The sequence below is a fragment of the uncultured Chloroflexus sp. genome, from assembly GCF_937129525.1.
In the GTDB taxonomy this organism is placed as follows: Bacteria; Chloroflexota; Chloroflexia; order Chloroflexales; family Chloroflexaceae; genus Chloroflexus.
In genome coordinates, this window is the sequence record NZ_CAKZNK010000033.1 from 1 (window position 1) to 47,321 (window position 47,321).

Sequence of the window (47,321 nt, forward strand, 5' to 3'; positions counted from 1 at the left end):
AGCGGCCCGCTGGCGCGCCCACTGGTTGCGCAGGGGCGTCCATTGGTGACGGCTGAGGGGATGGGGGTGGGTTATCAGTGCTGGCTGATGAGCCGTGAACCGCTGGCCGTCGTGTCATCAGCAATTGCCGACGCAGGCGCGCTGACAATGGTGGCACAGGTAGCGCCGCGCGATCCGGAGCGGTTGGTTGAAGGATTGATGGTGAATTATGGTCGTGAGATCGACAGCCACAATATCAGTTTGATTCAGTCTGGGCCAGATCTGCTTGTGCGGATGCGGCTACCGCTCACTCGTCCGGCAGATGATCGACCGGTGCTGCGATTTGCCAATGTCTTTGCCGATGAGCAACCACAAGTATTGGCGTTCAGCTATGACGGTACAACCGCTCGCCTGTTTGTCGATGGTCATCGACATCCACAATGGTACGCTTTTGGTCCGGGCGAGGCATTTATCAATCGCTGGCTCCCGATCCAAACCCATCAGATTGGTGGCTGGTCAATTGCGTTAGCGATTATCTTCAGCCTGCCAGTAGCTCTGGCTGGCGCTTCATGGCGTGGATCGCGCTGGTGGTTCATGCTTCCAGTGCTGTCTGCTCCCTTCATCATCGGGTACGCGCCGCAGTTGGTGGCATTACAGCCACTCAGCGAGACAATGGCGCTGGCCAGCGCGCTGACGATGCTGGTCGGCGGAATTGTCATCTACTGGCTTACTAAACCATACCTTCCAGGAGACTGATATGCGAATGAACTGGCTTGTGATCGGATGGCTTGCGCTATCCCTCATTGTGGCACAGGCCGGCATGGCGCAGGCGCAGACGTCGACATTTGACTGGCGTAGTGATTGGGCCGTTGCCACAGGTTTTACGATTGTCGAAGATACGACAGGTTATCAGTTTCCCAGCGCAATCGCATTTGTTCCCCAGCCCGGCCCTGATCCGAAGGATCCACTCTACTTCGTCACCGAGCTGCGCGGCGCGATCAAAGTGGTGACGAATGATCGCAGTATCTTCACCTTTGCCGAAAATGTTTTTCAGTTTAAGCCGACAGAAGAACTTCCTTCAGGGCGAGGACAAGGCGGCATGGGTGGTATCTGCCTTGATCCGGCGAATGGTTACATTTTTGTCACGTTTCTTTACAACGATGCTAATGGGCGGATGCGCAACAATATTGTGCGTTATCAAACAAAGCCTGGCACATTTGCGCTATCACCCGACAGCTTCGTTGCTTTCACTGAAGTCTTCGCCAGTTATGAATCGGGTCTGGCTCACCATATTGGCGCTTGCCAGGTGGTTGGGAATCAGCTTTTCGTTGCGATTGGGGAAGCGTGGCAGCCGCATTTGGCGCGCGATCCTGATCAGATGGTCGGCAAAATCTACCGCATGGATCTCGATGGCAAGCCGTTGTCCGACAATCCGTTTTACGTGGACGACGACGTTACCAAAGCGCGCAATTATGTATGGGCAAGCGGTTTTCGCAATCCGTATGCGCTGCGAGTCGTGAACAATCGGGTGTTTGTCGGCGATAATGGGGTCGGTACCGACCGGTTTGTTGAAGTCCAGCGTGGTGAAGACTACGGCTGGAATGGCCAGGAGAACAGTATTCATCTACGCGCGGCATATGTGTGGGTACCGAGTCTGGCTCCAACAACGTTGCAGTATTTACCCCCAGACAATGCCTTATTAGGCGATTCCAATGCCGGCAAATTCTTCCTTGGCATGGCCGGTTCGGTGCGGCGCGGCAAAATGCCCGGCATCGTGCGCATCGCCTATGATATGGAACGCAACCAGGTGATGGCAGTGCCCGACTACTTCTTGCGCTTTCGAGGCACGCAAGAACAGATGGTAGTTGGGTTGGCGTTCGGGCCGGATGGTCTCTATTTTGCGCCGATCTATCCCAATCAGGCCGGGCAAACATCCGTGTATAAGATTATTCCCGATCCGACCAATAGCTACCCCTACCGTCCCACCCAGGTTGAAGATCCACGTCAGATTATTCGTGAGCGTGGCTGTTTAGGTTGCCACCAGATCAACGGTGATGGCGGGTTTGGCGGCGCAGCCGGGCCTCCACTCAGTCGTGAATTGCTCATTGCCAACATTCAGGCGCGCCTGAACAATCAGCAGTATCGTCAACTGCTGGCTGAACTCGATCAACTGGAAGAAGAGCCGTGGGTTTCGACACGATCGGCGCGAGCAGCCGTCCTGGCGCTGGAAGGCGAAGCGGCCATCCGACAATGGATTATCAACCAGATTGTCGAACCGCGCTGGGATAATCGCGGTTCGCAAATGCCAAATCTTGGCGTGAGTGAAGCCGAGGCAGCCATCGTAGCCGATTATCTCCTGGCGCCACCGCGCGCGCAGAGCGGGTGGACAGCATACCTCGCTACTGCCCTGCGCTCCCGGCTGGCATGGCTCGCTTTCGGCGTTGGTGGCGTAGCCGGTGTGGTGATTGCGAGCTTCGGATTTGTCTTATGGTACCGCCGGCGCGTGCCTCGTCTATAATGACCACATGCGCTTCATACCGTTGCAAGAGGGAGTATCGTTGCCCTATGTTCCACACATTAATGAACCGAATTCACGGGCGCGAAGCCAGAGTTGGAGTGATTGGTCTGGGCTACGTTGGGTTACCGCTGGCAGAACGGGCCGGACGGGTTGGTTTCCCGGTGCTGGGTTTTGATGTCAGCGCCGAGCGGGTAGCGCAGGTTAACCGGGGTGAGAGTTATATCGGTGATGTATCAGGTGAGGCATTATCGGCCTTGCGCGCGACCGGCCATCTTGAGGCCACCACCGATATGAGCCGCTTGCGCGAATGTGACATTCTTGTTATTTGTGTGCCAACACCTCTCAATGCGACTCGCGAGCCTGATATGCGCTACGTTGAAGCGGCCAGCGATGAGATTGCGGCCTATATTCGTCCTGGTCAACTGGTGATCCTGGAGAGCACAACCTATCCCGGTACGACCCGCGAGTTGATCAAACCACGGATTGAGCGTGATGGGTTACAGGTAGGCGAGCAGATCTTTCTCGCCTTCTCACCCGAACGGATCGATCCTGGCCAGACCAGTAGCAAAGGTTTCAGCGTCGAGAATACGCCCAAGGTGGTGGGAGGAGTTACGTCTCAGTGTACCGAACTGGCCAGCGCCTTCTACGGCTATATCACCACGCGGGTAGTGCCGGTCAGTTCGCCTGATGTAGCGGAATTGACCAAGCTGTTTGAAAACATCTTTCGGGCTGTCAATATTGCGCTGGTTAATGAGCTGGCTTTGCTCTGTGATCGGATGGGTATCAATGTTTGGGAGGTGATCGAAGCGGCGGCAACCAAGCCTTACGGTTTTATGAAATTTACTCCTGGCCCCGGTCTTGGCGGTCACTGTATTCCGATTGACCCGTTCTATTTGACCTGGAAAGCGCGCGCCTACGATCTTACAACCCGCTTCATCGAGCTGGCTGGCGAGATCAATACCCAGATGCCGCGCCATGTGCATGACCTGGTCACGCGGGCGCTCAATCGGGCGCGCAAACCATTAAACGGTAGCGCGATCTTGTTGCTGGGAATTGCCTACAAGCCTGATGTCAATGACTTCCGCGAGTCGCCTGCCTTCAAAGTGTACGATCTCTTAACGGCTGATGGCGCGAAGGTGATCCCGTGCGATCCCCACATCGACGAATTTGAGCTGCACGATGGCCGGCGGATGCGCACTGTTCCGCTTAGCGATGAGTTGCTGCGCGCGTGTGATTGCGCGGTAATCATCACCGATCATAGTGCCTTTGATTATCAGCGGATTGTTGAGCTGGCGCCGGCAATCGTCGATACTCGCAACGCCACCCGGTCAATTCGGGGGCCGCTCCGCGACAAGATTACAGTATTGTAGTTGTCTGGTTACGGCTCTGATCAGCGCAGATTCACCTGCTGCTGGCATAAAGGAGATGCACAGAATCGTGGTAGGCGAGGAGGAATACGGTGCAACGTGAGCTGCGACTCAGTGTCATCATCCCGTGCTACAACGCTGCTGCGACTCTGGGAGAACAGTTGACGGCCCTGGCTGAGCAGACCTGGGATCGACCGTGGGAGGTCATTGTGGCCGATAATGGTTCACGCGATGACTCGCGGCGCGTCGCGGCTGATTTTCTCAGGCGCATGCCCAATTTGCGCATTATCGACGCCAGCGCTCGCCGCGGAGGCGCCTTTGCGCGCAACGAGGGCGCTCGGCACGCGCGGGGAACCGCGCTGGCGTTTGTTGATGCCGATGATGTGGTGGCTCCAGGATGGTTGGCAGCAATCGGCGCTGCGCTCGACCGTCATCCCTTCGTCGCCTCCCGATTTGAAATCGAACGGCTCAACCGCCACTCATGGCTGAGTTGCGCCCGGCGTAACCCGCAGGCTGACGGCTTGCAACGGGTTATGTACCCTCCTTACCTGCCCCATGCTGGTGGTTCTGGTCTGGCCATCGAACGGACGCTGCATGAACAGGTGGGTGGTTTCGATGAGACCTTGCTACGGCTGATGGATACCGATTACTGTTTTCGCGTGCAGTTGCAGGGTCAGGTTGAGCTGGCATTTGCCCCGGAAGCGGTAGTCCATGTGCGCTATCGTGATACCCTCGGCGGTATGCTGCGCCAGACGCGCGAGCGGGCGATAGCCAATGTGATTCTGGCCCGGCGTTATGGCGACGAACAGATGCATTCCCGCCGCGCCCTGTCACTGTGGTTGTCGTATACGCGGCGCTGGGTACGCCATCTTGGGCGCGCCATTCAAATCAGGCAGCGCGAGCATCTGGCCGAGTGGCTGCGCATGAATGCGTGGTTAATCGGGCTGTTGCAGGGAAGTTTAAAGTATCGATGCCCGCCGCTGGCTATCTAAGGGAGGCTATGCAGAATATTCAGCGCGCCACCACTACCCTTCCTGGCCTGGTCAGACGCTGGCTGCGTCCGGTTGGACGACGCCTGTTGGGTACGCTGGTGCGGGTAGAAACGAATGAACCGGTAGTGGCCCTGACCTTCGACGATGGGCCGCATCCGGTTTACACGGCTCAGATACTCGATCTGCTAAGGCAGTATCGATCGCGCGCTACGTTCTTTCTGCTGGGGCGACATGCGGTTGACCAGCGCGCGCTGGTCGCCCAAATCGCTGCCGCCGGTCACGCCATCGGCAATCATACCTTCAATCATGCACGGATGCCGGAAATTTCGCGCTGGCAGCGCTGGCGTGAGTTGTGGATGGCGCGGCGGGCTTTGTCGCCTTATGGAGTGCCTCTGTTTCGCCCTCCCTACGGCGGCCAGTCGTATGGCTCGCGACTCGATGTATTCCTGTTTGGTTACGAAGTAACCGGATGGACAAGCCATATCGAAGATTGGGTGGCGCAGCCGGCTACGCAACTGGCCGAACGGTTGCGGCAACAGCTTCATCCGGGGAGCATCATTTTACTGCACGACCGGCTGGCCAATCCTCGCGATCCGGCTGCTGTCGATCGCTCACCCCTGATCGAGGCGCTGGCAACAGTGCTGCGCCTGTCGCACACTACATACGGTTTTGTGACAGTGCCGGAACTCATCCGTACCGGCAGGCCGGTGCGCGTGCCGTGGTTTCGTCCGGCTCGATAGCTTCCACAGGATTCAGATGTTTATGCCGACATCTCAGAAAGCTTACACCAATATGTATCACGACTCTCTGCTTATTCCGCCCTACGGTGGTTGCCTGGTTGATCTGATGGTTGCCGCTGAAGAGCGGCTCGATCTGCTCGAAGAAGCCTCACGGTTACCCACCATCCAGATTTCGATGCGGAGCCTCTGCGATCTGGAACTGCTCGCTACCGGCGGATTTTCACCCCTGACCGGTTTCATGGGGCGCGAAGATTATGAGCGAGTTCTGGAGGAGATGCGCCTGGCCGATGGTACGTTGTGGCCAATTCCGGTGACGTTACCGGTTGAGCAGAGTCATTTCGGCAGCGATCGCATTTTGCTGCGCGATGTTCATAACAATCCGCTGGCGATTCTAGAGTTGAGCGACATCTACCGCTGGGATGCTGAGCGCGAAGCGCTGGCAGTGCTGGGCACGACCGACCCTCGTCACCCTCTGGTAGCCGAGATGGTGCGTTGGGGCAAATACTATGCCGCCGGACGGCTGCGGGTACTCAATCTACCTCGTTACTACGATTTCACCGACCTGCGGCGCGCGCCGGCTGAAGTGCGGCGTCTGCTCGGCGCAATGGGACGGCCCAACGTTGTCGCGTTTCAAACCCGCAATCCGATGCACCGGATTCACGAAGAGCTGACGAAGCGCGCGGCAGCGCAGGTTGACGGTAGTCTACTGATCCATCCGGTTGTTGGCATGACCAAACCCGGTGATATCGATCACTTCACACGTGTGCGCGGCTACCGCTTGCTAGTGGAAAAATACTATGATCAGAGCCGAACGCTCCTCAGCCTTTTGCCACTGGCGATGCGGATGGCCGGCCCGCGTGAAGCGGTCTGGCACGCTATCATTCGCCGTAATTACGGCGCGAATCATTTCATCGTTGGTCGCGATCATGCAGGTCCTGGCAACGATAGCCACGGCAAGCCATTTTACGGCCCCTACGATGCGCAAGAGTTGCTGGCGCGCTACGCTGCCGAAATTGGCGTGAAGATGATACCGTTCACCGAACTGGTCTATCTCAAGCGGGAAGGCCGGTATGTGCCGGTAGATGAAGTGCCATCAGGAGCTGAGATTGCAAGTATTTCCGGCACGCAGGTGCGTGACGAGTATCTGGCCAAAGGGCGGCTATTGCCCGAGTGGTTTACCCGGCCAGAGACGGCAGAAATTCTGCGCCAGATGTATCCACCGCGTCACCGCCAGGGTTTCTGTGTCTGGTTTACCGGTCTGAGCGGGGCGGGTAAATCAACGATTGCCGCAATCCTCAATATCCTGTTGCTCGAGCGAGGTCGCGCGCCAACCATTCTCGATGGTGATGTCGTGCGCACCCATCTGTCAAAGGGTTTGGGCTTCTCACGGGAAGATCGCGATACCAATATCTTGCGGATCGGCTTTGTGGCCAGCGCGGTTGTCAAAGCAGGTGGCGCGGTTATCTGCGCGGCAGTCAGTCCATACCGGGCGGCACGTAATGAGTGTCGGGCAATGATCGGCAGCGATCAGTTTATTGAAGTATTTGTTGACACGCCGATCGAGGTGTGTGAGCAACGTGATGTGAAGGGATTGTACGCCAAAGCGCGCCGGGGCGAGTTGCGTGGTTTCACCGGTATCGATGATCCCTATGAACCACCGGTGAATCCAGAACTAACCCTGACGACGACGGATGTCACGCCGGAAGAGAATGCGCGCAAGATTATTCGGTATCTGGAAGAAAAAGGCTTTTTGGAGGTCTAGTATGCTGGATGTCTTCCGTAGCGCGCGTCGCACCTTGCGTCAATTGATCAGAGGGCCACACGCCGATCTCGGTTTCAAGCCACAGCCCGATTTTTACTATCTGGCTTCGTTTCCAAAATCGGGCAATACATGGGTGCGGTTCCTGCTGGCAAATCTGCTGGCTGGCGAAGAGTTGACCTTGAAAGGATTCGGTCGTTTCGTGCCCGATAGCCATATTAAGGGTGATCTGGCGTATATGGCCGATCCATCCACTCCTTTCAATCAGATGCGACCGCGTTTCGTGAAGACCCATCTTCATTACCGTTCCATCTTTCGCCGGGCGATCTATATCGCGCGCGATGGGCGCGATGCAATGACCTCGTATTACCACTGGCGCAATAAGCGTTCGGATAAGCCGGTGACGCTCACCGAGATCATCGTTGGTGACATCTACTGGGGGCGCTGGTCAGATCACGTGTTGGGCTGGCTCAGCAGCGACTGCGAATTGCTGGTCGTGAAATACGAAGACCTCTATGCCGACACTGCGGCGCAAGTGCGGCGGATCCTCGCGTTTTGCGGTATGCAGGCGAGTGATGAACAGATTGCCGCAGCCGTGGCAGCTTCGTCGTTCGACCGCATGCGGGCAAAGGAGCGGGCAGCGCAGGGGGCAGAAACTCCCTTCTTTGTGCGCAAAGGTGGCTCTGGCGACTGGCGCAATCTCTTTTCGCCTGCCGATGAGGAGCTGTTCTGGCAGTATCACCGGGCCGGTATGCTCGCCGCCGGCTACTGTGAGTGAGTTCTGGTTTATTCGTTTTGCCTGACGTGACGGTACGCGCCATACGATGTCGTTGCGTGGGTGTTCTGCTGATGCAGATGTCGATGACCAAAAGGAATGTGAGACTATGCGTCACCGGCTGGTTCATTTCTGGAGCGATCTATGGATGCGGCGCGCCGGCCCCGATCGGTTGGGCAAGCTTGCCACGTGGCTGGCAGCTTTACCATATGCTCCCTACAAAGCGCGGGTGGCGTTGGCCCATCGCTATCCAAAAGGCTATGTCGCGCCATCGGCCCAACTCAGTGGACGGCGCATTCGTCTTGGTTGCCACGTCTTCATCGGTGATGGCGTCGTCATCTACCAACGTCAGGATGGCGGCGTGGTCGATCTGGGTGATTACGTGGAACTGCATCGCGACACCATCATCGAATGTGGACGCGGTGGCAGTCTAGTTGTTGGCGAGCGCACCGGCATTCAACCGCGCTGCCAGCTCTCGGCCTATGTTGAACAGATTGTTATCGGGCGTGGCTGCCAGATCGCTCCTCAATGTGCGTTCTACCCCTATGACCACAGCACGATGGCCGGCCAGCCAATCGGGAGTCAACCGCTCACCAGCAAAGGCCCTATCGTGCTCGAAGATGATGTCTGGCTCGGATACGGCGTGGTCGTATTGTCGGGTGTGACAATTGGCGCCGGAACCGTCGTGGGCGCGGGGAGCGTCGTGACGCGCAGTTTGCCGGCAGGCGTGATTGCAGTCGGCGCGCCGGCTCGGATTGTGCGCGAACGAATGGTGACTGATACCAACCACATTCAGGTAGAATGAACAATGAGGTGACGCATGGCGGCGACGATCACGGTAGCCATCCCGGTATACAAACGATTAACCTACGTTGCGCAGGCAATTCGGTCGGTAGCTGCGCAGGATTATCCGGCGATTGAGTTGATCGTCTCTGACAATGGGTGTAATGGCGATGCGGTGTTAAACCTTGTTCGCGCTAACTATCCACGCCCATTCATATTTCGGCAAAACCCGGTATCAGTGCCGATTGTCCCCCACTTTAATCAGTTACTGGCTGCTGCCAGCGGTGATTACTTTGTCTTGTTGAGTGATGATGATGAATTAGCGCCGGGTTATCTCTCAACAATGGTTGCTGCCCTGGAAGCGCATCCTGATGCGGCGGCGGCAATCTCGCGGGTCGAGGTGCTCGATGAGCAAAACCGCGTGGTCGGCTCAACCGCCGACCGACCATTACCGCCTTCGGTGATGAGCGGTCCTGACTGGATCGCTCGTTGGGGACGAAACGAACACAAGTTTGTCTGTTTTACCACCAATCTGGCTCGCGCGGCTGAATTGCGCGCAGTTGGTGGCTATCCCAATTTTGATGGCGGGAATGGCGTTGATAACGCTTTACTGGTGGCGTTGAGCATCGATCGCAGTATCGTCTACTGCCACCGGGCAATCTTTCGCCATCGGATCTACGATACCAGCTTTGGTAAGTCGGTCAGTGTGACCAGCCTGGCTCGCGCGTCGCGCCAGTTTTTGGCCTTTCTCGACCAGCATCCGAAGCTGCGCGCCTATGCCCGGCAGTATCCGCAGGAATGGGCTGCATGTCGAGCAGCCATCACCCGCGTGATTTGGACAACGTACTATGGGCGTTGGCGCCAACTCTACCGCGGACGCGAGCACTATCTCGCCTGGTTGAAAGCGGGATTCGCTCTGCCCTTTATTCCAGCCTATTACCGGCGTGTTCTTCCCGAGATCGTCTATTCGCTGCCGGCAGTCGGCGCATTTGCCCGGCGTCGATTGGCGGCGCGATAAAGTTGTATGCGAATTGTTCACGTTAGCGCAAACGACATCAGCGGTGGCGCGGCGCGGGCCGCTTATCGTTTGCATCAGGCGTTACTTGCGCTCGGCTGTCATTCGCAGATGCTGGTTGCCAGCCGGCGCAGCGCCGATCCAACGGTGCGTGCTATGCCTCCGGCGGGCAACTGGTTTGAGGCAGGGTTACAACGCTGGCGGAACTGGCAGATCCGCCGCGCAATGAAACCGTATCTGGCCACTCGCCCAGCCGGCCTCGAGCCGTTCAGTGATGATCGGAGCCGCTACGGAAGCGCGCTGGCCCGCGCATTGCCGCCGTGCGATGTGGTGAATCTGCATTGGGTGGCCGGTTTCGTCGATTATGCGTCCTTCTTTCGGCTCGTACCCCGGCGAGTGCCGGTAGTGTGGCGGCTTTCCGATCAACAACCTTTTACCGGTGGTTGTCACTATGACGAAGGGTGCGGTCGCTACACTGCAAACTGTGGCGCTTGCCCGCAACTCGGCTCACGCGATCAACGCGACCTCTCATACCAGATCTGGGCGCGGAAACGAGCGGCGCTGGCGCAAGTGCCGCCAGGTCGGTTGCACATCGTCGCCCTCAACCGGTGGATGGCTGACGAAGTGCAGCGCAGCTCACTCTTTGGGCATCTGCCGGTGCATATCATTCCAAACGGTCTCGATACCACCGTCTTTGCCCCTACTGATCGCATTCAGGCACGTCAAGCGTTGGGGTTGCCGACGCAGGCCAGGATCGTGCTCTTCGTCGCGGTGTCGGTCAATAATCGACGAAAAGGATTTACCCAACTGGCGGCGGCATTGACAGGATTGGGCGATGAGCCAGATCTGGCTCTGGTATCGATTGGGCGTAATCCGCCATCAATTGCTGCGCCGATCGCCCATTACCCCCTTGGCGTGATCGAAGATGATGCTCGCCTGGCACTTGTCTACAGCGCGGCTGACCTTTTTGTCATTCCCTCGCTCCAGGATAATATGCCGAGTACAGTGCTGGAGGCACTAGCGTGCGCTACACCCGTCGTCGGCTTCGATGCTGGCGGAATCGGCGAGATGGTGCGTCCCGGTCAGACAGGCTGGCTGGCGCCGGTAGGCGATGTGGATGGGTTGCGGGACGCTATTCGCCGTCTCTTGCGCAACGACGCTGAGCGGCTGATGATGAGTCGCCAGTGTCGCGCCGTGGCTGTTGCTGAGTATCGGCAGGAGCTGCAAGCCGAGCGCTATCTGAACCTCTACCGACAGATTGCCGCAGCTTTCTGACCGGTCTCTGGCTGGATGAATGTTTTGTTATAACGAATTCTGGCTGGGGACATCACACTGTCACGTGATCCGGTTACAACAAAAGTGCGTGATCGGATACCATGTTTGATGTATCCCAGTCGGTCTGTATCAACTCGCTTTTCCTACGCTCCCACAGACCTTTCTGCTCGACCGTTTCGCGGCACTCAATGCGCGTCTCTTGACGTGATGGCGTTGCCAGGAGGGGATCTTGGAACTAAAGAACTATCTGCTCTTTGTCTGGCGGTGGGCATGGCTCATCATTATCTGTGGCTTGATTGGCGCCGGAGTAGGTTATGCCTATTCGCAGACCCAACCCCGCTTATATGCGGCTTCAACGATGCTGATGGTGAATCAAGATCAGGGTAATTTTGCCCGACCTTCACCAACATTTGACGATCTCCGCGCGCGGGAACGGTATTCCTTAACGGTGCGGCAATTGTTGTTGGTGCGTCCGGTACTTGAGCGTGCCGCCAGCATGGTTGAAGGGGTCACTGCTGCACAACTGGCAGTTCGCGCCAGCACCGCCGATGTAGGCAAAACCGAACTGTTCCTGCTGACCGTGCAAGATACTGATCGACAACGCGCAGTAGTGTTAGCCGATGCGATTGTCGCTTCATTTCAGGCGCTCGAACGCGATCTACTGGATAATCCCTACGCGCAAGACTCCAGTCTAATCGTAGTCGATCCGGCGTATGCCAAGCGGAATCCGGTTAGCCCTGATTATGCCCGCAATATTACGCTCAGTGTCTTTATCGCCATCCTGATCGCCCTGACCATCGGGTTTCTGTACGACTACTTCAACACGCGCATCGGCGATGAAGGTGATCTGGATCGACGCGGTGGTGGGCGGCCATTGGTGGCAATCGGTAAGTTGAAAGGAGCATCGCCGGCTGCGCAGCTTGTGACGCTGAACGATCCAACTTCACCTGAAGCTGAAGCCTACCGGATGTTCCGCCTTCATCTTGACGCGCTGGCTGCCACCTCGCAACTGCAGTTGATTGCCGTGATCAGCGCAGCGGCACGAGAAGGGCGCAGCGTCACCGCCGCCAATCTGTCCGTTGCGCTGGCGCAGACCGGTCGCCGGGTCATCCTGGTTGATGCCAACCTGCGCAATCCCATTTTGCATACCTTTTTCAATCTACCCAATCAGGGCGGCCTCTCCAATCTGCTTAGCGGCACTGCGCAGGTGATCGAGCCGTTTCTGCGTGTGACCACTCAACCCGGCCTTTACCTCTTGACAGCAGGGAATGTAGCCGGTCTCCCATCCCAGCTTCTCGGCGGGTCAAACCTGGAAAAGGTGCTGACATCGTTGCGTCAGTATGCTGAAATCATCATCATCGACAGCGCGCCGTTGTTAAGTTTTGCCGATACAACTCTGCTGCTACGCGCGGTAGATACAACTCTGGCAGTAGTGCGATCCGGTCAAACCACCGAGAGCGAATTGCGTCAAATGATCGATCTGCTACGTCAGACTGATATTCCGTGTATGGGCATTGCATTCAACGGTGTGAAGCGTCGGTGGCGCCGGTTTCCTCTCCTCGCGCCACAACGTTCACGACTGTCCACGCAGGCGCCGGTGGCGAATCGGAGTGAAATCGTCGGTGAAGTGGGAGATTGAAGCTATGCGACGTTACTGGTTAGCGCTCGTCGTTGTGATTTCCCTGCTGCTGACTGCGTGCAGCCAGCAAGCTGATCCCGAACCGAATCGCTCGCCCACAACGGCGCCGGCAGCAGCGCCCACGACAGCGCCGGCAGCAGCGCCCACGACAGCGCCGGCAATCGTAAACGGTACGCTCATTGCCAGTGGTCGTGTCCAACCGGTTACGGTGCTCGATCTAAGCTTCGTGAACGCCGGTTCAGTGGCTGAGGTGTTGGCGCAACCAGGCGATCGCGTGCGCGCCGGCGATATAATTGCCAGTCTCGACATTCGCGCCCTCGATCTGGCGGTAGCGGAAGCGCGAGTAGCTCTGGCAGAGGCGCGGGCCAACTATGAATTATTGCAAAGTGGCGCCACGCCCGAACAGATCGAGCAGGCCGAAGCCGAGATTGCCCGCGCGCGCGCGCGACTGGCCGATGGCCGCACTAATGTCACCCAGAGCGACATAGCGGCTGCTCAGGCCGAGTTGCGCGAGGCTCGCGCAGTACTCGAGCGCATACAAAAGGGGATCACACCTGAGGACCGCGCCCGCCTGGAGGCGTCAGTAGCCGAAGCGCGCGCCCGATTGCAGACCCGAATTAACAACCTGGCTGGCGAAAAGACCCAGCTCGAATCGCAGATCGAGCGGTTGGCAAATGAGCTGCGCAATGCTCAGGATGATTACTCACGCGTCGCGTGGATGAATCAGCAGATCGTGGCCGGGGGTGGTCAATTGACCCAGGCTCAAATCGATAACGAAACGCGGTTGTTGCGCGCAGTAGAGAATGCTGAACGACGTTTGCAAGAGGCTCGCGTGGCGCTCGAGACGGTGCGTCAGAATGAGTTCAGCGAGATTGCTGCCTACCGCGCCGAGGTTGATCAGGCTGAAGCTTTACTGGCCGAAGCCTTGCGTCCGCCGACGCCCGATCAGATTGCTGCGGCTGAGAAGCGAATTTTGCAGGCGGAAGCGCGATTAGCGCAATTGACGGTCAATCATCCCAATGAAGTAGCCGTCTACGAGGCCGAGTTGCGCAAGGCCGAAGCCGATCTGGCTCGCCTGACTGCGCCGCCGCTCAGTGCGCAGATTGCCCTCGCTCAAGCCCGGATCGAGCGCGCCGAGATTGAGTTGCGGAAGGTCGAGTTGAATCGCGAACGCTACCAGATTCGCGCGCCGATTGATGCCACAGTGGTGAGTGTCGTTGTGCAACCGGGTCAGACGGTTGATGCTAGCCAGCGCGTACTCACTATCGCTACGCTTGACCAATGGCAGATTGTGGTACCTGAACTCAGTGAAATTCACGTCAGCCTGATCAAAGAAAACGATCCGGTGACGATCAGTTTCATTGCCTTGCCTGATGTGCGTCTCAGCGGCAGAGTGCGCTATATCGAACCAATTGGTCAGGAGACAGGGATCGGCACAACGTACACCGTGCGGATTGAGCCTGATAGTTGGGATCCACGACTGCGCTGGAACATGAATGCTCAGGTCGTCTTCTCGGCCAGCAATTAACCATTGAGGAGGTGGCAGAATGACAACGACGACACATCCCCATGCCTTGATTACCGGCGGGGCTGGCTATATTGGCTCATTGCTGACCGGCGTGCTCTTGAATCAAGGCTGGTCAGTGACGGTTGTCGATGATCTTCTGTTCGGTGGAGCTTCTTTGCTCGGCTACTGGCATCATCCGCGCTTCCGTTTCGCCAAGGGCGATGTCTGCGATCCGGCGACACTAAGGGTCAGCGCTGAGGGCATTGCGGTGGGAAATCTGCCGCCTGCCCGGTTCGATGCCGTCATCCATCTGGCTGCTATCGTTGGTTTTCCTGCCTGCCAGACGGTTGGGCCACAGGTGGCGTGGCGGTACAATTTTGAGGGCACGAAGCGTGTCTTTGCTGTCGCTGATGCGGCTCGCGTTGACCGGTTTGTTTTCGCATCGACCTACAGCAACTATGGCCTGTCACCTGATGGCGCGCCGGTAACCGAAGAGTCGCCGCTCAACCCCCAATCACTGTACGCCGAAACCAAGATTGCTGCCGAACAGTTTCTGCGTGAGCAAACGAACGGGGCAACCACGATGCCGATCCTCTTCCGGTTTGCCACGCTCTTCGGTATCTCGCCGCGCACCCGCTTCGATCTGATCGTTAACCAGTTTGTGCTCGAGGCCATTACACGCCGCAAGCTGATCATCTATCAGCGCGGGTATGCCCGTTCGTTCGTGCATGTGCGCGATGTTTGCGATGCCATCCTGTTGGGCCTGAATGCTCCGCCGGCCATTGTCAATCGCGAAATCTTCAATGTCGGCAGTGAGGAGGGCAATTATACGAAAGATGAGATTGTTGCGCTGGTGCAGCGCTACATCGCCGGCACGGTCATCGAATACAAGGACCTGACCTTTGGCGGTGATATGCGCGACATCCGGGTTTCGTTTGCCAAGATCCGCGAGCGACTCGGTTTTCGGCCCCGCATCAGTGTCGAGCAAGGTATTCGCGAGGTGTCCGATGTGTTGCTCAACGGAGTGATCAAAGACGCGCTTGATAGCCAGTATCGCAACGCTCAATTTATCGTCCAGTAGGAAACGAGGCTCCCGGAGTGATCGTTCGATAAACCTGCTTCATTCATTCCACAGCGAGGATCCTATGCAGCTTGATACGCAGCGTTGGCCTGATAGCCGCCAGTTTTGGCAAACGAAGCGCGTGGTGGTTACCGGCGGAGCTGGCTTTCTCGGTTCGTATGTCGTTGACCGGCTCTATGCCCGCGGCGCGCGCGCGGTCGTGGTACCGCGTTCTCGCGATTACGATCTGCGCCAGGTTGATGCCATTCGCCAGTTGCTGATCGATGCCCGTCCCGACATCATCATTCACATGGCGGCGCGGGTTGGCGGGATCGGCGCAAACCGGGAGCATCCGGCAGAGTTTTTCTACGACAATCTGATGATGGGCGTGCAGTTGCTGCACGAAAGTTGGCGATTTGGGGTGAGCAAGTTTGTCACCATCGGCACAGTCTGCGCCTACCCGAAGTACACGCCGGTGCCGTTCAAAGAGGACGATCTCTGGAATGGTTATCCCGAAGAGACCAACGCGCCCTACGGCCTGGCCAAGAAGATGCTGCTCGTGCAGGGTCAGGCATACCGTCAGCAGTATGGCTTTAACTCAATCTTCTTGCTTCCGGTCAATCTCTACGGCCCACGCGATAATTTCGATCTCGAAACCTCGCACGTCATTCCTGCCCTGATCCGCAAATGCATTGAGGCCGCAGAACGGGGCGATCGCGAGATTGTGGTCTGGGGTGATGGCTCGCCGACCCGCGAGTTTATCTACGCTGCTGATGCTGCCGAGGGAATCTTGCTCGCAACCGAACGTTACGACGATCCCGATCCGGTCAACATTGGCAGTAGTTATGAGATCAGCATCCGCGATCTGGTGAATCTGATCGCCGATCTGACCGGTTTTCGCGGGCAGATCGTCTGGGATACCAGCAAACCGAATGGTCAGCCGCGACGCAAGCTCGATGTGTCGCGGGCCTGGGAGCGGTTTGGCTTTCGGGCGGAAACAACCTTTACCGAAGGGCTGCGGGCTACCATCAAATGGTACCGGGCTAATCGCGAACCGTCGATTGCTATGCGGGCTGTAGGTGAGGCAGGTTAATATGGCAACGATCATCCAGGCTATGCCGACGCTAACCGATCTCCCTCCGCCACCGCCTGAGCGACGGGGATGGCCGTGGACGGAGGCGACGCCACCGGCTTCGCCGCTCATGACCGATGGCCGGCCATGGCTGCGCATCACGGTTGTGACCCCGTCGTATCAGCAGGATCAGTACCTCGAAGAGGCGATCCGTTCGGTGTTGTTGCAGGGTTACCCCAACCTTGAATACATCGTAATGGATGGCGGGAGTCGCGATGGCAGTGTCGAGATTATTCGTCGTTACGCGCCATGGTTGAGCTACTGGCAATCACAGCCTGATGGCGGTCAATCGGCGGCGCTGGCCGATGGCTTCGCGCTCGCTACCGGCGAGATCCTGGCCTGGATCAATTCTGATGATCGGTTGCAACCCGGAGCACTGCAACGGGTAGGTCGTTTCTTTGCCGAACGACCCTGGCTGGCCTTTGCCAGTGGCGATGTAAACTTCATCGATGCCAATGGTCAGATTATCTCACGGATCTTTGCTCTGCCGCCGAACGCAACGCTTACCGCTCTGCTCGGTGTGCATCGTTGGCCGCAGCAGGGATGTTTCTGGCGGCGTCACGTTTACGAACAGGTGGGTGGTGTTGATCGCAGTTTACGCTTCTGCATGGATCGCGATCTCTTCATTCGGCTGAGCGCCGCTGGCCCTGCCCGGCGGCTACCAGGGCCGCCGCTGGGTGATTTTCGGCTCCACGAAGAAGCCAAAACAGCCACCTGGCAGACGGTTTGGCAGCGTGAGCATGCTCTGTTGCAGCGCCGCTACCGACAACCATTGACGACTCATCAATACGCAGGTTTGCGCGTGCTCTGGTGGATTTGGCAGAAGCATGCCAGCCTGCGCAACCGGCTTCATCGCGCTTATGGTTTTGAATTCTAGTAAGGCGATGCGATGATTGTTACCGGCCCAATCATTCTGAACCCACTTGAGCTGGCATTGCTGGGCCTGATCGGCCTGTATGCAGTATGGCGCGGACGGCCTGAGATTGTGTTGGCGATCTACTTGTCGGTTTCGCTCTGGACGCGCACTGTGTTCGTGGGGCCGCTCGCTGCGACCTGGCCGTTGCTGGCAACCATCGTGCTGGCGCTAATCCGCTATCTGCACGTTGCGCGACCCTGGTCGTTATTACCCAACCGGCTCGATCTGACGACCCGTCAGATCTTCCCAACCGGTGATACGTGGATCGTACCCTGGATGGGTTTGTGGTGGGCCTGGGCGCTCTGTGTGCTTCTCCAGTTCGATCTGCGCGACAAGATGTCGATCCTGCGCCCGGTGATCCTCTACATTATCGTTGGTTCCCTGGTCGCTTTGATGACAATCCGCGATGCCAGCGCTGCCCGTCGGTTTGCAATCGCCTATCTTCTAACCAGCGCATATGGTCTCTATGCGGCGCTGCGCTTCATCGAGGTTCCACTAAGCTACCTGTTGAGCGATCCCGGTCTCTCGTCGCTGCCCTACCGAAACCTTGGCATTCGCGAATACAACTACTTCTCCCACCACCTCAGCATCGCTTTCGTGCTTGGACTTGGCTTATTTCTGCAGGCTCGTCATCTATGGTCGATGATGTTGTTTGCGGCAGTTGCCTTCTGGTGTGGCTATGGCGTCTTCCTCACCGGGGCACGTCAGTCACTGAGTGGCGCAGGGGTAGCGGCTGCTCTCATCTTTGTCTGGGCGCTCAGCCGGCAGGGAAGCAAGCCCTGGCGGGTACCGCTGATAATAGCCGCTATCGTGATGGCAGTGGTACTGATTTATCAAGTTGCTCCACATCTCGTAGTGCGCGAAGGCGAGAGTGGTCTGGAAGAGTCCTTCAACATCTTCGAGGATCGTGGCGGCTTGTGGGAAATCGGCTGGAATTACTTCCTGGCATCGCCAGTATGGGGTTGGGGTTTCGAGCAGAAGCTCTGGTCGCATAACCTGTTTATCGGTACGCTGGCCGATCAGGGTCTGGTTGGCATGGTGTTCTTCCTGGGCTATCTGATCTGGGCGCTGCGTCGATTGCCGGTGGTCTGGGCGCAAACCCCCGATGATGACCGCGCTGTCTGGCGGATCGTCTTCTTCGCCATCTTCGTATTTGCCCTGGTGCATGGACAGGCTTCAGGGAATACGATGATCACGGCTCATCTGCACTGGTCGCTGTGGGCAGTCTGGGCGTTGGGTAGTGGTGTGGTGGTAGAGACGATGCCGAAGCCATTACCGATGCCGCCGCGCGCGCGTTTGCGACCGGCGCAGGCAGGAGGCACGGTATGAGCGGCCAACCTCGAATTACCTTCGGAATGATTGTGCTGAATGGCGAACCATTTCTGCGCTATAACCTGCGCGCGATCTACCCTTTCGCTCACCAGATTATCGTTGCTGAAGGCGCCAGTCCCCGCGCCGCCCATGCCGCCACAGCAGACGGTCATTCAATTGATGGCACCCTGGAGGCACTCTACCGCTTCAAGGCGGAAGAAGATCCCGACGATAAGCTGATCATCGTCACTGCCGAGATGTGTGGTCACGCCAATGGCTTCTGGCCGGGTGAGAAAGATGAACAGAGCCGCGCCTATGCTGGGCGCGCGACCGGTGATTGGCTGTGGCAGATCGATGTCGATGAGTTTTACCACCCGGCTGACATGGCGCGTGTTGTGACGTTTTTGCAACAGCATCCCGATACCACCTGTCTCTGTTTTCGCGCTTATCATTTCTGGGGCGGATTTGATTACCTGGTCGATGGTGGCTTGTTCTGGCATCGCCAGTATCAAGGGGAACCATGGGGGCGTTATCGCCGCGTCTTGCGCTGGCAGCCTGGGTTTCGTTACGATACCCATCGTCCGCCAACGATAGTTGATCAACAGGGGCGCGACATCACGCGCCGCCGTATGCGATACGCCGATGCATTCGGCGTCTGGATGTATCACTACTACATGGTCTTTCCCCATCAGTTCACTCGCAAAGGCGCGTACTACCAAAACCAGCCCTGGGAACGTGAACGCGGTCGTTTGCAGAAGAATCTCGATCTGCTGAGTGAAGTGCATCCAGGCAATGGCCTGCGGATCATGGATCAGTATGGCACGCAAAACTGGTTGACCCGCTTTACCGGTCATCATCCACCGGCAATTGAAGCGTTGCGCGCCGATATTGCTGCCGGAAAGGTACAGGTGGAGCTGCGTCGCACTGATGACATCGAGCGTCTGTTGGCCGATCCGCGTTATGCCCGGATGGTGCAGGTGGCCTGCCGACGTGAACGCCTGCGCGCCTGGCGCAACCACCTGATCTACCTGATCTGGTGGCGACCGCGAAGTCGCCTGATTCAATTCCTGCGTGAGCAGGTGCCGCCGGCCCTGGTGCAGCGGTTACCTGCCACAATGCAGCGCAAGTTCATTCCTGAGCATCGCCGGCGTTATCAAGAGCAACTGACCCGCTATCAGCGTTCCATCGGTTCGGGAGATGCTACATGAGCCAGCCTCTCTTCAGTGTAATCACGATTACGCTCAACAGCGCAGCCGATGCTGAACAGACGGCGCGCAGCGTGTTGGAGCAAAACTTTACCGATGTTGAATATCTGGTGAAAGATGGTGTTTCGACCGATGGCACGATTGAGCGGTTGCAGGCCCTTGGCGTGCGCGTCATCGTATCGCCTGATACCGGGATCTACGATGCCATGAATCAGGGCATTGCTCATTCGCGTGGTCGCTATCTCTGCTTCCTCAACGCCGGTGATCGTTTTGCCGGGCCAGATGTACTCGCTACCGTCGCCGAAGCGCTGACACGGAGCGGCAACCCCGACTTTCTCTATGGCGATGTGCGCTCGTTTGTCAACCATCCTCATCTTGGCATCGGTCGCGCCGGTGAGGGACGCCTGATTCGTTACCCCGACCGACTCACTCGCTTCTGGCTCTACCGCAAGATGATCTGTCAACAGGTCTGGTTTGTGCGGCGCGAAATCTACCTCGACCGCCCCTTCGCGACCGACTACCGTATTCTGGCCGATTACGCTTACCTGCTCGATATGGTGTTGCGTCGGCGGGTCCGTTACTATCACCTGGCGAAGGAAGTGGCTATTTTCGATGGCGGCGGGGTGAGCACCAAGGCTTCACCGCGCCGAGACGCCGAGCGCGCTCGCGCTTTGGCAACAGTCTATGCGCCGTGGGAAAGGCGCCTGTACGAAACGGTCTTTGGGGGCATGCGATGGCTCAACCGCACTCTTTTCTACCCGATGATTCCGCTGTTACCCGAACGATGGCGCGCCCGGCTAAGCGGCCTTTGATGGCTGCTCGCCGGGTTGTGCATATTTCAACAGTTCACCAGCCATTTGACCAGCGTATCTTCTACCGCGAGTGCGCCACTCTGGCTGCGGCTGGTTACGAGACGCATTTACTGGCGCCATTGCCGGTGAAGCAGCTTAAACGGCAAGAAGTGCAGATTCACAGTGTCGGAATCCCGTCGGTTCAGCGATTGAGATTGGCAATCGGTCAGCGCTGGCAACGAATGCAACGCGCGGCAATGCTGGCCCGCCGTTTGCAGGCCGATCTCTACCATCTGCACGATCCCGAATTGATCCCGCTTGGACTATGGCTCAAGGCGACCACCCGGGCGCGGGTTGTGTTTGATTGCCACGAAAACAACACTGCCTACATCCGGCAAAAACGTCATCTGCATCCGTTCGCGCGCGCCGGTCTGGAATCAGGGATGACGATGCTGGAATACCGGGCAGCGCGTTCGTTTGACGCGATCATCACCGCCGATCGCGGCGTGGCCGATCTCTATATGCACCGGTTCAAGGCCCGTCGGGTGATAACCATTCACAATTTTCCTCAGCTCGAACTGTTCCTGAATCAGCCGCCACCATCTGACGATGCGCCGTTCGATCTGGTTTATCACGGGACGATTCCGCGCTACCATCTGGAAGTGACCTTTGCCGTTGCCGAAGCATTGCGCCGTCGCGGTCGGCGGGCGCGCTGGCTCTTCTTCGGCAAATGTCCTGAAGCGGCGTGGGCGCAGGCTGAGCTGGCGCGGCGCGACTTGCAGGCCGATATTGTGCTTGACCCGACCATGATCCCGCACGATCAGGTTGCAGCGCGGGTGCGGCAGGCCCGGATTGGATTTATTCCGTTGCCTGATTTGCCCAAGTTTCAGCACAATATTCCTACCAAGTTGTTTGAATTCATGGCGCTCGGTATGCCGGTTGTGCTGAGCGATTTGCCGCCGAGTCGCCCATTTGTTGGCGATGGTCGCTGCGCCTTGATGGTTGCGCCTGACGATAGTGAAGCTTACGCAGAAGCGATTCTCCGCTTGCTCGACGATCCGGCGTTGCGCCGGGCAATGGGTGAAGAGGGGCGCGCGCGTGTGATTAATGAATTTAACTGGCAGCGCGAAGCGCAGCATCTCCTGGCTCTGTATTCAGAATTGCTATGAACCACAACGGCATGACTCATCAACTTATCATTACCGCCGACGACTACGGTATGTGCCCGGAAGTGAATCGGGCAATTGAAGAGTGTCTGGCTGCCGGAGCATTGCGCGCGACATGCGTCATGACCAATATGACCGATTATGCCGATGCTGCGCAGCTTCGTTGGCATGTTCCGCAAGCCTCAATTGGGATTCACTGGACGCTGACGCTTGGCGTGCCGGCGGCAGCGCCGACGCAGGTCCCCGATCTGCTGGCTGCGAATGGACAGTTCTGGCCGGCGCCAGAATTTCGGCGGCGCTGGCTGGCGCGGCGAATTGCGCCCGAACAAGTGCGCACCGAATTGCAGGTCCAGTACGAACGGTTTGTGGCCGTGGCCGGTCAGCCCGATTTCTGGAACACGCATCAGAATGTCCACGTCTTGCCCGGCCTCTTTCCACTGGTGGTGGAAGTAGCGCGCCAGCTCGGTATCCCGGCAATGCGTTCACATCGGCGTATTACCGCGCCACGCCACGGCTCGCCGCTCCGTTATCATTTGACCCATCCGATCTACTGGCTGAAAGGGCAGATCATTGCGCGCTGGGTTGCAACGGCAGCCCAACAGGGAATGCGCATGCCGGCTGGCGTGGTCAGCACACCCGGATATGGGCCGGGCAAGGCGGCGATTGACCGGATCATTCCGCGAGTGCCATGGCCGCCTGCAAACCCGGTCGAACTGGTTATCCACCCGGCAACGCGAGTGCTGCCGGAACTGTTTGGCGGTCTGACCGAGTCCCGTCTGCGCGAATACGAGGTCTTTCGCGATCCGACGCTGGTCGAACGGCTAGCCGTCTCTGGCGTGCAGGTAGTAGGCTTTGAGGTACTGCGATGAAACTGCTCCATCTACCCGCCCAACAACAGATCTACGATGCTGCGCCGCGCTGGTTGCAACGGGTGCTGGTCAATGCGGAAGCCGCGCGCCGCGAGTGGTTTCGCCGTCACGGCGACTATCGGCGGCTGGTTGCTGCGCACGATCCAAGATGGTATTACCGTTCGCGAGACGAGCAAGAGGCATGGCAACTTGCGCAGCTCAACCGCCTGCTGGCCGAAGCGCGGCGGCGAGTGCCCTACTATCGGCGTACCTTGCCCGATCGTCCGTTATCTCATCTATCTGAACTCAGCGCATTACCCTTACTGTCAAAAGAGCAGATCCGTCGCGATCCCTTTGCGCTGGTTGCCGACGATCTCAACCGACGCGCGCTCTGGCCGCGCAAGACGAGCGGTTCAACCGGAACACCCCTCACCTTCTACCTGGATCGCGAAGCAACTCGTAATCATCAAGCTCCTGCCGACGCTATGCTGGTGGCGCTCGGCTGTCGCTTTGGCGAACCGCGCGCCCGCTTCTCCGGCGCGTATGTGACGCCCTACAGCCGCACTCAACCACCGTTCTGGATCTGGATCGACCTTTATCGCCAATTGCAGTGTTCGGCTTACCATCTCGCGCCTCAGTTTTACCCTCACTACCTGCGCGCCTTGCGCGAGAGCGGGGTTGTCTATGGTACCGGCTATCCAACATCATGGCATCTGCTGGCGACATACATCCTTGAAAGTGGCGATCAACCGCCACGCCTGCGCGCCATCATCAGCGATAGCGAAGGAATTTCACGCGAGCAGCAAGCTGTAGTCGAGCAGGCATTCGGCTGCCCGATGGTGCAGACGTATGGCGCCGGTGAAATCGGGCAAATGGCCTGGCAATGCGAGCATGGTCGTTATCACGCGCTCAGCCGCGCTGCAATCGCCGAGGTGGTTGATGCCAATGCTCAGCCGGTCGCTCCCGGTGAAACTGGTCAGATCGTGGTGACCTCTTTTGCCAGTACCGGAACGCCCTTCATTCGCTACCAGACCGGTGATCTGGCTATGGTGGCCGCCGATGATTGTCCGTGTGGTCGGCACAATCCGTCGTGGCTGGCGATTGAAGGCCGGATCGATGATCGAATCAAGACACCCGATGGACGCTGGATAGGCCGGCTCAGCCACGTTACCAAGCCAGGAGTGGGGATCAAAGAGAGCCAAATCGCGCAGGTAGCGCGCGACCGCATCGTCATTCGGGTCGTGCCTGCGTCGGATTTTGTCCCTGCATCGATGCAGGCAGTGATTGAGGCTGCCCGACGTTACCTTGGCCCGGCAATGCAGATTGAATGGGAAACTGTCGAACGATTACCGCGCACATCTGCGGGCAAGTTGCGCCACGTGGTGCGTGAAGTTGATCTGGAGTAACGATCTGGTTGCGCAAGATGGTGCCTCCTGTCGTTTAGATGGTTGAGAGCGGTTTAACTGTTGGCGCAGCTACGCGACTATGTGCTGGCTAACTATTATCGCGTATATCACTATTGCTTGTGGTTTTCGATGCACATTCTCTACCTGCACCAATACTTCACCACTCGCGCCGGCGTTGGCGGCACTCGTTCTTACGAATTTGCCCGCTTCTTTGTGCAGCAGGGCCATCAGGTGACCATGGTTACCGCTGCCGAACGTCAATCGCCGTGGGCAGGTGGATGGTGGCGCCAGCGCGAAGTTGATGGCATTAAGGTCATCGAGGTGCGCGCCGGCTATGCCGATTACAGTCGCGCGACTGCAATCGGCTACGGGCAGCGGATCATCGCGTTTATCCTTTTTGCGCTGGCAAGCCTGCTGGTGGTGTTGCGAGTCGAGCGGCCCAACGTAGTGTTTGCAACCAGCACGCCGTTAACGATTGGCATTCCCGGTATGCTAGCCAGTTGGTGGCATCGTGCCCCACTGGTATTTGAGGTGCGCGATCTGTGGCCGGAAGCGCCGATTCAGATGGGGGCACTGCGCCATCCGGCTCTGATCCTGCTGGCGCGCTGGCTGGAACGAGTCATCTATCGCTATTCGCGCCATATCATTGCGCTCTCGCCAGGAATGCGTCAGGGCATTATCGATGCTGGCATTCCGCCAGAGAAGATTAGCGTCATTCCCAACGCTGCCGATCTCGACCTCTTTCATCCGCAACGCACCGGTTGCAACTGGCGTGAGCGACTCGGTCAACCGGCCTTTCTTGCGCTCTACTTCGGCACGATGGGTGAAGCCAACGATGTGCGTCAGGTGATCGAAGCTGCGCGTGTGTTACAGGATCAGGGCCGCAATGACATTATGCTCGCGCTGGCCGGGCAGGGTCGGCAGCGGCCATTGTTGGAAGAGCTGGCTCGTCAGTACAACCTGCGCAATGTGCAATTTCTCGATCCGCTGCCCAAAGCCGAAGTGGCCGATCTGGTAGCTGCCGCTGATGTTTGTCTGACGATCTTCAAGGCAGTGCCAGTACTCGCTACCTGTTCTCCCAACAAACTCTTCGATACCCTGGCAGCAGGGCGACCGGTCATTGTCAACACTCCAGGCTGGTTACAGCGGCTGGTAGTTGAGCATCAGTGTGGGCGTTACGCCCGCGCCGGCGATCCGGGCGATTTGGCAATACAAATTGCCTATCTGTGTGACAATCCCGACTTTACCCGCCAGGCTGGCCGCAATGCGCGCGCGCTGGCCGAACAGCAGTTTGATCGCCGGCGCCTGGCTGCGGCTGCGCTGGCAATTTTGCAAACCTGCGCCGCTCCATGAATTATCGTTCCAGGGCTTGCTGTACGGCTACCTCTAGCGCGCTCGCGCGAAACGGTTTCTCAATCAGGGGGGCATCGCTCAAGTCTTTGCCCTGTAAAGCGGCAAAACCGCTCATATAGAGCACTTTTATGGTGGGCGCAATCTGAAGTGCCGCCGTGGCCAGTTCCTGACCATTCATCTCGGGCATCACTACATCGGTGATCAGCAGATCGAACCTTTCAGCCTGCAAGATCGATAGCGCCGCGCGGCCATCCTGAGCCGATGATACAGTGTAGCCAAGATTGATCAGGGTTGCGACCGTCATGCGCAACAGATCGGGATCGTCGTCAACGACCAGAATGCGCGCATCGCGGCGGACAGTCGGCGCTGGTGAAACGGCTGGTTCGTCAGCTATTTGCGCGGCGCACGGCAAATACAGGCGCACGGTGGTGCCAAGATGAGAGGTCGAATAGATCTGAGCTGTTCCGCCCGACTGGCGGGCAAAGCCGTAAACCATTGGCAGACCGAGGCCGGTGCCGCGTCCGCGTTCTTTAGTGGTGAAAAACGGCTCAAAGGCGCGCTCGGCCACTTCAGGTGACATCCCGCTGCCGGTATCGACCACATCGATCACGATGTAGCAACCGACTGGCAAAATTGCCAGCAGCAGTATATCTTCGCTGGTGACCTGAATCTCTCTGATCTTAATCGTCAACTTACCGCCCTGCGGCATAGCATCGCGGCTATTGATCACCAGATTGAGCAAGGCTGCCTCCAGGCCGGCCCGGTCAGCCCGTGCCGGTCGGTTCGTCTGCGCGATCAGTTCAACCTTGATCGCTGATCCAATCGTGACCTGGATCAGCGGCAAAAATTCTTGCAAGACCAGAGCGACATCGATTGTTGTGGGCGCCAGGGGTTGCCTGCGGGCCACCGCCAGGAGACTTCTGGTCAGTTCAGCGCCGCGCAAGGCTGCTTTGAGCGCCGCTTCCACCAGGCTGCGCGCCGATTCATCGCCCTGCCAGTCGGTCAGTGATAGATCGAGATTGCCGATAATAATGCCGAGCAGATTATTGAAATCGTGCGCCAGTCCGCCGGTCAGTAAGCCCAATGCTTCGAGTTTCTGGGTTTCGCGAATGCGTTCGTCAAGCTGCTTTCGTTCCGTAATATCGCTAAGCGCGCCGACCATCCGCGTTACCTTGCCATCGGCATCGCGCAAGGCCTCACCGCGGGCCAGGATCCAGCGGTATCGGTCGTCTCGGTAACGCATGCGAAATTCCATATTAAACGGTTCAAGACCGGCAAAGTGGCGATCAATCGCTTTGGTGACTGCCGGCCAATCATCGGGATGAATCCGCTCAAAGAAGGTTGTGATCGTGTTGGGTAGCTCGTCGGCGCCAAAACCGAACATCGCTTTCCACTGTGGCGACAGATACGTCACTCCGTTGATGATGTCCCAATCCCATACGCCATCCTGAACGGCGCGTTCGGCGAGTGTATAACGCTCCTCGCTGACACGCAGTCGCTCGGCGATGAGGTGTTGCTCGATTACCGGTCCGGCCAGGTGACTTACAAACTGCAACAGGGCGGCGTCTTCGCTCTGTGGTGCCGCTCCGCGCGCCGACCAGACCGTGAACGCGCCGATAACGGCGCCTCCCGCGCCTTGAATCGGTTCGGCCCAGCAGGTCGTAAAGCCACTGTCTTGCGCAATGGCGGCGTATTCCATCCAGCCGGGTTCAGCGTTCAAGTTCGGCGTAACGATCCGCTGCCGGTCAAACAATGGCTTCCAGATCGATGCTTCATCCGTCGAGTCGCTCTGTTCGAGCAGGCTGACCAGCGCTGATGACAGGTTAGGCGCTATGACCCGACCAGGTCGTTGTGTAGCGGTGTCAAAGAGCACAATTGCGCAGCGCGTGTCAGGTTGCTCATCTTCGAATGCTGCAATCAATGTATTCATAAGCGCAGGCAAACTTTCACCTCCTAACAGGCTGGTGAAGAGCTGAACCCGCAATCGCTCGCGCAATTCGAGCCGTTTCAATGCGCTGATGTCGGTATGGGTTCCCAGCATCCGCACCGGATTGCCCACTTCATCGCGTTCGACAATTGCGCCAACTGATAGAATCCACTTCCAACCCCCCTGTTGCATCCGCGAGCGATATTCGACCCGGTATTCAGGAAGCTTTCCGGCCATATAATCGGCGTAAATTTGAGACACCACCGGCTCGTCGCTCGGATGCAGTCGCTCACGCCAGCTTTGCGTGGTTTCGATAAAACTGGCCGGATCAAACCCAAGCATCGTTGCGTACTCGGCATTAACAATGGTTTCACCGCTGCGCACATCCAAATCGTACAATCCCTGGTTGGCTGAGCGCAAGGCCAGCTCTAGCCGACGGGCATTGATTTGCAGCGTTTGCAGACTTTGGTATTCGGCGGTAACGTCGGTAAAGAAGAAGAATATCAAATGCTGGTCATTGCCATATCTACCGCCTGGAGCGATGTTGCAATAGAATGTGGAACCATCGCGGCGCCGGCATACGACATTGAGTAGCGGTGTCTTATCACCCGCACTCATTCGCTCAAAGGCTTCAATTATTACCGCGTGGGCTTCAGCCGGGTGCAGGTCTTCGACGAGAAGCGTCATCATTTCGGTGGCAGTGTAACCGAAGAGCAGGTTCATAAACGGATTCGACCAGCGTACCTGCCGGCTGCCCACTTCAGCTTCGATCACACCATGCGGGGCCTGTTCCACCATGGCGCGCAACCGGCGCATTTCCCGACCGGCCATGCGCTGCTGGCGTAATTCCCGCTGAGCAATGAACGGCAGGCGGCGCAACTCATTGTCGCGCACCAGATCTGTAATGGCCGGTTCATTAACAAATTGCTCGATCTCGTATTCATCAGGCGAGCAGACAAGAACCAGCGGAATCCCGACTGGCATGCCATACCGCGCTGCCGGTCGGCAAATGATGCATGTCGGGGTATTGTCGTCAAGCTGAGCAAGCAGGTCACTGAAGTTAGAGACAAATCTACCGACAAGTTGAGGGAAGGGGATCAGGGTTTGAGTGATCGACTCACGCAAATCGTCAATAGCGAAGAAAAGAAGGTCGGCGCGAGGTTCGGACATGGCAGTATCCTTAAAACTGTACCGAAGCGATAGATCGCGCCGGGTATCTGGTATTATATCATTTCCCTTCAGAATTACCTCTGTCCAGCGATGGATAGCTATCCCATCCGTCACCCCAACCGCTATCGCGCGCCCGACGCCATGCCTCACCCTGACTGCGGGTAACTGTGATCTGTTGCAGACCTTGCGCCGTGCAAACCTGGAGTTCGATCCGACCACTATGAATGATCGGGTGGCGCGTGATACGGCCACCGGTCAATGGTTGACCGCGACGCGCTGCGATCAGGTAGGCAAATTTCTCGTCTTCAAACGGGGCTGCCGCGCCTTTCAGCCGGCGGAGAAAGGCCGGTCGCGCAATTCGTTGGGCAAAGTGACACCAGTCGCCTCTGGCAGCTAGCGGGCAGTCGGCGGTATGCGGACAGGGAGCCAGCAGGATCGCCTCGCGCTTGATCAATTCGCTGCGTAGGTTGAGGATGGTTGCATGACCGGATGGCGTTCCTGGCTCGACCAGCACTAACGCGCCGGTCGTCGCTTTCCATAGCCGGCTCAGCAAGATTGCGCGCGCTGACGGTTCGATCTCGCCGAAGACATATCCTGCTACCACCAGATCGCTCTCTGGGAGACGGTCAAGGCTCAGCACATCACTCCGCTGCCACGTGATGGTGGGTAAGTCTGCCCCGGCTGTGAGTTGTTCGCCAATCCGCGCCATTGCCGGCTGCCGTTCGATAGCCACAATCCGGCGCAGCGAAGGCCATTGCTCAGCAGCGGCCCAAATTGCAGCGCCACTACCCGCGCCGATGTCAAGCATCCGGGAAGGAATGAAATCGGGTTGCGCTTCCGCCAGTCGGCGGAAGGCGGCGCGCAGCGCAGCATAGGTTGCCGGCATCCGCCAGGCCGCATATGCGATTGCTTGCAGTGGCGAGGCAATCGCTGGCGCCTGCCCGGCCTCGGCGGTACGGTAGCGGTTCGAGAGAGTGGCTGCCGCCTGTTCAAGCGTAGCGCTCGCCTGACTGGCAATCATCCGCTCAAGCGCTCGTTGTAACGTTGCCGGTAATTGCATAGGCTTACTCGTATATGATTATTTAGTGATAAAAGCTGCTGTTGTTCATTCAGTATTACCCTTGCCATCTACTGCGATCACGCAGCCAGAAGCCGACACTTCCGTTTAGTGACGGCTTAGACGTAACCGTATACTATAGCAGAAATGGCCCGTCCTGTACATCAGATCACAGGGGATTATGGTATACTACAAGCATAAAGTCTGTTTTCATAAGCGTTCCCTATCTAAAGACCCGTCATAGTGGCCCCGTGGCCGCAGGAGTGCGGAATGAATCGTGCTGAACTGATCGCAGAGCTAGAGCGAATCCTTGGCCCGCGCGGCGTGGTCGCTCATCCCGATGCGTTGTATACCTATGACGCTGACGGATGCGTGATGGATACGCACGAGCCGCACGTGGTAACGTTGCCAACCAGTGCCGAGCAGGTGTCCGCTATCGTTCGCCTGGCTGCGCGCGTCGGTATGCCAATTGTCCCACGTGGCGCCGGTACTGGCCTGTCCGGTGGAGCAACCCCAATGCGGGGAGGGATCGTGATCTCCACGGCTCGCATGGACAAGATCCTTCAGGTCGATACAGCCAATGGCCGCGTTCTCTGCCAGCCGGGAGTGATTAACTGGGAGCTGTCACAATATCTGAAGCCGTTTGGTTATCAGTTTGCGCCCGATCCCTCGTCACAGAAAGCCTGTACGATTGGCGGCAATATCGCCAATAACTCCGGCGGCCCTCACTGTCTGAAATATGGCATTACCGCCAGTCATGTGCTGGCGGTGCAGGTTGTGTTGCCCGATGGCTCGATTATCTGGACGGGTGACGGTAGTTCCTATTTACCCGGCTACGATCTGACTGGCGTTATTACCGGATCAGAAGGCACTATCGGTTTTGTGACCGCAGCCTGGTTGCGTCTCACCCGCCTACCCGAGGCAGTGCGCGTAGTGCTGGCGCTCTTCCCCGAGATAGCCGGCGCCTCCAGTACAGTCTCGCAGGTGATTGCGAGCGGTCTGTTGCCGGCAGCTCTCGAAATTATGGATCGGCTGGCGATCAAGGCGGTCAACGATATGTACCGGCTGGGTTTGCCGGAAGCAGCCGGCGCAGCGTTATTGATTGAGGTTGATGGCGTTGAAGATGGATTGGATGAGCTGCTCAACGATGTGACCGCAATTTGCTGGCGTAACGGCGCAATCGATGTGCGCCCCGCCCGCACTATCGCCGAGCAAAACCAGGTCTGGGCTGCGCGCAAGAATGCGTTTGGCGCGATGGGTCGCCTTGCGCCGACCTACTACCTCGTTGATACCGTTGTGCCGCGCACCAAATTGCCCCAGACAATGGATGAAGTTGGTCGTATCTCGCGCGAGTTTCGGCTGCCGATTGCCAACGTCTTCCACGCTGGTGATGGGAACCTCCATCCGATTATCCTCTTTGATCGCCGTGATCGCTCGCAAAATCAACGCGCGCTGGAAGCAGCTACCAGCGTTATGAAAGTCAGTATCGATTTTGGTGGGGTGATTAGTGGTGAGCACGGGATCGGCGTCGAAAAGCAAGATTATATGACTTTGCTCTTCTCGACCGATGATCTGGCGGCAATGGCCGGTCTCCATCAGAGTTTTGATCCGCGCGATCTGTTCAATCCGGGGAAGGTCTTTCCCAAAGGACGCGGTTGTGGCGAACTGGCTGCCTTGCGTCGCTCAGGAATAGCCTGGAGCGCTTTGAAATCGAGTTAATCCAAATGGATCTGACGATATTACGCACTGATCTTGCCGGCATTAGCGGTGAACAGCATGTGCGCGAACACCCTGCCGATCGCGTGATCTACGGCCAGACGCCGTTGCTGGCCGTGGCTCCTGGTTCACTCGAAGAACTGTCACAGGTCGTGGCTCGTCTTGCCGCTGAGCCGGTGGCGATGGTACCGTGGGGGGGTGGCACCCAGCAGACGTGGGGACGGCCACCTGCGCGACCGTTTGTTGTGGTTGAAACCAATCGCCTGAATCGGATTCTCGACTATACCCCTGATGATTTGACCATTTCAGTCGAAGCCGGAATCACGCTGGATGCGCTCAGAGCCGCGCTGGCTGCAAACGGTCAGATGTTGCCGCTCGATAGCCCGTTGCCGGCGCAGGCGACGATTGGTGGGTTGCTGGCAACTGCCATGGATGGCCCGCGGCGGCTAGGGTATGGCTCGGCGCGTGATCTGCTGATCGGCATTCGCGTGGTTGAAGCGACTGGTCGGGTCTCGAAGGCCGGTGGGATGGTGGTGAAGAATGTCAGCGGCTTCGATATGATGAAACTCTACCTGGGCAGCTTCGGCACGCTAGCAATTATCGCTTCCGCCAATTTCAAACTCATTCCCCAACCGCGAGCGGCAGCCAGCATCCTGTGTCGTGCCCAAACGCCAGCGCCGCTATGGAAGCTGGTTAATGCCATTGCCGCCAGTCAGCTTGTGCCGGTGGCAGTTGAGTATCTCGAGGGTATTGCGGCCATCGATGCCCCGTTTGCGCTCACCGTTGCCAGCGAGGGATTGCCGGCGGCAGTCGAACGACATCTGCGTGATGTGGCTGCGTTTGCGCAACAAGCTGGAGTGAGCACCGAGGTCTTGCGCGATGCTGACCATGCGCAGTTGTGGTCGATGATCAACGATGTGCCGCAAACAGCGGCGCCTGCCGTTGATGAACTGGTGACCCGGGTAACGTGCCTGCCCGCCGATTTGAACAGGGTGCTGACCGCCGCCCGCGCAGCAGCTCGTGAGGCTGACCTCTCGTTACAGATTACGGCCCGCGCGCTCAATGGTATTGCCTATCTGCGCGCGCGTGGACAAACCACTGCCTTGCGTTTATGGCATACTGCGTTGCTCAAGGTCGCGCCGCATACCACCCTACTCGCCACGCCGCCGGCCCTGGTTGCGGAGTTGCCGGCCTTCGGCGCGCAGATCGTCAATCTCGATCTGATGCAGCGCATCAAGCAAGAATTCGATCCTGACCAGTTGCTGAATCCGGGTCGGTTTGTGGTATAGCCCAGATCGCGCGCTACAATGGTGGCTTCAACGGATCCGATCCAGGCCAAGCCTGAGTTAACCGGTTGAGAGGAGAGCAGACAGGTGACGACCGTCGCTGCGTCACAAGCCCTGATCGATGAACTGCGCGCTGCGCTTGGCGCCCGCGCGGTCTTGACTGCGCCAGAAGATCTGCTGACCTATGACGCCGATGGCAGCATGATCGTTTCGCATTCGCCTGATGTGGTGGTGTTGCCCGAAACTGCCGAACAGGTTGCCGAGGCGGTGCGGCTGGCTGCGCGCGCCGGTATGCCGATCGTCGCCCGCGGCGCCGGTACCGGGGTTGCCGGCGGCGCAGTGCCACTGCGCGGTGGTATGCTGATCAGCACTGCTCGCATGGATAAAATCCTGGCGGTGGATATTCGCTCGCGAATTGCCATCGTGCAGCCCGGTGTGGTGAACGCCGACCTGAATACTAAATTGGCCCCGCTTGGTTATCAGTTTGCGCCCGATCCCTCCTCGCAACGCGCCAGCACTATCGGCGGCAACATTGCCACCAACGCCGGCGGCCCCCATTGCCTCAAATATGGCGTTACCAGCAATCATGTGCTGGCCGTCGAAGTGGTTGATTATACCGGCCATCGTTACTGGACTGGCAATGGGGTGCTCGATCCGGTTGGTTATGATCTGACCGGCTTGATAGCCGGGAGCGAAGGTACGCTGGGCGTGGTGACGGCGGCAATGGTGCGCCTGACCCCCCTGCCAGAAGCGGTGCGCGTCGTCCTGGCGCTCTTTCCGACGGTAGTGGCCGCTGCGGCTGCGGTGAGTGCGGTCATTGCCGCCGGTTCATTGCCCACCTCGCTTGAGGTGATGGATCACAACGCGATTCGGGCTGTCAACAACGCCTACAACCTGGGATTGCCCGAAGATACTGGCACAACGGCGTTGATCATCGAAGTCGATGGCGTCAACGATGGTCTCGATGACCAGCTCGATCAGATTATCGCCATCTGTCGCGCTCACGGCGCCTTCGATCTGCGTCCGGCCCGCGATCCGGCTACGCAGGCCCGCGTCTGGACAGCGCGCAAGTCTGTGGCCGGCGCTATCAGACGGCTGGCTCCGGCGTATTATCTGGTTGATACAGTGGTACCGCGTACCCGGCTGCCGCTGATGATGGAACACGTCGAACGATTGCGGGTTGAGTATGGCATGGAGGTGTGCAACGTCTTTCATGCCGGTGACGGTAATCTGCATCCGCTTGTGCTCTACGATCCGCGTGATCCTGATCAGCGTCGCCGCGCTCACGACATTGCCGCCAGTGTGCTCGAGATCAGTATCGAACACGGTGGTGTTGTCAGTGGTGAGCACGGTATCGGCCTGGAAAAGTGTGAATACCTCTCGCGTTTCTTCTCGCCGGCAGAGCTGCAATTGCACGCCACAATCCATCAGGTTTTCAATCCAGGTGGCCTGTTCAACCCGGCTAAAATCTTTCCGCCCGATACGACGCCGGCGACATTGGCGGCTGCGCGCGCCGAACGGTTGCAGCGCTGCGATCCGGCCCGTGCCGTTGCTGCGCCTGCCCCCGGTGCACTGGTTGCGCCTGCCACACCGGCTGAAGCTGCTGCAATCATCAATGCCTGCCATCACGCCGGTCTGGTTGTCATCCCTACCGGGGGCATGACCGCGCGCTCGGCGACAGCGGTGACGGTTTCAACTGCTAACTGGCGCGGTCCTCTTATGTATGAGCCAGATGATTTGACGATCAAAGTGGCTGCTGGCACGACGCTGGCCGAATTGCAAGCTATGCTCACCCCTCATCGTCAGATGCTGCCGCTCGATGTTGCCGATCCACAGCGCAGTCTGGGTAGTCTGGTGGCGACTGCGGTCGACGGCCCACGCCGGTTGGGCTACGGCTCGTTTCGTGATTGGGCGCTGGCGCTCGAGGTGATCGAGCCAGACGGCGAACAGGTGCGCCTTGGCGCGCAGGTGGTGAAAAATGTGACCGGTTACGATCTGGTCAAGCTTTACGTGGGTAGCGCCGGTACACTTGGCCTGATCACGGCAGTGGCGCTAAAAGTCTTTCCCCTGCCACCGGCCAGCGCGACACTCATAGCGCGTTTGCCGACAGTAACCGCAGCCTGCGCGTTGATCGATGCGCTGGCTGCTAGTCGCCTCCTTCCCACCGCCGTAGAATATCTGGCCGATGCCGATGGGATGGTGGTAGCGCTGCGCGCTGAAGGGCATCCTGCCGCAGTTGAACGCCATTTGCGCGAAGCGACGGAACTAGCCCATCAGCAGGGTGGCGTGGTAACTGAAGCGCGTGAGGCGGCTGAAACGGCCTTTTGGCAACAGACGGTTGCTCGCTACGCTCCGGTAATCGATCAAACCCTCTTGCGGCTAAGCGTCTGGCCGGCTCGCCTGGCTGCCGCGCTGCACACAATTGAGCAAGCAGCGCAACGTCAGCATGTGGCAGTAAGCGTGACTGCCCATGCGCTCAGCGGCATCATCTATCTGCAACTGTCCGGCGATCTGGCTGCGGTAGCGGCCTGTCACGCCGAATTATTTGCGGCGTTTCCGCAAACTCGTTTGCTCGCTGCGCCGTCCGGCTATAGCTCACCAGTGCCGGTGTGGGGTCAACCTCCCGCTGCGATCAACTGGATGCGCGCCCTCAAAGTAGCTATTGATCCGCACCAGCGGATGCATCCAACTGGGTTCTGGTTTGCTGACAGCTCTGTTAACATACGAGAGGAGAACAACCCGTGACCGTCACTCAACCATCGTCACCACCTGCGCAGCCGGTCATTCCGTTGATCGGCTTTAGCGCGAAAGATAAACCAAGTTCTGACATTATCAATACCTGTGTCCATTGTGGATTGTGTCTGTCATCATGCCCAACCTATCGCGAAACAGGACTGGAGATGGCGTCACCCCGTGGACGCATCTATCTCATGAAAGCGGTAGATGAGGGCCGGATCAGTCTGGCCAGTGAAGTCTTTCAAGAGCAGATGAGTCTTTGTCTCAACTGTCGCGCCTGTGAAGCGGTGTGTCCGTCAGGCGTGCAGTATGGCGCGATCCTCGAAGCCAGCCGGGCGCAGATCGAGCAGGCTCGCGCCGGGAAAGCGGGGCCGCCGGCCACTCCTGGCGCGCCAGAGCCAAAGTTACCGCCGCGTCCACTCTGGCAGCGCGCGTTGCGTGGCGCAGTCTTCGGGGTCTTATTCAAACGCATGGAAGTTTTTCGCCTCTTCTCGGCGATGATGCGCCTCTACCAGCGCAGCGGCGCGCAGTGGATCGCGCGCAAGAGTGGTATCCTCAAACTGCTCGGCCTGTCCGACACCGAAGCAATGTTGCCGCCGATCAGCGATCGCTTCAGCGTGCCGCAGGGTCAGATATTGCCGGCAGAAGGCGAGCGACGCTACAGTGTTGCGCTCCTTACCGGCTGCATCATGAGCACCGCTTTTGCTCATGTCCACGAAGCGACGATTCGCGTGTTGCGCAAGAACGGTTGTGAAGTGATCATTCCACCTGATCAAGGCTGTTGTGGCGCCTTGCACACGCACGGCGGCGATCTCGATGGTGGGCGCGAACTGGCGCGGCGGAATATTGCCGCCTTTGAAGGGTTAGGGGTTGATGCGATCATCGTAAATGCTGCCGGCTGTGGCAGCACTCTGAAAGAGTACGGTCACCTTTTACACGACGATCCGGCGTGGCGTGAGCGAGCCGAACGGTTTAGCGCCAAAGTCAAGGATGTGCATGAATTTCTGGCCGGGATCGACTTCAACCGCAGTGCCCTGGGTCGACTCAACCTGACCGTCACCTATCAGGAGCCATGCCATCTCGTCCATGCGCAGCGGATTAGCGCGCAACCGCGCGTCTTGCTCACGGCAATTCCTGGTCTGACCCTGAAAGAGATGCCCGAATCGTCGCTCTGTTGCGGGAGCGCCGGCATTTACAACGTGACCCAACCCGAAATGGCAATGAGTCTCGGCGCGCGCAAGATCGATAATGCGCTTACTACCGGGGCCGAGATCATTGCTACCGCTAATCCCGGCTGCGCTTTGCAACTGGCCGGCGAATTGCGTCGGCGCGGCAAAGATGTACAGGTGCGTTATATTATCGAATTGCTCGATGAGTCGTATCGAGTCTTCGCAGCTACTCCCTGACAATTCTGGCAAGCGATTTCTAACAGTCCTGTGCAGCGAAACCGCGATGGATTTGCGCTGCACAGGGCTTGTTCATGTTGCGCGTTTACTGCAAGGTATGCTACTATAATTGCACTAATTGGCACAAATATCGCTCCATTGCGCTCACAACGTCACCTGGAGCCGCGCAGAAGTCTGCAGATCAGTTACGATAACTCGACCCCGGATCGTCTGTCTGGAAGAAATACCATTCCTGATAGATACCAAATTGAGATGCAGGAAGTATCAGGTTCGTAACATTGATCGAGCATACTTCTGCTATAATCGAGAGCGATAAGCTGTGCCTAAAATCACAAGTTTGAGGGCGGATTTGGAACCGCTGTTTATCTAGTCTGGCCACGCCAATGAGTGAGATCAATCTTCACCCTGCCGCGCGCGAAATTGAAGCGGCGCGCGCACAACTCCAACAGGCGCGGGGCAAGCAGTTCTGGCGCTCGCTCGACCAGTTAGTCGATACGCCGGCCTTTCGGGAACTGATTGCGCGTGAGTTTCCGCAAGGCGCGAGTGAGCTGGCCGATCCGGTGTCGCGTCGCACCTTCCTCAAATTGATGGGTGCATCGCTGGCGCTAGCCGGCCTGTCAGGCTGTACATTTGCCATCAAGCAACCGCAAGAACAGGTAGCGCCGTTCGCCCGTGCTCCCCGTGATCAGATACCCGGTATTCCCAATTTTTACGCGACTGCAGTTACGCTCGATGGGTTTGCGCTTGGCGTGACGGTAAAGAGTCGCGAAGGGCGTCCAGTGAAGATCGAGGGCAATCCGGCCCATCCAGCCAGTCTGGGGGCGACAGATGCTTTTGCGCAGGCAGAGCTGCTGGCGCTCTACGATCCTGAGCGGCCTGAAACGGTGCGGCGCCAGGGCCTGATCAGCACGTGGGAGGCCTTCGTTACCGCTATCACCGAGACGTTGCAGGTACAGCGCGCCTTGCAGGGGCAAGGGATGCGTCTGTTGACGCCGACGATTACCTCGCCGACACTGCGCGCTCAGATCGAAGAGCTGCTGACCAATTTCCCGGCAGCGCGCTGGATTCAGTTCGATCCGGTTGGGCGGAGCAACACCTACGCTGGTGCCGCACTGGCTTTTGGCGCTCCTTATGAGCCGCGCTACAACTTTGCTGTCGCCGATGTCGTGCTCGCTCTTGACGCTGATTTCGTCAGCGAAGGCCCTGGGCGCGTGCGCTATGCCCGCGATCTGATGCAGCGCCGGCGCGTCCGGGCTGGGACGGAATCGATGAGCCGGTTGTATGTCGCCGAACCGGTCTTCTCACCGACTGGCGCAATTGCTGATCATCGCCTGGCTGTGCCAGCAGGTTTGATCGGTCAGATCGCTGCGGCAGTCGCTCAAGGTTTGGATGTATCGGCAGTTGCGCCGGCAACCGGTCTGACAGCGACCCAGCAGCAGTGGGTGGATGCAGTCGTCGCCGATCTGCGTCGCGCTGGCAATCGAGCAGTGGTGGTGGTTGGCGAGGCCCAGCCGCCGGTAGTCCACGCAATTGCGCACGCGATCAATCTTCAGCTTGGCGCAGTGGGCACGACCATTGAGTATACCGAACCGGTTGCCCAGCCGACTGATCCCCAGGCGCTCGCCGAACTGGTCAACGACCTGCGCGCCGGTAGCGTTGAGCTGCTGGTCATTATTGACAGCAATCCGGCCTTCACTGCGCCCGCCGATCTCGGTTTTGCCGAAGCGATGCGACAGGCCAAGCAGGTTGTGGCGCTCAATCCCTACGAAGACGAGACCGCAGCGCTGGCAACGTGGTTTATCCCGCTGTCTCATCCGCTCGAGTCCTGGTCGGATGCGCGCGCCTATGATGGTACTGCCAGTATCGTGCAGCCGTTGATCAGCCCACTGTATAGCTCGCGCACTGCTCACGAGTTGCTGGCGGTGCTGAATGGCAACATCGGCGCGACCGATTACGACCTTGTGCGGGCTTACTGGCAACAGCAAACCGGGTTGGAAGATGCCGCCGCTTTTGACGACTTCTTCAAGCGCGCACTGAGCGCCGGCGTTATTGAAGAATCTCGCTTTGCGCCGGTGTCGGTAACACTTGTGCCGGATCTCCGTCTGCAAGCGCCGACTCCCTCGGACGGCATCGAACTGATCTTCCGTCCCGATCCGGCAATCTGGGATGGGCGCTTTGCCAATAATGGCTGGTTGCAAGAACTGCCTCGCCCAATGACCAAGCTAACCTGGGATAACGCCGCGCTGGTCAGCCCGCGCACGGCGATCCGCTTGCTTAACCTGCCCTTCGATCCGGCCAGCCTGACTGCCCCTGGCCGTGCCCGTGAACAGGCGCTTGAGCGGTTGGCTGGTGAAAACGGGCGGATGATAGATGTCACAACCCCGGTAGGGACGTTGCGCCTGCCGATCTGGATTGTGCCCGGTCACGCTGATGACACAATCACAGTGACATTAGGGTACGGTCGCAGCCACGGTGGTCGCGTGGCTGAAGGCGCCGGCTTCAATACCTATCGCCTGCGCCAGAGCGCCAGCCCGTGGCTGGTATCTGGTGTGACGGTGACGGCGACTAACGAGCGCTATCTGCTGGTCAGCACCCAGGATCACTGGACGCTGGAAGGGCGTGATGTTGTGCGCGCTGGCGAATTTGCCCGCTTCAAGGAAGACCCGAAGTATATTGCGAAAGAGGTCTACACCGAGAAGTATGGCTCGCCGGAGCAGAAGCCGAAGTACCAGTCGTTGCTCCCCGGTTTCGACTATAGCACCGGCAACCAGTGGGGCATGGTCATTGATCTGTCAGCCTGTATTGGGTGTAATGCCTGTGTGGTTGCCTGCCAGGCTGAAAATAACATTCCCATCGTCGGCAAGGAAGAGGTGGCACGCGGGCGCGAGATGCACTGGATCCGCATCGATCGCTACTACGCCGGCGAAGATCTCGACAATCCCGAAGCGTATATGATGCCGATGACCTGTGCGCACTGCGAGCAGGCGCCATGCGAGCTGGTATGCCCGGTGGCGGCGACTGTGCATGATGCCGAAGGTCTCAACAACATGGTCTACAACCGGTGTGTCGGCACCAAGTACTGCTCGAACAACTGTCCCTTCAAAGTGCGCCGGTTCAACTTCCTCCAGTATAGTGACCTGACCTCTGAGAGTCTGAAGTTGATGCGCAATCCCGAAGTGACGGTGCGCAACCGGGGCGTAATGGAAAAGTGCAGCTACTGTGTGCAACGCATCAGCGCTGCGCGCATCCGCGCCAAGGTTGAGGGCAATCGGCCCATTCGCGATGGCGAGGTTGTCACTGCCTGTCAGCAAGTCTGCCCGACCGAAGCAATTATCTTCGGCAATATCAACGATCCGAACAGCCAGGTGGCTCAGATCAAGCAACAACCGCACAATTACACGGTGTTTGATGAGCTGAATCTCAAGCCGCGCACGAGCTATCTGGCCCGGGTGCGCAATCCTGGTGAGGGGCTTGATGGCGGCCACAGTGCAGGGTAGCAGCAGGCCGGCTGAAGTACCGGTCGGCGTTAGAAACGAGCATAGGCGTATGGTGAACTCTGTTCGCAAGTCATTCTTCACCCGCGTGGCGCGGCTGGCGTGGCTGCCGCTCTGCCTGTTGCTGGTTGCATGCCACGTTGATATGTACGACCAGCCAAAGTACAAGCCAAACGATGTCAGTACGTTCTTTCCCGATGGCCGGGCGATGCAACCACCGCCGGCTAATACGGTGCCATTAAATAGCTATAATCCCGAGTCGCCGCTGATGACCGGGCGGATCGAAGGGCAGTTGGCCGATCAACTGCCACCCGAACTGAAGCTTGATGCCGCCCTGCTGGCGCACGGCCAGTCGCGCTACAACGCCTTCTGCGCGCCGTGTCATGGACTGGTTGGCGATGGGCAAGGCGTCATTGCTTACCGCGGCCCTTTGACCGTGCCCAGTCTGCATAATGATCGCCTGCGCAATGCGCAGATCGGTTATTTCTTTGATGTGATCACCAATGGCATCGGCAAAATGTACAGCTATGCTTCGCGGATCCCGCCTGAAGATCGCTGGGCAATTGCCGCCTACATCCGCGCCCTGCAACTGAGTCAAAATGCCGATGTCGCTTTGTTAAGCGAGGCTGAGCTGCAGCAAGTTAGAGCCGGCCGCTAGGCTAGAGAGCGAGAGACGCGACGTATGTCTGCCCAAATCTTTCCGCGCAATGCAAATGCGATCTTTCTGGCCAGCCTCTTTGGCCTTGTGATGCTGGTGGTTGGTACAATCGCGGCAATGGTCGGATTTTACCTCTCGCCGTGGTACACTGATGTTGGTATTGCCAAGGCCCAGCCGGTTCCATTCAGCCACAAGCACCACGTTAGCGAGCTAAAAATCGATTGCCGCTATTGTCACGCGACGGTTGAAAAGGCGGCAACTGCCGGTTTCCCGGCCACTGAAACCTGTATGTCGTGCCACTCGCAAGTGTGGACAACCAGCCCGTTGCTGGAAGTGGTACGTACCAGTTATCAGACTGGTGAGCCGGTAGTATGGAACCGTATCTATGATTTGCCCGATTTCGTCTACTTTAATCATTCGATCCACGTAGCGAAGGGCATCGGTTGTAGCTCGTGCCATGGCCGAATTGACCAGCAACAACTGGCGGCGAAGGCGCAACCCCTTTACATGGGATGGTGCCTCGGCTGCCACCGCGCGCCAGAAGACTATATTCGCCCCCGCGAGGAAGTCTTCAATATGGAATGGGACGTTAATGCATTGTCGTTGGCTGAGCGCCGGCAGTTGGTGATCGAATATCAGATTCCCACTGATGGCCAGTTAACTAACTGCTTCGTGTGCCACCGCTAGAGGAGAGTTGTACATGAGTCACGCTCATGCCCATAGTGAAGGCCCTTCCGCCGAGAGTCTGGCGCTGAATCACGAAGTGAGCGATGCGCGCTCGCAACCGGTGGTTTGGGGTGTAGTGATCGTATTTGGTGTGCTTATTCTGGCTTTCGTCTTGATGGGAGTCGTGCTGGCATTGACTGCCGGCTCGATTACCGATACCAGCAATACGCTGTCGAATGATGAAGTGACCCAGTTGCAATTGCCGCCGGCGCCGCGACTTGAACAGAATCCCCGCGTTGATGGCGATCGGATTATTACCGAAGCTACCGAACGGCTGGAGAGCTATGGTTGGGTTAACGAGCGCGCCGGACGTGCCCATATTCCGATTGAGCGGGCGATGGAGCTGTTGCTGGAGCATGGCCTCGACGCAGTGAAATAGCCTGCCATCACTAGATTGCGAGTACGTGTCATGCGACGCTGGATGTCTATCGTGTTTATTGGCTGGCTGGCGATCTGGTTGCTAGCGCCAGTAGGGGTGTTTGCCCAGGGCAGCAGGCCAAACCCGGCTGATAGCGTGGCTTTCGAGCAGCGGATGGGTGAACAGGTGCCGCTCGATGCCGTCTTTGTCGATGAACAAGGCACTGAGGTTCGGCTAGGTCAGTTCTTCGTTGCCGGGCAGCCGGTGATTCTTGTGATGAGCTACTACGAGTGCCCGATGCTCTGCTCGTTCGTGCGCGAAGGAGTGCTGGCAGCGCTGCAACAGATAACGCTGAATGCCGGTCGCGATTTTCAAGTGGTAAATATCAGTATCGATCCACTGGAAACGCCCATGATGGCCGCTGGCGTCAAGACACTGACTCTCCAGCGTTATGGCCGTGCTGGGGCAGAACAGGGCTGGCATTTCCTCACCGGCAGCGAAGAGCAAATTCGTCGAGTAGCGGATGCAATTGGCTTTAAGTATGTCTACGATGAAACGATCGACCAATATGCCCATGCAGCCGGGATTGTGGTGTTGACGCCAGAAGGGAAAACTGCTCGTTATTTCTTTGGTATTGAGTTTAATGTCTCCGACCTGCGCCTGGGTATCGTTGAAGCTTCAGCCGGTAAAGTGGGCAATGCTATCGATCAGTTCTTGTTGCTCTGCTACCAGTACAACCCGGTGACCGGCAGCTATACTCCGGCAATCATGACCATTCTGCGCATTGCCGGCGCACTGACGGTGATCGGGATCATTACGATGATTGTGGTCTTAAGTCGCTCGACCCCCGGCGGTAATCTACCGCCGCCACGCGAGTCGGTGCCGGCCTAACGGTAGTAGCGACCGGGGCGGTTGCGCCCCCAGACAGGACGAGGTATGCGCGATTTTCCGTTATTTCCTGAACAGGCGTCAACCTTCGCGAACCAGGTTGACCAGCTCTATTTCTTCCTGGTGGCCCTGAGTCTCATCTTCGCCGGGGTGCTACCGTTCGTCATTCTCTATCTGATCGTTCGTTACCATCGTAGCCAGAAGGTTGATCGCAGCAATCCGGTCGATTCCAATCTGAAACTGGAATTGACCTGGACGTTGATCCCGCTGGCGCTGGTCATGTTGGTCTTCTTCTGGGGCGCGTTCCTCTACGTGCAGATGCGCACGCCGCCAGCTCGCACGCTTGATGTGTATGTGATCGGCAAGCAGTGGATGTGGCACGTGCAGCATCCAAACGGGAAGCGCGAAAATAACGAATTGCATGTTCCGATTGGGCAGCCGGTGAAGCTGATTATGACTTCGCAAGATGTGATTCACAGCTTCTATATCCCGGCGTTCCGTATCAAGCAAGATGTCTTGCCTGGCCGTTATACAATCATGTGGTTTGAGGCGACAAAACCAGGTGAGTATCACCTCTTCTGCGCCGAGTATTGCGGCACTGAGCACTCGTTGATGATCGGGCGTGTGGTGGCCCTGCCGCTGGCCGATTATGAGCGCTGGCTGGCGACACCTGGTCCGGTGGTGCTGCCTGATGGTACCATTGATACAGGACAGGCAATTGTCGCGCCGTCGATCGGCGATCCAATGGCTGCTGCCGGCGCGCGCCTTTTCACCAATCTGGGTTGTCTGGGTTGCCATGCGATGGCCGGTGGTGGCGTGGGACCGAGCTTGCAGGGTCTCTATGGCGCGACTGAGAAACTGGCCGATGGTTCGACCGTCGTGGCCGATGAGAATTATCTGCGTGAGTCGATCCTGAATCCAAACGCAAAAATTGTGGCCGGTTATGCTGCCGTGATGCCATCGTACCAGGGCCAGATTAGCGAAGATCAGCTCAACCAACTGATCGCCTATATTAAGTCGCTCGCCGATACGGGGAACTGAGCCTATGAGCACAATTTCGCTTCCACAGAGCAGCTACATTCGCGATAACTCGCGCACCTTTATCGACTGGTTGAAGTCGTGGCTGTTGACGGTCGATCACAAGCGGATTGCCATTCTTTATCTGCTGTCGATCAACTTCTTCTTCCTGCTCGGCGGCTTGGCCGCCACGCTGGTGCGGGTCGAGTTGATCACGCCGCAGGGCGATCTGATGTCATCTGATGTCTACAACCGGGCGTTTACGCTGCACGGCGTGATCATGGTCTTCTTCTTCCTGATCCCGTCGATCCCGGCTGTATTGGGTAACTTTCTCGTGCCGCTCATGATCGGCGCGCGTGATCTGGCTTTTCCACGCCTTAACCTGCTGAGCTGGTATCTCTATATGATCGGTGGCATCTTTGCCCTGATTGCCGCCGTCTTCGGTGGTGTCGATACTGGCTGGACGTTCTATACCCCATTTACCTCGACCTATTCCAATTCGAATGTGGTCATGTCGATCACAGGCGTGTTCATTATGGGCTTTTCGTCCATTCTGACCGGCCTCAACTTCATCGCTACCATTCACAAGATGCGCGCGCCCGGTCTGACCTGGTTCCGGCTGCCGCTGTTTATCTGGGCTAACTACGCAACCAGTATCATCCAGATCCTGGCGACGCCGGTACTGGGTATTGCCTTGCTGCTGGTGATCGTCGAGCGAGTCTGGGGCGTAGGCATCTACGACCCGGCCTTGGGGGGTGACCCGCTGCTCTTCCAGCATCTCTTCTGGTTTTACTCACATCCGGCGGTCTACATTATGATCTTGCCGGCTATGGGTGTGATTAGCGAGCTGATCAGCACTTTCTCGCGCAAACGCATCTTCGGCTACGAGTTTATCGCCTTTTCGAGTATCGCCATCGCCATCCTTGGCTTCCTGGTCTGGGGCCATCACATGTTTGTGAGTAGTCAGTCGGTCTACGCCGGTCTGATCTTCTCGTTCATCACCATGCTGGTGGCCATCCCTTCGGCGATTAAGGTCTTTAACTGGACGGCAACCCTCTACAAGGGGTCGATCAGCTATCGCACGCCGATGCTCTATGCGCTCGGCTTTATCGGTCTGTTTGTGATTGGTGGTCTCACCGGTATCTTCCTCGGTGTGACTGCCGTGGACTTGCACGTGACCGATACTTACTTTGTGGTTGCGCACTTCCACTATGTGATGGTGGGTGGCACGATCATGGCCTACCTGGGTGGCATTCATTTCTGGTGGCCGAAGATGACCGGGCGCATGTATAACGAGATTTGGGGCAGCATTGCGGCGCTGATCATCTTTGTCGGCTTCAATATGACCTTCTTCCCACAATTCATTCTTGGCTACCTGGGCATGCCGCGACGCTATCACGTCTATCCGCCGGAGTTCCAGATTCTGCATGTGATGAGCACGGCAGGAGCCAGTATTCTGGCAATCGGTTTTATCGTGCCGCTCATCTACCTGGCGATCTCGTTGCGGAAGGGGGCAATTGCCGGCGATAATCCCTGGGGTGCGACCGGTCTTGAGTGGAAGACTTCATCGCCGCCGCCAACTTTCAATTTCGATAAGACGCCGATTGTGACCGAAGAGGCGTATGCCTATCCGCCTGAAGCGGCTGAACGCGATGCTGCATCGTGGCGGCCTGGCTCGCCACTCTAAAATAACAGGCACGACGCAAAGGTGGGTTTGTATAACCGGAAACAGGTTATGGCGGGTCATTATCGGTATGAATTGACCTGACCTGTTTCCGGTGAGGCGGGTAAACCTGACGCTGAGGTGGCGTCGAACATGCCACTGCAAGTGGCCTGCCTTTGTGGCAATCTGAAGGTCAATCTGTTGGTCATTGGACGCAGAGGAGAGAGCGTTGGCAACGATCACACACGAAGAAGCGCACGTGCATGCGCACGGTCCCGAACTGCAACACCAGTTCGAGACACCAGAACAACAAAAAGAGGCAGCTACGTTAGGCATGTGGGCCTTCCTGGTCACCGAAATTATGCTCTTTGGTGGCATTTTTATGGCCTACATCGTCTACCGCTGGGCCTTTCCTGAGGCGTGGGAAGAATCGGCAGCGCTGCTCAATACCCCGCTGGCAACTGTTAATACCGTTGTGCTGCTGGTGAGTTCGTTGACGGTGGCGCTGGCAGTAAATGCCGCTGAAGAGGGCAATAAGCGGCGACTGCTGACGATGCTGGCGCTGACCATGCTGCTGGGTTTGACCTTCCTGGTGATCAAGGGGTATGAGTATAGCGAGAAGTTTGCCCATTGCGCCGGCGCGAAGGATCCGATTAGCTGGATTACCGGTAGTGATTTGCACGAAAGCCACGAGTGCCTGGTGCCGGGGCGCGGATTCCTGTTTCCCGAAGAGCATGGTGCGACGGGCGGTAGCCACGGCGCTGCACACACCGCTTCGATGCAATCTGGTCACCAGCTCTTCTTCTTGCTCTATTTCTGCGCGACCGGTTTGCACGCAATCCACATGATCATCGGGCTAGGAGTGATGAGCGCGATTACGATCATGGCATTGCGCGATCGCTTCTCACCAACATACTTTACTCCGGTCGAGATCGGCGGTCTCTACTGGCACTTGATCGACATCATCTGGGTATTCCTCTTCCCACTCTTTTACCTGGTTTAGGAGGGCGCGATGGCTGAGCAACAACATACCAATGCCCATCACCACGGCGACCGGCATACCCATATCTCACGCGGAACCTATTACCGCGTCTTTGTCGCCCTGATGGTGTTGATGGTGCTGACCGTCGCTGCCTGGTGGGTTGAGAAGAATCTGTTGCACATACCGGGCTGGCTGGCGGTAACAATCGCAATGTCGATTGCGATTGCCAAGACGGTATTGATTGTGCTGTACTTCATGCACGTCAAGATCAGCAGCCGAATGACGCAGGTCTACGCAGCCGGCGCGTTTGTCTGGCTCATCATCCTCTTTGTCATCACAATGGGAGACTACGTAGCCCGCGGTTGGCCGCCCCAACCCGGGCCGTTGCCGTAACCGGTTGGACAAAAACCAGCCAGATGGTTGGCAGCCGATAGGGGCGAAAAATTTTTTCGCACCTATCGGCGCCGTCGTGTTACAGGCGCCGTCGTGATGGCGGTGGTGTTCGGCGCCGTCGCGATGGTGGTGATGTGGTGGTGTCCGGTGCCGTCGTGATGGTGGTGATGGTGATGGTCGGTGCCATTGTCGGCGGCGGGACGTGTGCCGGTGTGTGGATGGCGAAATGGGCCGTGGGCGTGGCCGGGGATGGGGATGGGGCCGTGGGCGTGGCCGGGGATGGGGATGGGGGGCGTGGGCGTGGGCG

At 57.9% G+C, this 47,321-nt stretch carries 36 protein-coding genes and 1 pseudogene; 35 read left to right on the top strand and 2 right to left on the bottom strand.

What is annotated here, in order from left to right; translation table 11 throughout:
* The 22 genes and pseudogenes from Q0650_RS02960 to Q0650_RS03065 form a co-directional block, all read left to right on the top strand.
* Positions 1–735, top strand: a pseudogene (locus Q0650_RS02960) (VanZ family protein); the annotation flags it as partial.
* Position 736: 1 nt separating this feature from the next.
* On the top strand, positions 737–2,497 hold the full coding sequence (locus Q0650_RS02965) for a sorbosone dehydrogenase family protein (protein WP_298815758.1): 1,761 nt from the start codon (positions 737–739) through the stop codon (positions 2,495–2,497).
* A 47-nt stretch (positions 2,498–2,544) separates the two neighbouring features.
* A complete protein-coding gene (locus Q0650_RS02970; protein ID WP_298815760.1) occupies positions 2,545–3,867 on the top strand; it encodes a nucleotide sugar dehydrogenase in 1,323 nt (440 codons plus the stop codon).
* A gap of 89 nt (positions 3,868–3,956) precedes the next feature.
* Positions 3,957–4,856, top strand: a complete 900-nt coding sequence (locus Q0650_RS02975; protein WP_298815762.1) for a glycosyltransferase family 2 protein — start codon at positions 3,957–3,959, stop codon at positions 4,854–4,856.
* An 8-nt stretch (positions 4,857–4,864) separates the two neighbouring features.
* Positions 4,865–5,596, top strand: a complete 732-nt coding sequence (locus Q0650_RS02980; protein WP_298815764.1) for a polysaccharide deacetylase family protein — start codon at positions 4,865–4,867, stop codon at positions 5,594–5,596.
* Between the two features lie 52 nt (positions 5,597–5,648).
* On the top strand, positions 5,649–7,358 hold the full coding sequence (locus Q0650_RS02985; RefSeq protein ID WP_367280791.1) for a bifunctional sulfate adenylyltransferase/adenylylsulfate kinase: 1,710 nt from the start codon (positions 5,649–5,651) through the stop codon (positions 7,356–7,358).
* A gap of 1 nt (position 7,359) precedes the next feature.
* Positions 7,360–8,133, top strand: coding sequence for a sulfotransferase domain-containing protein (locus Q0650_RS02990; RefSeq protein WP_298815768.1), 774 nt, complete (start codon positions 7,360–7,362; stop codon positions 8,131–8,133).
* A gap of 106 nt (positions 8,134–8,239) precedes the next feature.
* Positions 8,240–8,935 carry an acyltransferase gene (locus Q0650_RS02995; RefSeq protein WP_298815770.1) on the top strand — a complete coding sequence of 232 codons (696 nt, stop codon included), beginning with the start codon at positions 8,240–8,242 and terminating at the stop codon, positions 8,933–8,935.
* Positions 8,936–8,950: 15 nt separating this feature from the next.
* On the top strand, positions 8,951–9,931 hold the full coding sequence (locus Q0650_RS03000; protein WP_298815772.1) for a glycosyltransferase family A protein: 981 nt from the start codon (positions 8,951–8,953) through the stop codon (positions 9,929–9,931).
* 6 nt (positions 9,932–9,937) lie between these two features.
* Positions 9,938–11,203: a glycosyltransferase family 4 protein gene (locus Q0650_RS03005; RefSeq protein WP_298815774.1), complete on the top strand. Its 1,266-nt coding sequence runs from the start codon at positions 9,938–9,940 to the stop codon at positions 11,201–11,203.
* Positions 11,204–11,432: 229 nt separating this feature from the next.
* Entirely contained in the window at positions 11,433–12,842 is a 1,410-nt protein-coding gene (locus tag Q0650_RS03010) for a polysaccharide biosynthesis tyrosine autokinase (protein WP_298815777.1), read from the top strand.
* On the top strand, positions 12,814–14,370 hold the full coding sequence (locus Q0650_RS03015; protein WP_298815779.1) for an efflux RND transporter periplasmic adaptor subunit: 1,557 nt from the start codon (positions 12,814–12,816) through the stop codon (positions 14,368–14,370). The genes Q0650_RS03010 and Q0650_RS03015 overlap by 29 nt, the downstream gene beginning before the upstream one ends.
* 19 nt (positions 14,371–14,389) lie before the next feature.
* Complete coding sequence (locus Q0650_RS03020) at positions 14,390–15,430, top strand: NAD(P)-dependent oxidoreductase (RefSeq protein ID WP_298815781.1); 1,041 nt, start codon at positions 14,390–14,392, stop codon at positions 15,428–15,430.
* Positions 15,431–15,494: 64 nt separating this feature from the next.
* Entirely contained in the window at positions 15,495–16,502 is a 1,008-nt protein-coding gene (locus tag Q0650_RS03025) for a GDP-L-fucose synthase (protein WP_298815783.1), read from the top strand.
* A 1-nt stretch (position 16,503) separates the two neighbouring features.
* A complete protein-coding gene (locus Q0650_RS03030; RefSeq protein WP_298815785.1) occupies positions 16,504–17,418 on the top strand; it encodes a glycosyltransferase family 2 protein in 915 nt (304 codons plus the stop codon).
* Between the two features lie 12 nt (positions 17,419–17,430).
* Positions 17,431–18,786 (top strand): O-antigen ligase, encoded by a 1,356-nt coding sequence (locus Q0650_RS03035; protein ID WP_298815787.1) that lies wholly within the window; start codon positions 17,431–17,433, stop codon positions 18,784–18,786.
* Entirely contained in the window at positions 18,783–19,976 is a 1,194-nt protein-coding gene (locus Q0650_RS03040; RefSeq protein WP_298815789.1) for a glycosyltransferase family A protein, read from the top strand. The genes Q0650_RS03035 and Q0650_RS03040 overlap by 4 nt, the downstream gene beginning before the upstream one ends.
* The gene (locus Q0650_RS03045; RefSeq protein WP_298815791.1) at positions 19,973–20,785 is read left to right on the top strand and encodes a glycosyltransferase family 2 protein; all 813 of its coding nucleotides are present in this window, start codon (positions 19,973–19,975) and stop codon (positions 20,783–20,785) included. Before Q0650_RS03040 ends, Q0650_RS03045 begins: the two co-directional genes overlap by 4 nt.
* Positions 20,785–21,933: a glycosyltransferase family 4 protein gene (locus Q0650_RS03050; RefSeq protein WP_298815793.1), complete on the top strand. Its 1,149-nt coding sequence runs from the start codon at positions 20,785–20,787 to the stop codon at positions 21,931–21,933. Before Q0650_RS03045 ends, Q0650_RS03050 begins: the two co-directional genes overlap by 1 nt.
* Positions 21,934–21,944: 11 nt before the next feature.
* Positions 21,945–22,799 carry a carbohydrate deacetylase gene (locus Q0650_RS03055; RefSeq protein WP_298815795.1) on the top strand — a complete coding sequence of 285 codons (855 nt, stop codon included), beginning with the start codon at positions 21,945–21,947 and terminating at the stop codon, positions 22,797–22,799.
* A complete protein-coding gene (locus Q0650_RS03060; protein ID WP_298815797.1) occupies positions 22,796–24,184 on the top strand; it encodes a phenylacetate--CoA ligase family protein in 1,389 nt (462 codons plus the stop codon). The genes Q0650_RS03055 and Q0650_RS03060 overlap by 4 nt, the downstream gene beginning before the upstream one ends.
* Positions 24,185–24,244: 60 nt before the next feature.
* On the top strand, positions 24,245–25,537 hold the full coding sequence (locus tag Q0650_RS03065) for a glycosyltransferase family 4 protein (protein WP_298815799.1): 1,293 nt from the start codon (positions 24,245–24,247) through the stop codon (positions 25,535–25,537).
* Between the two features lies 1 nt (position 25,538).
* Here the strand turns inward: Q0650_RS03065 and Q0650_RS03070 are convergent, their stop codons facing one another.
* A complete protein-coding gene (locus tag Q0650_RS03070; protein ID WP_298815801.1) occupies positions 25,539–28,634 on the bottom strand; it encodes a PAS domain-containing protein in 3,096 nt (1,031 codons plus the stop codon).
* A gap of 58 nt (positions 28,635–28,692) precedes the next feature.
* Entirely contained in the window at positions 28,693–29,694 is a 1,002-nt protein-coding gene (locus tag Q0650_RS03075) for a small ribosomal subunit Rsm22 family protein (protein ID WP_298815802.1), read from the bottom strand.
* A 267-nt stretch (positions 29,695–29,961) separates the two neighbouring features.
* Here Q0650_RS03075 and Q0650_RS03080 point away from each other — a divergent pair, with 267 nt between their 5' ends.
* The 13 genes from Q0650_RS03080 to Q0650_RS03140 all read left to right on the top strand — a co-directional run bounded on the left by Q0650_RS03080 (position 29,962) and on the right by Q0650_RS03140 (position 47,014).
* A complete protein-coding gene (locus Q0650_RS03080) occupies positions 29,962–31,410 on the top strand; it encodes an FAD-binding oxidoreductase (protein WP_298815804.1) in 1,449 nt (482 codons plus the stop codon).
* 5 nt (positions 31,411–31,415) lie between these two features.
* The gene (locus tag Q0650_RS03085; protein WP_298815806.1) at positions 31,416–32,696 is read left to right on the top strand and encodes an FAD-binding oxidoreductase; all 1,281 of its coding nucleotides are present in this window, start codon (positions 31,416–31,418) and stop codon (positions 32,694–32,696) included.
* Between the two features lie 84 nt (positions 32,697–32,780).
* A complete protein-coding gene (locus tag Q0650_RS03090) occupies positions 32,781–35,438 on the top strand; it encodes an FAD-binding oxidoreductase (RefSeq protein WP_298815808.1) in 2,658 nt (885 codons plus the stop codon).
* Positions 35,435–36,835 (top strand): (Fe-S)-binding protein, encoded by a 1,401-nt coding sequence (locus Q0650_RS03095; protein ID WP_298815812.1) that lies wholly within the window; start codon positions 35,435–35,437, stop codon positions 36,833–36,835. The genes Q0650_RS03090 and Q0650_RS03095 overlap by 4 nt, the downstream gene beginning before the upstream one ends.
* Positions 36,836–37,218: 383 nt before the next feature.
* Entirely contained in the window at positions 37,219–40,332 is a 3,114-nt protein-coding gene (locus Q0650_RS03100; protein WP_298815814.1) for a TAT-variant-translocated molybdopterin oxidoreductase, read from the top strand.
* A 49-nt stretch (positions 40,333–40,381) separates the two neighbouring features.
* Complete coding sequence (locus tag Q0650_RS03105; protein ID WP_298815816.1) at positions 40,382–40,987, top strand: cytochrome c; 606 nt, start codon at positions 40,382–40,384, stop codon at positions 40,985–40,987.
* 24 nt (positions 40,988–41,011) lie between these two features.
* Positions 41,012–41,674, top strand: a complete 663-nt coding sequence (locus Q0650_RS03110; protein WP_298815818.1) for a cytochrome c3 family protein — start codon at positions 41,012–41,014, stop codon at positions 41,672–41,674.
* A gap of 13 nt (positions 41,675–41,687) precedes the next feature.
* Positions 41,688–42,092, top strand: a complete 405-nt coding sequence (locus tag Q0650_RS03115) for a hypothetical protein (RefSeq protein WP_298815820.1) — start codon at positions 41,688–41,690, stop codon at positions 42,090–42,092.
* A 42-nt stretch (positions 42,093–42,134) separates the two neighbouring features.
* Positions 42,135–42,962 carry an SCO family protein gene (locus Q0650_RS03120; protein ID WP_298815822.1) on the top strand — a complete coding sequence of 276 codons (828 nt, stop codon included), beginning with the start codon at positions 42,135–42,137 and terminating at the stop codon, positions 42,960–42,962.
* A 45-nt stretch (positions 42,963–43,007) separates the two neighbouring features.
* The gene (coxB, locus tag Q0650_RS03125) at positions 43,008–44,000 is read left to right on the top strand and encodes a cytochrome c oxidase subunit II (RefSeq protein ID WP_298815824.1); all 993 of its coding nucleotides are present in this window, start codon (positions 43,008–43,010) and stop codon (positions 43,998–44,000) included.
* A gap of 4 nt (positions 44,001–44,004) precedes the next feature.
* The gene (ctaD, locus tag Q0650_RS03130) at positions 44,005–45,663 is read left to right on the top strand and encodes a cytochrome c oxidase subunit I (protein WP_298815826.1); all 1,659 of its coding nucleotides are present in this window, start codon (positions 44,005–44,007) and stop codon (positions 45,661–45,663) included.
* A 205-nt stretch (positions 45,664–45,868) separates the two neighbouring features.
* The gene (locus Q0650_RS03135) at positions 45,869–46,642 is read left to right on the top strand and encodes a cytochrome c oxidase subunit 3 (RefSeq protein ID WP_298815828.1); all 774 of its coding nucleotides are present in this window, start codon (positions 45,869–45,871) and stop codon (positions 46,640–46,642) included.
* 9 nt (positions 46,643–46,651) lie between these two features.
* Positions 46,652–47,014: a cytochrome C oxidase subunit IV family protein gene (locus Q0650_RS03140; RefSeq protein ID WP_298815830.1), complete on the top strand. Its 363-nt coding sequence runs from the start codon at positions 46,652–46,654 to the stop codon at positions 47,012–47,014.
* Positions 47,015–47,321 lie beyond the last annotated feature (307 nt).

Excerpts from the sequence above, each read along its gene's own strand:
- Q0650_RS02965 (WP_298815758.1), top strand. The coding sequence starts at position 737 with ATGCGAATGAACTGGCTTGTGATCGGATGGCTTGCGCTATCCCTCATT.
- Q0650_RS02970 (WP_298815760.1), top strand. The coding sequence starts at position 2,545 with ATGTTCCACACATTAATGAACCGAATTCACGGGCGCGAAGCCAGAGTT.
- Q0650_RS02980 (WP_298815764.1), top strand. The coding sequence starts at position 4,865 with ATGCAGAATATTCAGCGCGCCACCACTACCCTTCCTGGCCTGGTCAGA.
- Q0650_RS02985 (WP_367280791.1), top strand. The coding sequence starts at position 5,649 with ATGTATCACGACTCTCTGCTTATTCCGCCCTACGGTGGTTGCCTGGTT.
- Q0650_RS02990 (WP_298815768.1), top strand. The coding sequence starts at position 7,360 with ATGCTGGATGTCTTCCGTAGCGCGCGTCGCACCTTGCGTCAATTGATC.
- Q0650_RS02995 (WP_298815770.1), top strand. The coding sequence starts at position 8,240 with ATGCGTCACCGGCTGGTTCATTTCTGGAGCGATCTATGGATGCGGCGC.
- Q0650_RS03000 (WP_298815772.1), top strand. The coding sequence starts at position 8,951 with ATGGCGGCGACGATCACGGTAGCCATCCCGGTATACAAACGATTAACC.
- Q0650_RS03005 (WP_298815774.1), top strand. The coding sequence starts at position 9,938 with ATGCGAATTGTTCACGTTAGCGCAAACGACATCAGCGGTGGCGCGGCG.
- Q0650_RS03020 (WP_298815781.1), top strand. The coding sequence starts at position 14,390 with ATGACAACGACGACACATCCCCATGCCTTGATTACCGGCGGGGCTGGC.
- Q0650_RS03025 (WP_298815783.1), top strand. The coding sequence starts at position 15,495 with ATGCAGCTTGATACGCAGCGTTGGCCTGATAGCCGCCAGTTTTGGCAA.
- Q0650_RS03030 (WP_298815785.1), top strand. The coding sequence starts at position 16,504 with ATGGCAACGATCATCCAGGCTATGCCGACGCTAACCGATCTCCCTCCG.
- Q0650_RS03035 (WP_298815787.1), top strand. The coding sequence starts at position 17,431 with ATGATTGTTACCGGCCCAATCATTCTGAACCCACTTGAGCTGGCATTG.
- Q0650_RS03040 (WP_298815789.1), top strand. The coding sequence starts at position 18,783 with ATGAGCGGCCAACCTCGAATTACCTTCGGAATGATTGTGCTGAATGGC.
- Q0650_RS03045 (WP_298815791.1), top strand. The coding sequence starts at position 19,973 with ATGAGCCAGCCTCTCTTCAGTGTAATCACGATTACGCTCAACAGCGCA.
- Q0650_RS03050 (WP_298815793.1), top strand. The coding sequence starts at position 20,785 with ATGGCTGCTCGCCGGGTTGTGCATATTTCAACAGTTCACCAGCCATTT.
- Q0650_RS03055 (WP_298815795.1), top strand. The coding sequence starts at position 21,945 with ATGACTCATCAACTTATCATTACCGCCGACGACTACGGTATGTGCCCG.
- Q0650_RS03060 (WP_298815797.1), top strand. The coding sequence starts at position 22,796 with ATGAAACTGCTCCATCTACCCGCCCAACAACAGATCTACGATGCTGCG.
- Q0650_RS03070 (WP_298815801.1), bottom strand. The coding sequence starts at position 28,634 with ATGTCCGAACCTCGCGCCGACCTTCTTTTCTTCGCTATTGACGATTTG.
- Q0650_RS03075 (WP_298815802.1), bottom strand. The coding sequence starts at position 29,694 with ATGCAATTACCGGCAACGTTACAACGAGCGCTTGAGCGGATGATTGCC.
- Q0650_RS03080 (WP_298815804.1), top strand. The coding sequence starts at position 29,962 with ATGAATCGTGCTGAACTGATCGCAGAGCTAGAGCGAATCCTTGGCCCG.
- Q0650_RS03085 (WP_298815806.1), top strand. The coding sequence starts at position 31,416 with ATGGATCTGACGATATTACGCACTGATCTTGCCGGCATTAGCGGTGAA.
- Q0650_RS03100 (WP_298815814.1), top strand. The coding sequence starts at position 37,219 with ATGAGTGAGATCAATCTTCACCCTGCCGCGCGCGAAATTGAAGCGGCG.
- Q0650_RS03105 (WP_298815816.1), top strand. The coding sequence starts at position 40,382 with ATGGTGAACTCTGTTCGCAAGTCATTCTTCACCCGCGTGGCGCGGCTG.
- Q0650_RS03110 (WP_298815818.1), top strand. The coding sequence starts at position 41,012 with ATGTCTGCCCAAATCTTTCCGCGCAATGCAAATGCGATCTTTCTGGCC.
- Q0650_RS03115 (WP_298815820.1), top strand. The coding sequence starts at position 41,688 with ATGAGTCACGCTCATGCCCATAGTGAAGGCCCTTCCGCCGAGAGTCTG.
- Q0650_RS03120 (WP_298815822.1), top strand. The coding sequence starts at position 42,135 with ATGTCTATCGTGTTTATTGGCTGGCTGGCGATCTGGTTGCTAGCGCCA.
- coxB (WP_298815824.1), top strand. The coding sequence starts at position 43,008 with ATGCGCGATTTTCCGTTATTTCCTGAACAGGCGTCAACCTTCGCGAAC.
- ctaD (WP_298815826.1), top strand. The coding sequence starts at position 44,005 with ATGAGCACAATTTCGCTTCCACAGAGCAGCTACATTCGCGATAACTCG.
- Q0650_RS03140 (WP_298815830.1), top strand. The coding sequence starts at position 46,652 with ATGGCTGAGCAACAACATACCAATGCCCATCACCACGGCGACCGGCAT.